The sequence below is a fragment of the Granulosicoccus sp. 3-233 genome (assembly GCF_052681095.1).
In genome coordinates this window covers 312900-370570 of record NZ_JBQYLE010000003.1, presented here as the reverse complement: position 1 = coordinate 370570, position 57671 = coordinate 312900, and the positions used below count along the sequence as shown (strand labels likewise).

Genomic DNA, 57671 nt, shown 5'->3' with positions numbered 1-57671 from the left:
CAGGGGGCAGAATGGGGCGTTCGACATCGTGCCGCCGTTGTTCGTAGCGATCGAGTGTATTGGCTTCGAAGTGGGAGAACGCATTGGCCGTGCCGTCCAGCAGCACGAAGCCGGCACTGGCCGGCAGGTAGTCGAACAGATGCGAGGTCTCTTCGAAAAACAGCGGCATGTAATATTCGATGCCGGCGGGCGCGCGTCCTTCGCTGACTTCGCGATAGATCGGCGTGTTCTTGCTCTCGGCGGCGAAGGTATTGCGATACTGCTTGCGAAACAGGGCAATGCCGTCTTCATTGAGAGGAAACTCGTGTGCGGGCAGCAGTTCGATTTCCTCGGCCTTGTCCAGGCCGCGCTGGGTATCGACATCGAAGGTACGGATCGTCTCGATATCGTCATCGAAGAATTCGACCCGGTAGGGGTGCGAACTGCTCATCGGAAACAGGTCGAGGATGGAGCCTCGCACCGCGAATTCACCATGTTCCTCCACCTGCGAGACCAGGCGGTAGCCTGCGTCCACCAGGCGCGAGCGAAACTCGTCCAGCGCCAGCCTGTCACCGTTGCGGATGATCAGCGCATGCTGGTCGAGAAAGGTTCTCGGCGGCAGGCGTTGCATCAGGGCAGCGGCTGTCAGCAGCAGAATGCCGTGACTGACATCCGCGAGCGAGTACAGCGTGCGAATGCGTTGCGAGATGATGTCCTGATGCGGGGATACCCGGTCGTAGGTCAGGGTTTCCCAGTCACCCAGCACGTGCACGGGCAGACTGTTGCCGGCAAAGAAGCGCAGCTCCACCTCCAGGTGCAGCAGTTCGGTGGTGCTCGGCGCGACCACCACCAGCAGGCTTTCCGATTGACGGGCCTGCTCGGCAATGGCAAGAGATTCGGAGGCACCGTACAGCTTGCCCCATTCGGGTCTGGAGGCGGCGTCTGCAGGTAACAGAAGGGCCGGTTCGTCAGTAATGCTCATGAACCTCTTGGACTGTGTCGCTCTGGCGGGATCGTTGCAGAGCTGATTGTCCCATATTTACCCTGATCGGGACTCCTGAACACCATAGGAACAATCGGTGCGCCCGCAGGAGCGGTCAATTCACTACACTACGCGCGAACCTTGTCATCAGCGGCCGCTCTACAGGTACATGTTTCAACCATACGAACTGTTCGTCGGGCTGCGCTACACGCGCGCCAAGCGGCGCAATCATTTCATTTCCTTCATCTCCCTGGTGTCCATCCTCGGAATCATGCTGGGCGTGACCGCACTCATAACCGTTACATCGGTCATGAATGGTTTCGAGAAGGAAATGCGCGAGCGCATTGTCGGTGCCTCATCGCATGCCACGGTCACCGGTCTGGGTGAACCACTGCAGAACTGGCAGGAGGTGGCTGACATCACGATGACGCATCCCGAAGTCATCGGTGCCGCGCCCTATGTCGAAGGTCAGGTGATGCTGGTGCATTCGGGCCGATCCACCGGGGCTCTGGTGCGTGGTGTGCTGCCAGGCGAAGAGGGCAAGGTTTCTGAACTGGGTGACAAGCTCGAACAAGTGGATTCGCTGGATGTGGCTCTGCAACCGGGAGAATACGGCTTGCTGCTCGGCTCCGATCTGGCAGCCTATCTCGGCGCTTTCGTCGGTGACCGGATCATGGTGATCACGCCCGAGGCCAGTGTCACGCCGATGGGCTTCGTGCCACGAGTCAAACGCTTCACGGTCACCGGCATCTTCCGTTTCGGCATGTTCCAGTTCGACCGCAATCTCGCCGTGATGCATGCCGCGGACAGTGCCCGCTTGTTCAAGCTGGGCGAGGGTTATTCCGGTGTGCGGTTGAAACTCGAGGATACCGGTCGTGCGCCGCTGGTGGCGCGTGATCTGCGCGATGAATTGGGGTACGACTACTATGTCAGTGACTGGACCCAACAGAACGCCAATTACTTCCTGGCCGTGAAGATGGAAAAGACCATGATGTTCATCATCCTGTCGATGATCGTGGCAGTCGCTGCCTTCAATATCATCTCCACGCTGGTGATGCTTGTGCAGGACAAGCAGGCAGATATCGCCATCCTCAGAACACAGGGCGCATCGCCGGGCAGCATCCTGTCCATCTTTGTCGTGCAGGGGACTCTCATCGGTGTGCTGGGTACGGTCTTCGGTCTGATCGGCGGCATCCTGTTGGCCAGCAACATCGATGTGGTGGTGCCCTTCATCGAACAGTTCACCGGCCCGGTGTTGAACCCGGAGGTGTACTACATTGACGAGATGCCTTCGGATCTGCGCAGCAGCGATGTCATCAAGGTGGGGCTGATGTCCTTCGGCCTGTCTCTGCTGGCAACCATCTATCCTGCCTGGCGTGCATCACGTACCGACCCTGCGAGGGCACTGGCTTATGAGTGAACAAGGCGAGATCGTACTGGCGGCGCGCAATCTGGGTCATCGCTATCAACAGGGAAACCTGTCAGTGGATGTGCTCATTGATGTGTCTCTGGCCATTGCCAGAGCGGAGCGCGTGGCAATCATCGGCAGTTCCGGCAGTGGCAAGAGTACCTTGCTGCATCTGCTGGGCGGGCTGGATACACCTACCACCGGCTCCGTGGAATTGGCCGGGCAGGAGATATCCGCGTTGAAACAGACCGCTCGTGGGCGCTTGAGAAATCAGGCCGTGGGCTTTGTCTACCAGTTTCATCATCTGCTGCCCGAGTTCAGCGCTGTCGAGAATGTCAGCATGCCCCTGCTCATCCGTGGCGAGTCCCGCAGCGTGGCCGCTGAGAAGGCATCGGAGCTGCTGCAACGGGTAGGTCTTGGCGATCGGCTGGCACACAAGCCGGCCGAGTTGTCCGGTGGAGAGCGTCAGCGTGCGGCCATCGCCAGAGCATTGGTCAATCAGCCGGCGGTGGTGCTGGCCGATGAGCCAACCGGCAATCTGGATGAGGATACGGCCGGTCGTGTCTATGAACTGATGCTGGAACTCAATCGTGAGCTGGGTACCAGCTTTCTGGTGGTGACCCACGACACCCGACTGGCCGCGCGCATGGATCGTGTGCTGCAACTGACCCACGGCGTGTTGCAGGAGGTCGCCCCCGAGTGAGCGGTTTCAGTCCTGCTTCCTGAGGTGCCGGTGTTTTCGCTGGCGCCAGCGACGCAGTGCATGAATCCGCCAGATGAGCAGGGTGGCACTGAATCCCAGTACGGCCGATATGCAGGCGCAGAACAGCATGCCGGTCAGCAGTGTCGGCCATGCCTGTCCGGCACTGACCAGCAGGCTGTGCGTGCTGAAGCTGAGTGGTTCGGCGAACACGGGTTTACCCAGAATCATTGACCCACTGCGCCAGGCTGCATAAAGTAGGGGGGCAAAGGTCAAAGGATTGGTGAACCACACCATGACCACGGAGACAGGCACATGGACGCGCAACACGGCGGCGATGACCGCTGCCAGCAGCATTTGCAGCGGAATGGGAATCCAGCTGACAAACAGACCCACGGCAACACCGCCCGCAACGGAGCGTCGGTTGAGGTGCCACACCATGGGCTGGGCGAAGGTATTGCGCGCCCAGCTGCGCAGGGCATCGGGATGTGTCTCCGAGCCACCAAGTTGCAGGTGCAGCTTGCGACGCAGTGTATGCGAGTCGGGCAGGCGATTCTTCAACCAGTTACCGGACACGATCAGGCCTCTCGCAGGGTGGCCTGTCCAGTCGACTGCGATGCAGGGATTCCGGCAACGCCTCTGCCGTCAGAGGGGCGGAGGCCCATGTTGCCGGTGCTCCGCTGATGGCGTTGTTCGCATCGGTTCTTCTGGCGAGCTTGGTTTTCATTCTCGGTCTCGGCTCGCTACCATCGCCTGCATCGCTGTTGCTGGTGGTTCTTGCACTGTCGGTAGTCGGCATTTACAGGGTCGGCCTGAGGCCTGCAGTGCTGGGGAGTCTGGTTGCAATTCTCATGCTCAGCGTCACCTTCCTGGAGCTTTCGGCCAGGCAGTTGCGCGGAGCCGATATCGGGGTTGATACACGGATAAAGGTACAGATTACCAGCGTACCTCAACGAGAAGTACGTCGCCTCCGATTCGAGGCAGATGTGCTCGATTGTCTTTCCTGTGCTCAAGAACTGGGCCCACGCCGGTTGCAGCTGAGCTGGTATGGAGCCACACCGACACTACAGGCGGGTGACGTGTGGCTTTTGACCGTGCGCCTGCAGCCGATGACGGGGCTGCGCAATCCCGGAGGATTCGATCGCGCCAGATGGGCCATCGCCAACGGTTTGGATGCCAGGGGGTATGTGAGGAACAAGCCGCCCGCGGAACGCCTGGCTGCAGCAAGTGGGTACGAGATAGCCGCCATTCGTGAGCGCTTTGCGCAGCGTCTGGCCAGTGTCGAGACGGCAAATGAGCACCTGGGACTGGTTCAGGCGCTGACACTGGGGATTCGCGATGGGGTCGATCGATCGGTCTGGGATGTATTGCGGCAGAGTGGAACGGCGCATCTGCTGGCAATTTCCGGTTTGCACATCACCTTGCTGGCGGGTTGGGCCTACGTGCTGGTGCGTTGGCTGGCAAACCTGCTGCTGCGCCGGGTTGTCAGGTCCGATTCCCTGCTGAGTGAGCTGGATGCGCGCTCCCTGGCTCTGATGGCGAGTCTGTTGGTCGCCATTGCCTATGCGCTGCTGGCAGGCTTTGGTCTGCCGGCGCAGCGGGCAGTACTCATGCTGTCCGTCTGGGTTTTCGCCGGGTTGCGATCACGAGTCATCGGGACGACACATGGACTTTCGCTGGCTCTGCTGCTTGTCCTGTTGCACAACCCGCTGAGTGTACTGTCGGTGGGTTTCTGGCTGTCCTTCGGCACGGTCGCGGCATTGTTCTATCTGCATCACGGGCATCTGCGACCGGTACCAGCTCCCGTGCAGTCGGATACATCGACGGTCATGCAAGGGCTGACCACACAGCTGACAGCACGCCTGCTGCCAGCACTTCGCACCCATGTATTGCTCGGATTGCTGTTGTTGCCGGTGACAGCCTGGTTCTTTCAGAGCGGTTCCATCATCGCTCCACTGGCCAATCTTCTGGCTGTCCCATGGGTTGGCGTGGTCGTGGTGCCCTTGTCGTTTCTGGCCTTGCTGTTCAGTCAGTGCCTGCCGGCGCTGGCAGGCAGCGTGTTGTGGCTTGCGCAGTGGTCAATCGATGTCTTGCTGAGTCTGCTGACCCGGCTTGTCGAGTGGCTGGCCGGTTCCGTGACCTTGCTCATGCCATCGGTCAGCGTCACACTGTTGTGTCTGGGCGGACTGCTGGTACTGTTGTGTCCTCGTGGTCTGGGCCTGCGCTGGCTGGCCCTGCCGCTGTTGCTACCGGCGATCAGTTTCAATCTCCACCGACCTCCGCCGCAGGGCTTCGAAGCACATGTGCTGGATGTCGGCCAGGGCCTGGCCGTGCTGATATTCAGTGGCGAGAAGACCTTGCTGTTCGATACCGGTGGCAAGATCTCCAGTCAACTCAGCATGTTCGATGCGGTGGTGATGCCCTTTCTGCAGTCGACAGGCAGACGGCACATCGACACGCTCGTGGTGTCTCATACCGACGAGGATCATGCCTTCGGTGTGCCCGATGTGCTGCAGCGTTTCCCCGATATCCGGCTGATCAGCAGCGCACCATTGCCGGGGACCATGTGGTTGCCTGATCAACCAGCGCACGGCAACACCGGGAATCTGCCGACGGTGGAAGCCTGTCATGCCGGCCTGCAGTGGCGTGATGGCCAGACGGTATTCAGTGTCCTGCATCCGGCGGCGGGGGATAGCGGGTCGGATAACGATCGATCCTGCGTCATGCTGATCCATCACGGTGCCAGTCGCGTGTTGCTGACAGGGGATATCGAAGCCGGAGCCGAAGCACGGCTGGCGGCCCGTCTGCAGGCGGTACAACGCAAGGCTTACGGTCATGCCGGCGCATTGCCGGTAGATCTCATGATTGCTCCTCATCACGGTAGCAACACCTCATCAACCTGGCAGCTGCTGTCTGCCGTGCGGCCGGAACAAGTCGTTTTCCCTGCGGGTAACCGCAATCGTTATGGTTTCCCTCATGTCGATGTACAATCACGTTACCTTTCGCTAGGTGTGACTCTGTTCACAACTGGTACGGAGGGTGCAGTATCTTTTTCGTATGGTCTGCCGGGTGGCGGCCTATCGCCATCAAGCTGGTGGCATTCGCACCGTCGCTTCTGGCACGGAATCGTTAATTCAACCTGTTCCGAGAGATTTTCGGAAGGGGCTCTATGGTTGCGCATGCTGAAGCTTGCGCACGAAGGACAGAAACTGTGTGGGAAATAGTCACTGCGGGCGGCTGGTTGATGTTGCCCATTGTTGCGTGCTCGGTAATCGCGTTGGCCATTGTCGGAGAACGACTGTTCTCGTTGCGCAATGAAAGAGTTCTGCCCGCCAACCTGGTCGCTGACGTATGGCGCATGGCCAGCACCCGGCAGTTGACAGAGGAGAAGATTCGCGAGATCCAACAGGGGTCGCCACTGGGTCGAGTACTGGCGGCCGGTTTGCACAACCGCACGCATGATCGCGAAATCATGAAGGCTTCCATCGAAGAGGTAGGCGGCCATGTGGCGCATGAGCTGGAACGCTATCTGAATGCCCTGGGTACCATCGCTGCCGTGACTCCATTGCTGGGATTGCTCGGCACGGTGGTAGGCATGATCAGTGTCTTCACCAACATCACCACCGTCGGTGTCGGAAATCCGGCGCAGTTGGCGGGCGGTATCTCCCAGGCCTTGATCACCACGGCTGGTGGCCTGATGGTGGCCATTCCGACGCTGATGTTCCATCGATACTTCCGCCGCCGCATCGATGGTCTGGTGGTGGATATGGAAAAGGAATCCCTGAAGCTGGTTGATGTACTGCAGAAGCGTCAGGCGCAGGCAAGGGTCACTCAGGCATGAAGTTCAAGCGAGAACCGCGTGAGGAGCTGGAACTCAACCTCACGCCCTTGATTGACGTTGTGTTCCTGTTGCTGATCTTCTTCATGGTGTCGACCACCTTTCAGAAGGAGTCGGAGATATCACTGCAATTGCCACGTGCCAGCGATACCGAGACGCAGGCGCCGGAGGAGCGCATCGAGGTGGTGATCAACGCGGCGGGACGCTATTTCATCAATGATCAGGAGTTGGTCAAGACCGATGTGGCCAGTCTGCAGAATGCCCTGTACGAGGTCTCGGGAGGCAAGCGTGATCTGCCACTGACGATACGAGCGGATGCGCAGGCGCCTCATCAGTCGGTGGTCACTGCCATGGATGCTGCCGGTCAACTGGGGATGCTGAGAATGTCGATTGCCACGTCACGTACTGCCGATTGATCAGTACGGACTGGCGATTACGCCTGTTTGCTGCCATAGTCAGGCACCACGCATCAGCATTTCAAGAAACAGTCATGTCCTCAGTTTGCATCCATCGATCTCCAACAGCCAGCCGGAGGGCTGAATTTCCCGGTCAGTGCATGACGGGCAACTAGTGGCGATGGAACCGGCGGTCGCCGGCAAGGAAACCTATGGTCGGCTGCTCCGTTACGTCAAGCCGTATCGCCGGGAATTTGCCATTGCCGTGATCGGCATGGTGGGCTACGCAGTCACCGATACTGCCTTTGCTGCCCTGATGAAGCCGATGCTCGATGGCAGCTTCGTGGAACAGGATCAGCAGGCCATTCTGCTGGTGCCCCTGATGATCATCGGCATCTTTGTACTGCGCGGTATCGCCGGCTTTGCCTCGACCTACTACATCGCCTGGATAGGCTGGCGCGTCATCAAGCAATTGCGCGGCGAGATATTCGAAAAGTATCTGACACTGCCAACCTCGTTCTATGACAAGGCCTCATCCGGTGAACTGATCTCGCGCATCACCTTCAACAGCCAGATGGTTGCCAATGCGGCCAGCAGCTCTCTGACCGTCATGGTGCGCGACAGTCTGACTGCCATCGGCCTGTTCGGACTCATGTTCTACCAGAGCTGGCAGTTGTCACTGGCCTTTCTGGTGATCGGACCGATCATCGGCATCATCGTGTCGCGCGTCAGTCGACAGTTCCGTGCAATCAGTCGCAGCATCCAGGGATCGATGGGGGATGTCAGCCACGTGATTCAGGAAGCAGTGGAAGGTGCACGAGTGATCAAGATCTTCGGTGGTCAGGAAGAAGAGATGCAGGCCTTCCAGCTGGCCAATGAACGCAATCGTGCCTTCAACATGAAGGAGACCGTGGTCAAGGCCATGAACGAGCCGATCGTGCAACTGCTGGTAGCGCTGGCACTGGCCGTCATCGTCTATATCGCCTCCAGTGGAGAGGTTGCCGATCGCATCTCCGTGGGCAGTTTCATGTCGTTCATCACCGCCATGCTGCTGCTGTTCGCGCCATTGAAACGCATGACGACACTCAACAGCCAGATTCAGAAAGGCATAGCGGCGGGCGAGAGTCTGTTTGCTATTCTGGATCTGGAGTCGGAACTCGATCTGGGCACCCGCGAACTGGAGTCCGACATACGCCGTATCGAGTACCGTGATGTCAGTCTGCGGTATCAGGAAGGCAAACCGTCGGTGCTGCGCAATGTCAGTCTTGCGATCGACAGTGGTGAGACCGTGGCATTCGTGGGTGAATCGGGCAGTGGCAAGACATCACTGGTCAATCTGCTGCCGCGGCTGTATGAGCTGGAAAGCGGGGAGGTCCTGGTCAATGGTCATTCGGTGGACGATTATACGCTGCAATCCCTGCGCAGCCGAATTGCCACGGTCAGCCAGGATGTCATGCTGTTCAATGACACGATTGCCAGCAATATCGCCTACGGCAGTCGTGACTCGATCGACGAGCAGGCCTTGCATGCCGCCTGCAAGGCCGCTCATGCACACGACTTCATTTCACGTTTGCCGGATGGCTATGAAACCATGGTCGGGGAAAATGGCGTGATGCTCTCGGGAGGTCAGAAGCAGCGTGTTGCCATTGCCAGAGCCCTGTTGAAGAATGCACCGATCCTGATTCTCGACGAAGCCACTTCGGCCCTGGATACCGAATCGGAACGCAAGGTTCAGCAGGGGCTGGACGCTTTGATGGCAGGCCGGACGACGCTGGTCATCGCTCATCGCCTGTCGACCATCGAACAGGCTGATCGCATCGTGGTGATGGATCATGGCGAGATTGTCGAGGTAGGCAATCATCAGGAACTGCTGGCGCGCAAATTGCATTACTACAAGCTGCATCAATTGCAGTTTCGTTGAACTAGGCGATTCTCCGGCGCATGAAGTCATTGCCACGATTCTGGCAGCTGCGTAGCTGGCGAGCCTGTGTCCTGTGGCCGATATCGTGGCTCTTTTCCTGGCTTCTGCGTGGGCGCCGACTGCTGTATCGCCTGGGCGTGCTGCGTACGGTGCCATCCCGACTGCCGGTTATCGTCGTCGGTAATCTGTCGGTTGGCGGTACCGGCAAGACGCCGCTTTGCGCTGAGCTGGTGTCCCGGTTCCGGCAGGCGGGCTGGAAGCCAGCCATTGTCAGTCGCGGCTATGGTGGTCCGCGATACGAACAGCCGCACTTGCTGACGGACGAGGATACGCCGAGCACGGCAGGGGATGAGCCGGTCATGCTGTATCAGCAGTGCGCGGTGCCGGTCTGCGTCTGTGTTGATCGAGCGGCGGCGGTTGCGCGTATCGTCAGGGATACCGATGCGGATGTGGTCTTTTCCGATGATGGGCTGCAGCATCTGCGCATGGAGCGTGTGGCCGATATCGTGGTGATCGATGGCGTGCGCGGCCTGGGAAACCGTTGGCTCATGCCGGCCGGCCCCTTGCGTGAACCCCCGTCGCGATTGGCCGCAGCCGATCTGATCGCGATACAGGCTCCGTTCACTGGCAAGGAGCCGGCAGACGACTGGCTGCACCGGTCGCTGCAGAAGGTTTTCGGACGCCACGTTGACGGTGAGGTGCAGAATCAGACTTTTCAGTTACTGCCGGGCCGATTGCGCCAGTTGAGTTCCGGGCAGTGCGTCGACATGGCCTCGATGGTCGGGCGCCGCGTGCATGCCGTGGCGGGTATCGGCAACCCCCAGCGCTTCTTTGACAGTCTGGCAGCCTGTGGGCTGCAGGTCGACGCCCATCCCTTGCCGGATCATCATCGATTCACGCTGGATGATCTATCCTTTGATGATGATGATCCGGTATTGATCACGTCGAAGGATGCCGTCAAATTGCAGGCCATGACCGGCCTGACTGACAAGGTCCATGAAGTTGCTGTGCAGATACAGTTGAACGATGAGCTGGCCAGGGCAATCGATGCGTTGGAGCGAACATTGCGTCAGTCCCGACAGACCGATTGCCTGACACCACATTGCAGAGGATTCTCCGGTAGATGAACGAGCTGGCCTATACCATTGTCATTCCCGCCCGATATGCATCCAGCCGCTTTCCGGGAAAACCGCTGCATTTGCTGAACGGCAAGCCGATGATCCTGCATACGGTGGCCAGAGCGCGTGAATCGGCAGCCGAATCGGTGGTCGTTGCAACGGATGATGAACGCATTTTCTCGGTCTGTGCCGATGCGGGTGTCGATGTGCAGATGACTGACAGGGAACACCCCAGCGGTACGGATCGCATTGCCGAGGTCGCCCGCAGCAGGCACTGGCAACATGACCGACTGATCGTCGGTCTGCAAGGTGATGAACCGGCTACGCCAGCCCATCATCTGGACATGCTGGCCGCCAATCTCGAACGGGTGAGAGATGCCGACATGGCCACCCTGTGCATGCCGATCGAGGACATGCAGGATTATCGTGACGTCAACCGGGTCAAGGTGGTGCGAGACAGTCGAGACATGGCCCTGTATTTCAGTCGTGCATCCATTCCAGTGCGTCGAGATCTGAGCACGGCAGCGGGAGCCGCTGTCGACAGCTTCCCGGCCTCGTTCCTGCACATCGGCCTGTACGCCTATCGCTGCGGCTATCTGCTGAACTATCACGCGCTGCAGGCCTGTGCCCTGGAACAGGAAGAGCAGCTCGAACAACTGAGAGTGCTCTTTCACGGCGGCAGGATTCATGTAGGGCAGGTAGAGCCTAGTCGTGCGCGTGGCATCGATCACCCCGATGACGTGTCCGTTCTCGAACCTGTGCTGGCTTCGCATTTCCAGTCTCCCTGAGGGAATGGGCCAGAGTGCCCGAGTGCCCGAGTGCCAGGTGCCAGGTGCCAGGTGCCAGGTGCCAGGTGCCAGGTGCCAGGTGCCAGGTGCCAGGTGCCAGAGTGCCTGCAGCCTGTCCGTAGTTGTTGCTGTGACCTGTGGCGGTAACACCGTGGCGGCGTGCGTGGTCGAGCGATAACCGGATTCAGCTCACAGCCAGTCGGAGAGGCAGCTCCCAGAACCAACAAGTAACTTGTTGATAACGTGACCTGACCGAATACCGTGCTCAGGAGCCTGAGTGTCTCTGCCGTTAGCCATCCCAAGCGTTGTTGCGCAATTGAGTCGGCTACGACAGAAGAATAAAAATGACACAAACCATCCTGCTCGTTGAAGATGACAAGAAAATCACCATGGCCCTGTCGCTGCGACTGCAGGCCATGGGGTACAAGGTGGATTCTGCCGCCGATGCCGTCTATGCCATGAAGGCTGCGGTTCGCTGCCAGCCTGAAGTCATCCTGCTGGATATCAATCTGCCCGGTGGCAATGGCTTCGTCGTGGCTGACCGCTTACGAGCGTCGGCAAATCTGGGAATCACTCCGATCATTTTCATCACGGCCAGCAAGGATCCGGAAATGCGTCGGCGAGCGGCAAGTTACGGAGAAAGTGCCTATCTGGAAAAGCCCTTCCAGGCTGCGCAGTTGGTGGAAGCCATCGACAAGTTCACCCATTGAGTGACTCCGATGTTGCACTCTGAGGAACATGCGATCCTGCTTCACGATATACGTGCGGCCATGCTGAACCATTCGGGTCTGCACAAGGAGGTGCAGGATTCGCTCGTGCAATTGACCGAAGTGCTGCAATGCCTGGTACCGGCGGGGGAGGGAGAGCATGGTGAGAAATCCAGCTGCGATGTGGAAGGGCTGAAGCAGCAGGTCAACGAACTACTGGTCGAAGATGTAGAGCAGTGCATGCCGATGTTGCAACTGTCGTCCGACAGGCTGTCCAGGCTGCTGTCGACGATGGTGCGCGACGTCATCCCGGCAAGGGCGGGCGGCGATGCTGCCACCCCCAGTGACTGATTTGCCGAATCGCACTCGAAGAATCAGGATCGGCCTTGCGACGTCCGGAACATTTACCAGAGAACACAGATGGGAAAGCGAATACTGCTTGTAGAAGATGACAAGTACATTGCTCTTGCCTTGAAGATCCGTTTGCAGGCAGAAGGATTCCAGGTTGCCGTCGTCAATGACAAGGCCGCAGCCTTTCGCGAGGCAGGGCAGCAACCGCCGGATATCGCCCTGATCGATTTCAACCTGCCGGACGGCACGGGTTTCGAAGTCATGGGGGGATTCACCAGCAATGTACGCACAGCCTCCGTCATGAATATCATCATGACAGCCAGCAAGCAGCCCGGGCTGCGCAGCGAGGCGATGATGGCCGGTGCCATCGACTATTTCGAAAAACCGTTCAAGTCGGCGGATCTGATTGCCTGCATCGCAACACTTTCACAGCGGCCTGCTCTGGGTGGCATGGCGTCCTGAGGCGCAATGCCGAGTTGGCCTGGTGCCGAGATGCCGAACGTCATACGCTATTGTTCGTCCTGTTCGTCCTGTTCGTCCTGTTCGTCCTGTTCGTCCTGTTCGGCGGCAATCAGCACCCCGGAGTGCACCAGTTGTTGCAGTAATTCGTGATCCTGCGCCTCATGCGTTTCCCGATTCAGTTCGAGGCAATGACCGGGTGTTGCCAGTTGCATGGCGAGATCCTGGCTGCAGGCATGAGTCTCACCATCGATGTACAGGGTTACCGCCGCGGATGCCTGATCCAATGACCGTCGCCACGCCACACGGCTGAACGGGGATAGCATCCAGAATCGGCATTCGGATGCCTCGGTCTGTGGTACGTCATTGTCCGATACTTGCGTGACATTCACCGATTCGGTCAGAAAGCGGCCTGTCAGATCTGCCAGAACCTCACTGTCCTGCTTGAGCGCCTCGTGCCATATCCGGGCAAAACGTTGCAGTGCCTCGGCGTCGATTTCTCCGGGCAGGGCGGGCCTCGTGATGTGATCGGTGTAACGCTGTTGCGGCAGACCTTCGGCAATCATCTCCGCCAGTCGCATCACGAAATCGGCGTGGGTGGGCGCTCTGAATCCGATCGACCAGGTAGTACAGGGTTCTGCACAGGCTACACCGTGATGAGGAACGCCCGGTGGCAGGTACAACAGGTCGCCCGGTAGCAGCTCCCAGCTGTCGCTGGCATGGAAATCGGCGAGGATGCGCAATTCGGAATCGGGCAGCAAGGCGCTGGAGCGGTTGGCATGCTGGTCGATGGACCAACGTCGAGAACCACTCGCCTGCAGGAGAAAGACGTCATATTCATCGATATGAGCGCCAACCGACGCCCCGGGTGGCGCATAGCTGACCATCAGGTCATCGATGCGCCAGCTGGGCAGGAAGTTGAATGGTTGCAGGTAAGCGGCAAGTTCCGGTAGGTGTTTGTCGACATCGGTCACCAGCAAAGACCAGTCATTGCCTGTCAGCGTCTCGAAGCGTTCCGCTTCGAAAGGCCCGTGCTCCAGATGATAGGCGCCACTGGTATCGCGAGTGATCAGACGCGGTGTCGTTTCGGGCTCCAGCGACAATCCCGCCAGTTCGTCTGCCGGCAGAGGCGTGTCGAATGATGGCAGAGCCTGTCGGATCAGTAGCGGCTTCTTCTGCCAGTACTCTGCCAGGAAACGCGCTTCGTCAAGCTCATCTGGCCACTGGATACGGGCGTGATTCATGACGGTTCATCCTGAGATTGACGTTGCCCGTCCAGATGGCCAGGCAGTGGAAATCGATGACTGAACGTTGAGGGCGGACGTGCAGGCGATCACTGCCGAGGCCGCTTGATGCGTCAGATATCGCGCGCCAGTGCAGCGGCCTGGCCGGTATAGGCGGCCGGTGTCAGCGCCAGCAGGCGTTGCTTGTCCGTCTCGGGGATGTCCAGGCCCTCGATGAACTGGCGCATCAGGGCTTCACTCATGGCATTGCCACGGGTCAGGTCTTTCAGAGCCTCATAGGCATTGGCAACGTCATGACGACGCATGACAGTCTGTACCGGCTCTGCCAGTACTTCCCAGGCGCCATCAAGGTCGGCCGCAATGGCTTGCTGGTTGACGCCCAGCTTGCCCATGCCCTTGAGCAGCGAATCCACTGCAATCTGTGTATAGCCCGCACCAACACCCAGGTTGCGCAATACGGTGGAATCCGTCAGATCACGTTGCCAGCGGGAAATCGGCAGTTTGCGGCTGAGGTGATCGAACATCGCATTGGCCAGACCGAGGTTGCCTTCGGCATTCTCGAAGTCGATCGGGTTCACCTTGTGTGGCATGGTGGATGAACCGATTTCACCGGCGACCGGCTTCTGTGACAGGTAGCCCAGCGAAATGTAGCCCCAGCAGTCGCGACACAGGTCGATCAGCGTCACGTTGAAGCGAGAGACGGCGTCGAACAGCTCTGCAACGCAATCATGAGGCTCGATCTGCGTGGTATAGGGGTTGAACTCCAGTCCGAGACTGGTGACGAAACGCTCGGCGAAGGCGGGCCAGTCCATATCGGGATAGGCGCTCAGGTGTGCGTTGTAGTTGCCTACGGCTCCGTTGATCTTGCCCAGCAGTTCAACCTCGGCAATGGCCTTGCGTTGTCGCTTGAGACGCGCAACGACATTGGCGAATTCCTTGCCCAGTGTTGTCGGGCTTGCGGTTTGACCATGGGTGCGGCTGAGCAGGGATACGTCCGCGTGTTCGTGGGCGAACGCGGTCAGCACTTTGAGAACCGCATCACAGGCCGGCAGCAGGATGTCCTGGCGGTAGCGTGCCAGCATGCAACCGTAGGACAGATTGTTGATGTCTTCCGAGGTGCAGGCAAAATGCACGAACTCGCTTTTGGCGGCCAGTTCCGGTACCACTTCCAGCTGTTGCTTGATGAAGTATTCGACCGCCTTGACGTCATGATTGGTCGTACGTTCAATGGTCTTGATGGCGGCGCCATCCTCGACACTGATCTCGCCAATGGCCAACAGTTTCTGGCGTGCCTCTGCCGATACGGGAGGCAATTCCGGAATATCGGGGCTGTCCGAGAGAGCAAGAAACCAGCGAACCTCCACTCTGACACGTTCGCGAATCAGGGCATACTCACTGAAGCATTCACGCAAAGGGGAAGTACGGGCCGCGTAGCGACCGTCTATAGGGGAAACGGCCGTCAGTTCGTTAAGAGACACGAATTTCGCTACTTGATGATGTACGTTGGAAACTCACAACGTTCTTGAAGGGATATTGGTAGGCGCGATTGGATTCGAACCAACGACCCCCACCATGTCAAGGTGATGCTCTAACCAACTGAGCTACGCGCCTGCCGTTGGGGCGTATTCTATGGAAGTGTTTTGTCGGGGTCAACACTCAAGACCATCTATTTTTCAACCCGATCGAATTTTCTTTCATTGAGCGCCTGACGACTCTCCATGGTCCATCGAGCTTCGCCTGGCGTCCACTCGGTAAGTGATTTGCAGTAGTATTCGTGCCTCACGATCACACGTGGCCTCACGTAGTGGCCACCACTGACAATTTAAGTGACCTCTCGTACGGGTCACCACTGGAGATCAACATGCCTGTCATTACTCTGCCTGACGGTAGTACTCGTCAGTACCCTGAAGCCGTTTCTGTCATGGATGTGGCTGCCGACATCGGCCCTGGCCTGGCCAAGGCAACCCTGGCCGGCGTTGTCGATGGACAACTGGTGGATGCCAGCCATCTGATGAACGACGATGCCACCCTGTCTGTCGTCACCGCCAAGAGCGACGAAGCCCTGCCTCTGCTGCGTCACAGCTCGGCTCATCTGCTGGCTCAGGCCGTCAAGCAACTGTTTCCCTCGGCGCAAGTGTCCATCGGACCGGTTATAGAGGACGGCTTCTATTACGACTTCGACTACGAGCGCTCGTTCACCCCGGAAGATCTGGAGAAGATCGAGGCGCGCATGAAGGAGCTTGCCGAGCAGGCCATTCCCGTCGCGCGTTCCACCATCGAGCGCGATGATGCCATTGCCTATTTCAAGGGGTTGGGCGAAGACTACAAAGCAGAGATCATCGAGGACATTCCGGCTGGCGAGACACTGTCTCTGTATGCGCAGGGAGATTTCACGGATCTGTGTCGGGGGCCTCATGTACCCAATACCGGTCATCTGAAAGCGTTCAAACTGACCAAGCTGGCGGGCGCCTACTGGCGTGGGGATTCCAACAACACCATGTTGCAGAGAATCTATGGCACGGCCTTCGCCAATCCCAAGGAGCTCAAGACTCACCTGCACAATCTGGCGGAAGCCGAGAAGCGCGATCATCGGCGCATCGGCAAGCAGCAGGATCTGTTTCATCTGCAGGACGAAGCACCGGGAATGGTTTTCTGGCACCCCAAGGGCTGGGCCATCTATCTGGCCGTTGAGCAGTACATGCGCGAGCAACAGATTGCCCATGGCTATCAGGAAATCCGGACTCCGCAGGTAGTGGACTTCTCTCTGTGGCAGAAAAGTGGCCATGCGGACAAGTTCGGTGACGACATGTTCACTGTTCAGACCGACGATCGTCAATATGCGGTCAAGCCGATGAACTGCCCCTGTCACGTCCAGGTGTTCAATCAGGGGCTCAAGAGTTACCGGGATCTGCCGCTGCGTCTGGCAGAGTTCGGTTCCTGCCACCGCAACGAGATGTCAGGTGCGTTGCACGGGATCATGCGGGTACGTGCCTTTACCCAGGATGACGCCCATGTGTTCTGTACAGAAGAACAGATTCAGTCGGAGGTCAGTGATTTCATCGATTTTCTGCACACCGTCTATGAGGATTTCGGTTTCACCGAGGTGATCTACCGCCTGTCCACGCGGCCGCCCAAGCGAGTCGGTAGTGATGAGGCCTGGGACAAGTCGGAGAAAGCGTTGGCCGAAGCGCTTGATGCCAAGGGCTTGCCCTGGGAAGAATTACCGGGAGAGGGTGCGTTCTATGGTCCCAAGATAGAATTCTCGCTGAAGGATTGCATTGGCCGGGTCTGGCAGTGCGGCACGATGCAGGTGGATTTTTCGATGCCGGGACGTCTGGATGCGAGTTATATCGACGAGCATGGTGAGCGTCAGGTGCCCGTCATGCTGCACCGGGCCATCCTGGGATCTTTCGAACGTTTCATCGGAATTCTCATCGAGAACTTCGAAGGCAAGCTACCCTTGTGGCTCTCGCCGGTACAGGCGGTTGTCATGAATATCACCGACAAGCAGTCACAATTTGTTGAAGAAGTGGCAGAAGTGTTGCAAAATAGTGGGTTACGCGTGCAGACCGACGTACGCAATGAGAAAATCGGCTTCAAGATCCGCGAATGGACGCTGCAACGCGTACCGTATCTGCTGGTTGCCGGAGACCGTGAAGTAGAGAGTCGATCCGTGGCCGTGAGAACCCGTGACGGCAAGGATCTGGGTGTTTTAACTTTGGATGAACTCAATTTGATGCTTGAACAAGAGGTCGCAAGCCGCGGCCGAGCTGTGAATACAGCCGTGCAGGAGGGATGACGTATTTCCGCTAAAAAAGTAAACCGGAAGAACGACGAGATAGACGTCTCCGAGGTGCGACTCATTTCTGCGGAAGGAGAGCAGATTGGCGTTGTCCCTCTGGAAAGAGCGTTGGCAACGGCGCGAGAGGCGGGTCTGGATCTGGTAGAGATCTCGCCGAATGTTTCGCCACCTGTTTGCAAGATCATGGACCACGGCCGGTTCAAGTTCGAAGCCAACAAGAAGCAGAACGCTGGTCGCAAGAAGCAGAAGACTGCCCAGCTGAAGGAAATAAAATTCCGCCCTGGTACCGAAGACGGCGATTATCAGGTCAAGCTGCGTAATCTTGTGAAGTTTCTGGAGCAGGGCGACAAGACCAAGATCACATTGCGTTTTCGCGGTCGGGAAATGGCCCATCGTGAGCTGGGTGCCAAGCTTCTGAAGCGCGTAGAGATGGATTTGTCGGAGCTCGGTACTGTCGAGCAGTTCCCGAAGCTCGAAGGACGGCAAATGGTCATGGTAATGGCGCCCAAAAAGCATTAAGATGTACGGCTGAGTTCAGGGTCGAAGCCGGAATTGCCGACTTCGGGTCTGAGTTCAATGATTTCCATCGCGCTGGCGTACTGACACTACGACGCCACCGGTGTTTGTCACTCGGGGTTCTGCCCCTTCAATTTCAGGAGTCAAACAGTGTCCAACAAGCAAAAGTCCGTGTCTGGAGCCGCCAAGCGGTTCAAGCGCACCGGTGGTGGTGGTTACAAGCGCAAGAGTTCGCACATGCGCCACATCATGACCAAGAAAAGCACCAAGCGTAAGCGTCATCTGCGTGGTGGCGACATGGTTCACGAGAACGATGTTGTCCTCATCAAGCGCATGCTGCCCAACCTTCGCTAGGAGTTTTTGAGAAATGCCAAGAGTAAAACGCGGCGTCACTGCGCGCGCCAGTCACAAGAAAGTTCTCAAGCAGGCGAAAGGCTATCGTGGTGCCCGTAGTCGTGTCTTTCGTGTCGCCAAGCAGGCCGTAACCAAAGCCGGTCAATACGCTTACCGTGACCGCAAGGCGAAGAAGCGTACTTTCCGTCGTCTCTGGATTGCACGAATCAATGCGGCCGCTCGTGCCAACGACATCACCTACAGCCGCCTGATGCAAGGCCTGAAGATTGCCGGTATCGACATCGATCGAAAGATGCTCGCAGATCTGGCCATCGCTGACGATGCTGCATTTGTGGCCATTGTCGATAAAGCAAAGGCCAGCTTGCCAGCCTGATTCAGGGCTAGAGCTACCGGGTTGACCAGTCCTGCTGGTTCCCGGTCACTCGCAACATCATTGCTTTATCGACCGGGGGAATGCCGACTTTGTGCGGTATTCCCCTTTTTTGTGGCGGCTTGCAAGAGCTGCCACGCAAGCGTCTGATCGTGTCGAATCCGCATCTCCGGAGTCGTCACGATCCCATCTGCACACGACACGGGATGAACTGACCAATGTCACTGGACCTAGATAGCCTGATCACCGAAGCTGGCCAAATGGTCGGCGATACTGCCTCGCTGGACGCGCTCGAAAACGTGCGTGTCGAGCTGCTTGGCAAGAAGGGCCGATTGACAGGTGTCCTGAAATCCATCGGCTCGCTGCCACCGGAAGAGAAGCCGGCTGCCGGCCAGGCGGTCAACAAGGCCAAACAGGCTGTACAGGCACTGATCGATGAGCGACGACTGATACTCGAGGATGCAGCACTGGCAGAGAAATTGTCAGCCGATGCGCTGGATATCACGCTGCCGGGTAGCGGACAGCTCGCCGGAGGATTGCATCCGATCACGCTGACCATCGAACGCATCTCGGCACTCTTTGGGCAACTCGGATTCGAAACGGCCATCGGCCCGGAAGTCGAGGACGATTACCACAATTTCGAGGCCCTGAATATTCCCGCGCATCATCCGGCGCGTGCCATGCACGACACCTTCTATTTCGATGTCAACCGTTTGCTGCGGACTCATACGTCATCCGTGCAGATTCGGTACATGAAGTCGGTCGAGCCACCGCTGCGAGTCATTGCACCGGGCAGAGTGTATCGCTGTGATTCGGACATGACGCATTCTCCGATGTTCCACCAGATAGAAGGATTGCTGGTTGATCGAGACATTGCGCTGACCGATCTCATGGGGCATCTGGAGCAGTTTCTGAAGCTGTTCTTTGATCAGGATGAGTGCGACATCCGCTTTCGCCCTTCCTATTTTCCGTTTACAGAGCCATCGGCCGAAGTGGATATCCGGATCAACAAGGGTCCCTGGATCGAGGTTCTGGGCTCTGGCATCGTGCATCCGTCGGTATTCCGTTCGGTGGGTATCGATACCGAAGCCTTTACCGGATATGCCTTCGGTATCGGTGTGGAGCGCATGGCCATGTTGCGCTACGGCGTGACCGATCTGCGGCAGTTCTTCGAGAACGACCTGCGTTTCCTTTCCCAGTTTCACTAAGCGAGATACCCCATGAAATTCAGTGAAAAATGGCTCCGGGAATGGGTCAACCCGCCCGTGGACACCCAGACGCTGGGCGAGCAGCTCACCTTCATCGGCCTGGAAGTGGACGAGATCGTGTCGGCAGCGCCCGAGATGAAAGGCGTGGTGGTCGCTCGCATTGTCAATATCGCGCAACACCCGGACGCCGATCGGCTGCGAGTGTGTGAGGTCGATGCCGGTGGCGAAGAGTTGCTTCAGGTGGTCTGCGGTGCGCCCAACGCTCGGGCAGGTCTGACAACGGCGTTGGCTCAGGTTGGTGGGAGACTGCCCGATGGTACCAAGCTCAAGAAGGCAAAGCTGCGTGGTCAGGTATCCATGGGTATGTTGTGTTCGGCCATGGAGCTGGGCCTGTCCGAAGAGCGGGACGGTATCATGGAGTTGCCCGAGGACGCCCCGGTGGGTGTCGAACTGGTCGAGTACCTGGAGCTGGATGATTCCATCATCGAGATCGAACTGACCCCCGATCGCGGCGACTGTCTGAGCATTCGCGGCATTGCCAGAGACCTGAGCGCTCGTAACGACTTGCCACTGCAGTCACACGAAGTTCAGGAAGTGCCGGTGCAGACCGAAGAGCAGTGGTCGGTATCGGTTGATGTGAAAAGTGCCTGTGCACGCTTCACCGGACGCATGATCACCGGCATGAATCCGGGGTGTTCCAGTCCGGGCTGGATGGTGGAGCGTCTGCGACGGGCCGGGGTGAGGTCCATCAGTCCGGCGGTGGATGTCACCAACTACGTCATGCAGGAACTGGGGCAGCCCATGCATGCCTTCGATGCAGACAAGCTGCAGGGGGGGATCCAGGTTCGGCTGGCGCAGGCAGGGGAGCGTCTGGTGCTGCTCGACGGTCGTGAAGTCTCGCTGGACGAGGAAACCACCATCATCGCAGATGATCGTGGTCCCATCGGCATTGCGGGAATCATGGGGGGCGAGTCCACCGCTGTGGATGAGAACACCACGAATATCTTCTTCGAAAGCGCGCTGTTTCTTCCCGAGGAAATTGCGGGCAAGCCGCGCCGTTATGCCAGCCATACGGAATCTGCACATCGTTTCGAGCGTGGTGTGGATCCGGCAGGGCAGCGAGAAGCGCTGGAATATGCCACTGCTCTGATGTGTGACATCGCCGGCGGCAAGGTGGGTCCGGTGCTGGATTGGCAGGAGCCGACCCGCATGCCCGCCAGGGTGGGTGTTCTGGTGCGTCGCTCTCGACTGGCGCGGGTGCTGGGTATCTCGCCGGAGCCCGAGGTGGTTGCCACGATCTTTTCACGCCTGGGAATCAGTAACGAGACACGCGAGGAAGGTTGGCAGGTCAGCGCGCCCAGTTATCGCTATGACCTGGCCATCGAGGAAGACTACATCGAGGAAGTGGCCCGTATTCTGGGCTATGACGCGCTGCCCAGGACATCGCCGGCACATCGGCCGATGTTGCGCGCGGTGCCGGAAACGGTGTTGTCGCCGCTGGCCAGCAAGCGTTTGCTGGTCAACCGCGGCTATCAGGAGGTGATTACCTACAGTTTCGTTGAAGCGACACGACAACAGCTGCTGCGCCCCGATCTGGACGCCTTGCCGCTTGCCAATCCGATTTCCTCCGAGCTGGGTGTCATGCGCACCACGCTGGTCGGCGGGCTGCTTGCCACCTTGCAGCGAAATGTGGCGCGTCAGATCAGCGCCATGGCCCTGTTCGAAACCGGGCTGCGATTTCTATCCAATGAAACCGGCAAGCCGGACGCCGATCTGGATGACTATCTGGCGGCCGATCACGGTGCCGATCAGCAGAGTGATGCCGGCGTTCGCCAGCAGAACGTGATTGCCGGTCTGGTGGCAGGCCGACGCCAGTCCGAGAACTGGAATGCCATGGCCACGGCAGCCGACTTCTTCTCCATCAAGTCGGATATCGAAGCTCTTTTCGATCAGGCCAACGGTATGAACGTCCGCTACGTTCCCACCGACCTTGCCATGCTGCATCCGGGCCAGCGAGCCGGCATCGAGATTGATGGCCGGCAGGTGGGTTATGTCGGTGCGTTGAATCCGGCGCTCCAGCAGGCGCTGGATCTGGATGTGATGCCGCTGGTCTTCGAACTGTCGCTGCATGCGCTGGCGACCAGTCGCGTGCCGCGGGCTCGTCCCATGTCCCGCTTTCCGCAGGTACGACGCGATATCGCCCTGCTGGTTGACGAGTCTGTCAGCTATCAGGATATCGTCGATGTCATTCGGAAGCAGGCTCCAACGATCCTTCAGGACGTTCGTCTGTTCGATGTCTATCAGGGCGAGAAGGTGGAAGAAGGCAAGAAAAGCATGGCCTTAGGCTTGATTCTGCAAGAGTTTTCACGCACTCTAGAGGACAGGGAAGTGGAGCAGGTAGTCGCCGGGATCGTTGCGGCACTGGCTGCTGCACACGGTGCGGTTCTAAGGGTATGAGATGGCGCTAACCAAGGCAGCAATGGCGGAAATGTTGTTCGACGAACTGGGGCTCAACAAGCGTGAGGCCAAGGAGTTTGTCGAAAACTTCTTCGAAGAGGTGCGCGTCGCTCTGGAAAACGGCTATGACGTGAAGTTGTCGGGGTTCGGCAACTTCGTGCTGCGCAACAAGAGCCAACGACCGGGACGCAACCCGAAAACCGGCGAAGAAATTCCGATTTCTGCCCGGCGAGTGGTGACATTTCGTCCAGGCCAGAAACTGAAAACACGGGTGGAAGCTTATGCTGGAAATCAGCAACAATAACGAACTCCCCACCATTCCCAACAAGCGCTACTTCACCATTGGTGAAGTCAGCGACCTGTGCATGGTCAAGCCGCATGTACTGAGGTACTGGGAGCAGGAATTTCCGGATCTGGAGCCGGTGAAACGCCGTGGCAACCGACGCTATTACCAGCGGCACGATGTCATGCTGATCCGGCAGATTCGCAGTCTGCTGTATCAGGATGGCTACACCATTGGCGGAGCCCGTCAGCATCTGGCAGGGGATTCGGTCAAGGATGATAACGCGCAGTCGCAGCAGATGATCCGACAATTGCGCTCGGAGCTGGAAGACCTGCTTCGCATTTTGCGGACCAGTTGACAGTTGCGCGATCGATGGCTTGTTTGTGAAAAAAAATCGCTCATCATGGCGATTTTTTTCGTTGTAACACCACAATTGGTGTGGTTCTTACGGTAAGCTTCTGTGCTCTGGCGGGGCGTGGCGCAGTCTGGTAGCGCACCACAATGGGGTTGTGGGGGTCGGAGGTTCGAATCCTCTCGCCCCGACCAGTCTTAAGGAGTCTGTCAGCCTGCCGATTACTTCTGGTAGTCAGGTGTCAATGGAGTCCAACATGCACGCAGACGAGCTGCGCATGGCCGTCACGAAGGTCGTCGATATTCTCAACCAGACCGATATCCGGTCTGCTGTTGATCGGTATCGTTCGTCCCGAGGTGATCAGCGTACTGCAGCGGCAGCACGTCTGGGGCATGCAGGAGCTGTCATCATGGAGCGTATAGACTCCATGTCGGCCGCTGAAAAACGAGTAGTGAAATGCCTGCATCTCGAGTCTCTGGCTTCTACAGACTATTGGCAGGGCCTGTTGGGCAATGTCGAGAACACTCGCGAGCATCAGGCTGAAATCGTTCGGCTGGCAAGCCGAGTCATGTTCGCCACCAGTCATCTTCCCGGCATGGTCTCTCTGCTGGACTCCCAGGATTCCGCACCCGCGGTTGACAGTCACTCGGAAGAATTGCAGGCGGGTGAGGGCGGATTGCACATCCGGCTGACGGACGCTGGTGAAAAGGCGGCTGATCCCGATCGTATTGCGCGCGCCATCGACGGTGTCGACATGTTGTATTCGGCCTGTGCAAGCATTGCACGCAAACCGGCCATGGACCTTCGCATGGACGGCATTCTGGGCAAGAGAAATCATGACAGGGAATTGCATTTCACCGGCGAGCGGGATGCCATGGCGGCTGTCTATGCGGTCATCGATTCCATCCCTGCTGCGCTGGCTGACATCGATCCCGATCGGGATATCGATCTGGATGCAGTCGTACAGTCCCTGCCCATCTTCGAGGATCTGAACACACTGGCCTCTCTGGGCACCTTCTCTCGAAAGGATCTCAAGGACATCAGCGATACCATGCACCAGGGAGCTCTGCTCGCGCTGGAAAGCGGTGTCATTCTGATCGACAAGGCCATCAGGACCACCAGTTCTTCGACGGGTACGCCAGATGGCTCGGAAGCCGCATCAGTACGTCCGGTTTCATCACCGGATGCCGCTCAGGAGCATCATTCCCTGACAGGTGACAAGCCAGCCGACCAGCCGAATGCGGCATCGCCCATTGTGGTCGCACAGGAAGATGGTGATGTCGAGCGTGATGAGCATTACGACCGCTATCTGCGCGAGAGGGAGGCCTTGTTGCAACAGCCTGCCGCAGACGCTGATGTCAACGGTCATGGCATTCCCACGCTGAATGTCGCCTCACAGGCTGAGCAGGCAGAACGCTCCGATGATCAGATGCGTCGGGAAGCGGTTGATGAACTGCTGAAGTCGCTGGGTCAATCGCGCAGCAGCTGATTTTTCCACCTCGGGCAGTCCATCCGGGGTTGGCTCCAGATTCCAGCTCTGTCCGCCGTCGAGCGGGTTGACCGGCCGTTTCTCCTGTAGCACTACCGCTCTTGCGGCGATCGCCTGGAAAGGCTGCAGCAGGCAGGTCTTTGCCGTCGTCGAATTCGCGCCCTTGTGGGTGACAGGCTGAATCGCGTGAGGTGGATTTAACGTCCGGTGAAAAGCAAAAAAGCCCTGCACTGGCAGGGCTTTTTCAGGTGTCTGGCTCCCTGGGACGGGCTCGAACCGCCGACCCAATGATTAACAGTCATTTGCTCTACCGACTGAGCTACCAGGGAATGGGTACAGAAAGTAACGTGGTACGGATAGTTGGTACAGATAGTTGGTATTGAAAGTCACAAAAGAAAAAAGCCCAGATTGAACAGGGCTTTTTCATTGTCTGGCTCCCTGGGACGGGCTCGAACCGCCGACCCAATGATTAACAGTCATTTGCTCTACCAACTGAGCTACCAGGGAATCGGCACGAAGTGTAATGCGGTTTTGTGGAAAGGTCAATCGCTTCCCTTGTAAAAGCCAGGTCAATCGTCAACTTGGTTGTACAATTGACACACTGAGCAGCGTAATCGAGATCCATGGCCACTCAATTCGACCTGCAGACGGGCTACAAGCCCGCAGGACACCAGCCAGAAGCCATCAGCAAGCTGGTTTCCGGCATTGAAGATGGTCTGGCGTATCAGACGTTACTGGGTGTCACAGGTTCGGGCAAGACCTTTACCATTGCCAACATCCTGCAACAGCAACAGCGTCCCGCCATCGTGCTGGCTCCCAACAAGACGCTGGCCGCTCAGCTTTACGGCGAATTCAAGGAATTCTTTCCGAACAATGCGGTCGAGTATTTCGTGTCCTACTACGACTACTATCAACCGGAAGCCTACGTGCCGGCCAGCGATCTGTTCATCGAAAAGGATTCGTCGATCAACGAACACATCGAGCAGATGCGGCTGTCCGCCACCAAGGCCCTGTTCGAGCGACGTGACACGATCATCGTGGCGACGGTATCGTCCATCTACGGCCTCGGCGATCCGCAGCAATACCATCAGATGGTTCTGCACCTGAAACGGGGTGAGATCGTCAATCAGCGCGATGTGCTGCGACGTCTGGCGGAGTTGCAGTACAGTCGCAATGACATGGAACTCAAACGGGGTACTTATCGGGTTCGCGGGGAGATCATCGATATCTATCCGGCCGATTCCGACCGCGACGCCATTCGAGTCGAACTGTTCGATGATGAAATCGAGACCCTCAGTTTCTTCGACCCACTGACCGGGGAAGTCGTGCGGAAGGTGCCGCGGCTGACCATCTATCCGAAAACCCATTATGTGACGCCGCGGCAGCGTTTGCTGGATGCCACCGATCACATCAAGGAAGAGTTGAGAGACAGACTGGAGCAGTTGACCGACGCGGGAAAACTGGTGGAGGCGCAACGCCTGCAGCAGCGTACGCAGTTCGATCTGGAGATGATCCACGAGCTGGGCTATTGCTCCGGCATCGAAAACTATTCACGCTACCTCTCGGGCCGCCTGCCAGGCGAGCCACCGCCATGTCTGTTCGACTATCTGCCGGAAGACAGCCTGCTGTTCATCGATGAAAGCCATGTCACGATCCCGCAGTTGGGAGCCATGTACAAGGGTGATCGATCGCGCAAGGAAAATCTGGTCAACTTCGGGTTTCGTCTGCCCTCGGCGCTGGACAATCGCCCATTGAAGTTCGAGGAATGGGAGTTGCTGTCGCCGCAGACGGTATTTGTCTCGGCAACACCCGGCAACTACGAACGTGATCATGCCGATCAGATCATCGAACTGGTGGTTCGTCCGACCGGACTGGTCGACCCGGAGATCGAGGTGAGGCCGGCGCGCACGCAGGTGGATGATGTGCTCTCGGAGATCAACGAGCGCGTGTCGCGCGATGAGCGTGTGTTGATCACCACCCTGACCAAGCGCATGTCCGAGGACCTGACCGATTATCTCGGTGAACATGGCATCAAGGTGCGATACCTGCACTCGGATGTGGATACGGTCGAACGCAGCGAGATCATTCGTGATCTGCGGCTCGGCGTGTTCGATGTCGTTGTCGGTATCAATCTGTTGCGAGAAGGCCTGGATATGCCCGAGGTCTCTCTGGTGGCCATTCTCGACGCCGACAAGGAAGGATTCCTGCGATCGGATCGATCGCTGATACAGACCATCGGTCGGGCTGCGCGCAACCTGCACGGCAAGGCCATCCTGTACGCCGATACCATGACAGGCTCGATGAAACGTGCCATCGATGAGACGGATCGCCGGCGCGAGATGCAGATCAGTTACAACCTGGAACACGGGATAACTCCCAAGGGCATCCGCAAGACCATCAATGACGTCATGGAGGCGGGAGGTGCTGGCGGTTCGGCGAAAGGTGATCGTCGACGTGGCAGGCGTGGTGCTGATCGGCAGGCCGAGAAGAGCCCGGAGAGCGCGGATGTGGCAAGCCTGTCCGCCACCGATGCCGCCAGGCGGATCAAGGAACTTGAAAAGCAGATGTACGAATGCGCCCGAAATCTCGAGTTCGAACAGGCTGCCAGCCTGCGTGATGAACTGGAGCAGATCAGGGCGAGTGTCTTCATGGGGGAGGATGCCGGTCGGACAGCCTCCCGGTCAGGGCCGGAGTCGGTTGACTCGGACACCGTGAAGGGCGGGAAAAGGCAGGACGTGGTTTCCTGAACCACGAGTGAATCCGTAATCGGCAATGCAGGAGTTGCCAGCAGTCATATGCAAGTGGTGATGTTCGCATCACTCTCAGATCGAGGAGATTGGAAAATGCTAGAAGCCTATCGTCAACACGTTGCAGAGCGTGAAGCTGAAGGGGTGGTTCCCAAGCCACTGGATGCGCAGCAGGTGGCTGATCTTGTTGAGCTGTTGAAGTCGCCGCCAGCGGGTGAGGAGGACTTTCTGCTGGATCTGTTTGCACAGCGTATTCCCGCAGGTGTCGATGAAGCGGCCTATGTAAAGGCCGGTTTTCTGGCAGCACTGGCCAAGGGCGACGTCAGCTGCCCCCTGATCAGTCGCGTCGGTGCAGTGGAGCTGCTGGGCACCATGCTGGGTGGTTACAACATTCAGCCTCTGATCGCGGCACTCGATGATGATGAACTGGCTGACGCGGCTGTCAAGGCACTGTCCCATACATTGCTGATGTTCGACGCCTTTCACGATGTCGAGGAGAAGGCCAGGAGTGGCAACGAGGCTGCGAAGAAGGTCATGCAGTCCTGGGCGGATGCCGAATGGTTCCTGGCCAAGGACGAGGTGCCCGAGAAGATCACGGTGACTGTGTTCAAGGTGCCGGGCGAGACCAATACGGACGACCTGTCGCCGGCAACCGATGCCTGGAGTCGCCCCGATATTCCGCTGCACGCCACGGCCATGCTCAAGTTCGAGCGGGAAGGTTTCACCGACAAGCCGTTGGAAACGATTGCAGAACTCAAGAAAAAGGGCTTTCCCCTGGCCTATGTCGGTGATGTGGTGGGAACCGGGTCGTCACGCAAGTCGGCTACCAACTCCGTGCTCTGGCACATGGGAGACGATATTCCGTTCATTCCGAATCGGCGCGACGGTGGTTTCGTGCTGGGCGGCAAGATTGCGCCCATCTTCTACAACACCCTGGAAGATGCAGGTGCGTTGCCCATCGAGTGCGATGTCAGTGCCATGGAGATGGGTGATGTCATCGACATCTATCCACACCAGAAGAAGGTTACTCGACACGATAGCGATGAAGTGCTTGCAAGCTACGACTTCGACAACGAAGTGCTGCTCGATGAGGTGCGCGCAGGTGGTCGTATTCCGCTGATCATCGGACGAGGACTCACTGATCGGGCACGTGAATCACTGGGGCTGGAGACCAGCACCGTGTTCAAGCGTCCGGGTGCAACCGATGCAAGCACCAAAGGCTACACTCTGGCCCAGAAGATCGTTGGCAAGGCTTGCGGCGTCGAGGGGATTCGTCCGGGTCAGTATTGCGAGCCCAAGATGACAACGGTGGGTTCCCAGGATACAACCGGCCCCATGACCCGCGACGAACTGAAGGATCTGGCCTGTCTTGGTTTCACGGCTGATCTGGTCATGCAGTCGTTCTGCCATACGGCAGCTTATCCGAAACCGGTGGACGTCAGCACACATCACACCCTGCCGGACTTCATGTCCACCCGCGGTGGTGTGTCACTGCGTCCCGGCGACGGCATCATTCACTCGTGGCTCAATCGCATGCTGTTGCCCGATACGGTCGGCACCGGTGGTGATTCGCATACCCGTTTTCCCATGGGTATCTCCTTCCCGGCAGGCTCCGGTCTGGTGGCATTCGCCTCAGCCGTTGGTGTCATGCCATTGAACATGCCACAGTCGGTACTGGTACGTTTCAAGGGGGAGATGCAACCGGGTATCACTCTGCGGGATCTGGTCAATGCCATTCCCTATGCCGCTTTGCAGCGTGGGCTGTTGACCGTCGAGAAAAAGGGCAAGAAGAATGTCTTTTCCGGTGCCTGTGTCGAGATCGAGGGTCTCAGGGATCTCAAGCTGGAACAGGCTTTCGAGCTGGCGGATGCCACGGCCGAGCGCTCTGCCGGTGGTTGTACCATCAAGCTGGATATCGAGCCCCTGAAGGAATACATCACTTCCAACGTGACATTGTTGCGCTGGATGATCGAACAGGGCTATGAGGATGCGCGCACCCTGGAACGACGTGCTCGCAAGATGGAAGAGTGGCTGGAAAATCCCACCTTGCTGGAAGCTGATGACGATGCCGAGTATGCGGAAATCATCGAGATCGATCTCAACGAGATCAAGGAGCCGTTGCTGGCCTGCCCGAACGACCCGGATGATGTCAAGCCTCTCTCCGAAGTGCAGGGCGTCAAGGTCGATGAAGTCTTCATCGGATCCTGCATGACGAATATCGGACACTACCGTGCGGCGGGCAAGCTGATCGAGAAAGCCGCGGAGTACGTCGATACGGTTCTGTGGATAGCCCCGCCCACACGGATGGACGAGCATCAATTGAAGGAGGAGGGGTATTACAATATCTTCGGGTCAGCAGGTGCCAGGCTTGAAATACCAGGCTGTTCATTGTGCATGGGTAATCAGGCTCGGGTGAAGCCTGGTGCGACGGTAGTCTCGACCTCTACCCGAAACTTCCCGAATCGCCTGGGGGCGGGTGCCTTCGTCTATCTGAGTTCGGCCGAATTGGCAGCCGTGGCAGCATTACTGGGCAGATTGCCGACGGTTGAAGAGTACATGAGCTATGTCCAGGATCTGGATGCCATGAGCGAGGAAGTGTATCGCTACCTGAACTTCAACGAGATTGCTGATTTTCAGCATTCTGCCGACGAAGCGAAGGTCAGGTTCAAGGATATTCCGGTATCCATCCAGATGGCGGGCTGAACCTGACAACCAGCCATGCAAGGGGCGGTCCCGCTGGTGATGACCGCCCCGGTTGATTTGCAACCACGTTACCGCGAGGTGAGGTGCAAGGGGCGCTGCCGCTCGCGGCTTGGCCGACCTGAGGGTGCTGTCGTCCCTGGCACAGCCCCGCCTCAGTGGTGAGGTGTGAGCAGTTCGGCCTGTTTCAGGTATTGATTGCGATAGAACAGCAGACGGGGCCGTGAGCCACCGCATTGACGCCACAATACAACGGAGCGCAATCCACCCAGCAGGGCAGCCCGAATGGTAGAAGCCGTGGTGTTGTCATTCAGGTAGTCGGGATCGCCACTGACCATGATTCTCGGACTCAGATGGCTGATGCTGCTGCGGTACAGATTGGCCAGATTGCTGATCATGGCGGGTTCGTCGATGGCCATGTCCATGGACTGCGCCCGGCTGATGCCGATTCTGAGCTGTTCCACCGTGTCCTCATCATTGAGAATATTGGTTCCCAGCTGGATCAGGGCGAGGGCGTAGCGTGCGATATCCAGATCGCGAGACTCACTGTTGCCTCCGAGCTGGCTCTTCATGATCCGCAGCCCCCAGGCAATGCTGTTGCTGTTGCCGCCATAGGCGTCGATGACCCTGTCGGTTTTCAGGGTCAGTATGGAGCGCAGGGTGCCTGCCAGCTCTTCCGGATCTGCCTTGCCGGTGGTTGCCAGTGACTTGCACAGGTGTACCGACTGGAAGATACCGGCCAGGGCCAGTGTCTGATTTTCTACTGTGGATATGGCATTCATGATTGTCAGTATAGGCTGTGCTGGAGGTCACTGATGATGGCACCGCCGAGGCAGGCGTCACCGTCGTACAGAACCAGTGACTGCCCGGGTGTGGCTGCGCGCACAGCGTGGTCGAATTCTATATGCAAGGTGTCTTCGTCAACAAGCGTCACGGTAGCCGCCTGATCCTGTTGACGATAGCGAACCTTGGCGGTACAGCGGAAACTGCTGCCAGGCGCTGCATCCTGCACCCAGTGAATATCATGGGCCTGCAAGTGGGTACGAAACAGGGCCGGGTGATCATGACCCTGTCCGACGACAAGGCGGTTTTCCTGCAGGTCCTTGTCCAGGACATACCAGGGCGATTCCGCACCTGCGCTGGTGCCACCGATACCCAGACCCTGGCGTTGCCCCAGCGTGTAGAACATGAGCCCGTTGTGACGGCCGATGATATCACCACTGTCGGTGACGATATCGCCAGGCTGAGCCGGCAGGTACTCGGCCAGAAAGGCACTGAACTTGCGCTCGCCAATGAAGCAGATGCCGGTACTGTCCTTCTTGCTGTGCACGTGAAAACCGGCTTCCTGAGCCAGCTTCCTGACCTCGGGCTTCTCCATCTCGCCAACCGGAAACAGGCTTGGGCGCAGCTGCTGCTGATTGAGTGTATAGAGGAAATAGCTCTGGTCCTTGTTGCTGTCGAGACCACGCAGCAATTGCACCGCCTCATTGCTGCCGCCGGCTCGCACGTAATGACCGGTAGCAATCGCGTCGGCACCCTGTGCTCGTGCGTGATCGAGAAACGCCTTGAACTTGATTTCCTTGTTGCACAGGATATCGGGATTGGGTGTGCGGCCAGCGCTGTATTCTTCGAGAAAATGGGCAAATACCCGTTCCCAGTACTCGTCGGCAAAGTTGACCGTCGTCAGTTCCATGTCGAGTCTGGCGGCAACTGATGCTGCATCGCGATAGTCCTGGCGCGCCGTGCAGTGTTCGTCGTCGTCTTCCCAGTTCTGCATGAAGATGCCCGAGACCTGATACCCCTGCCGCTTGAGCAGCAAGGCCGCGACCGAGGAGTCCACGCCCCCGGACATGCCGACAATGACATGCATGTTCTGCCGGTCACTGCGAAAGTGAGCCGCTGACGACGACGGTGCAACAGTTGAGTTCATGGAGGGTGTGACCGGGATGAATCAGCAGCAGCGCTGCAGCGCTGTTCTACAGGTTGGTGATGAGTGGTTCTTCGCTGCGCTGACTGCTCTTGCGTCTGGGGGGCGGAGCCGTGTGACGAGCAAAGAAATTGTGGTCCATGCGTTCCAGAAACTGCTTGGCCTGAGGTGACAGGAATTTGCCACGTCTGACCACGACGCCATAGCTGCGGTTGGGGAAGTACTCATCAATGGGTTTGACCGTCAGATTCTCGAAGCCACGCAAGCAGATACTGGTGACGATGCTGATACCGGCACCGATTTCCACATAGCGCTTGATCACCTCCCAGCCACCAGCCTCCAGCGCCACGGTATAAGGCACGCCATGCTGCTGGAAAACCAGATCCACCACGCTCCAGGTACTGAGGTGACGCGGTGGCAGAATCAGACCATAGGGGCTGATGTCCTCCAGTGCAATATGCTCCTTTTCCGACAGGGGATGATCCTTGCACATGATCAGCGCCGGCTTGTATTGGTAGATCGGATGGTAGACAAGATCATCCGGCACTTCGATCATGGAGCCGACGGCGAAATCGACTTCATCGGCGCGTAGCAACTCCATGCCATCATGCCCGGTCACATTGTGCAGGCGTACATCAATCTGCGGGTAATCGTCTGAAAACGACTTGATGATATCCGGCAGGATGTACAACAGGGTGGCTTCACCAGAGGCAATCTCGAGTGGCCCGGCGTGAACATTTCCCAGTCGGGCAGCGAAACTGTCCGCCAGACGACTGAAACCATCCACCAGTGGCTGAGCCATCTCCAGCAACAACTCTCCCGCAGGCGTCAATCGAATCCTGGGTCCACAGCGTTCGAACAGAAGAGTGTCCAGCTCCTTCTCGAGAGCCTGGATCTGCAGTGATACGGAGGGTTGGCTCAGTTTGAGTCGCTTGGCTGCCTTGGAGATGCTGCCAGTCTGGGCGGCATTGCAGAACGCACGCAATTGTCTGTGCTGGTTGAGATTGGGGGTGTCTGCGATGGCCATGGTCGAATATTATTTGCTCAGGCAATGCTTATTTTAATTATCATTGCTCTGGAAAACAATCACAAGACGCAACTATTTTTGCACTGCAGCAAGAATTCTGCACGATAAATCATGCAACGAGCTGATGTTCGGTGTGCGAACGCCCCGACAACACGGTAGGATTGGCCCGCCTTGCAGAGGCGATGCACGACCCTCCTACCGATTCCAACCGAACCTCGCATGACAAGTCTTCTGAAAGCCTGGCTGCTTGACCCGCTGGTGCTCTTGTTTCTTCTCTCTCTGCTGTTAACCTCCGTGCTGTTGATCGGCAAGCGGCGTGGCTCTCGCAGGGCGGGGCGTGCCCGTTCCCGGATTCGCACGCGAGGGTCGAATCGCAGGGGTCTCCGCTTGTTGCTCGTCTGGATTTCGGCCTTTCTGTTTTGCTCTGCTCCGGTCATCGTCAATCCCCTGATTGCGACTCTGGAGAATCCCTATCTGGAGGTGCCGGCGTGTGCGGCAGGTTCTCATCTGGTGGTACTGGGCGGCGGGGTGGATTCCCGGGTTGTCGATGCCAGCGAGTTCGGCCGAATGGGAAATGCGACGCTGACCCGGGCTACGGCGACAGCAGGCATGGCGCTGGCCGAGCTGGACACTCGAATCATCGTGGCCGGCGGGGCCGTGGGCAAGGTTGCCGAGGCGGAGGTCATTGCCAGCTATCTGCAGCGCCTGGGAGTCAATGGCGATCGTCTGATCAAGGAGGCGGATTCGGCAACGACGAGAGAGAATGCGCTGAATGTCGCCGGCTTGCTACAGGCCGAATCGATCGAAGGCCCCGTCAGGCTGATAACCTCGGCAATGCACATGCCACGTGCTCTGCTGAGTTTTCGACAGGTTCTGGCCGATTCGGATATCGAGGTATGCCCGGTGAGTGTGGACGTGCAAGCCTTGAAAGATGTGCCCTGGTACGCCCTGATGCCGCAGACCACGGCCATCACGCGCTTCGAAATGCTGCTGCATGAGGCCGTGGCCTTGCTGGTCTACCGTATCAAGGGCTGGATATGAGGTTTCCGGATTTCTCGTTCAGACCTTGTAGTAATCGAGGTACCACTCGACAAACCTGCCAATCCCTTCTTCGACCGACGTGTCCGGCTTGTAGTTGACATCGTTGACCAGATCGCTGACATCGGCATAGGTGTCCGGAACATCGCCTGCCTGCAGTGGCAGCAGGTTCTTCTCTGCGGTCTTGTTCAGGCAGCCTTCCAGTGTGCTGATGTAATGTTCCAGGTCTATCGGTTTGTTGTTGCCGATGTTGTAGACACGATAGGGGGCCGAGCTGGTGGCAGGATCGGGTTTGTTGCTGTCCCAGGATTCATCGGGAGTGGCTACCTTGTCCAGTGTGCGCACCACTCCTTCGACGATATCTTCCACGAAGGTGAAGTCACGCTTGTGCTTGCCATGGTTGAAGACGTCGATGGGTTTGCCTGCAAGGATGTTCTTCGTGAACAGGAACAGCGCCATGTCGGGGCGTCCCCAGGGGCCGTATACCGTGAAAAAGCGCAGGCCGGTGGTCGGTAGCTGGAACAGATGACTATAGGTATGGGCCATCAGCTCGTTGGCTTTCTTGGTTGCCGCATACAGGCTGACCGGATGATCGACCGACTCATGTACCGAGAAGGGCATGTTCGTGTGATTACCATAGACAGAGCTGGTCGAGGCATAAACCAGGTGTTCGACGCCCGTGTGGCGGCAGTTTTCCAGGACATTGGTAAAACCCACCACATTGGCGTCGATGTAGGCCTGAGGGTTTTCCAGCGAGTAGCGCACGCCGGCCTGTGCTGCCAGATTCACGACGCGTTGCGGTTGGTGCTTCCTGAAGGTCTCTTCCATCAGTGCACGATCTTCGATATTGCCGCGCACGTCGGTGAATCCGGCATGCGCCTTGACACGCTCCAGCCTGGCAAGCTTCAGGTTGACGTCGTAATAGTCATTGACGTTGTCGATGCCGATGACTTCATCGCCACGTTCGAGCAATCTGAGCGCCAGCGTCGAGCCGATGAATCCGGCTGTGCCGGTGATGAGAATTTTCATGGAGTGAATACGGTTGCTGTTCTGCTGGAGGGCGGAGGTCAGAGCTGTTCGGGTTGACTACAATCGCGCGTCGACGGCATCCTTGGGCAGGATGCTCTTGATGTCATAAAGCACATTGTCGTCCTTGCCGAGCTGGCGGATGGCATCGCTGCCCATGGTCACGAACTGTTCGTGAGCGACGGCCAGAATGATGGCGTCGTAGTGGCCCTGTGCAGGCTGCTCGACCGGGGTGATGCCGTATTCACGCTGAGCTTCTGCCGGATCGACCCATGGGTCATGGACATCCACGTTGGCATGGTAGTGCACCAGTTCATTGACGATATCGACTACACGAGTATTGCGCAGATCCGGGCAGTTCTCCTTGAATGCCAGGCCCAGAATCAGCACGTTTGCCCCCACGACATGAATGCGGCGGCGGGTCAGCATCTTGATGACTCGCTCGGCGACGAATGCGCCCATGCCATCGTTGATCTGGCGGCCCGAGAGGATGACTTGCGGGTAGTAGCCGATTTCCTGAGCCTTGTGGGTCAGGTAGTAGGGGTCGACACTGATGCAATGCCCACCGACAAGACCAGGTCGAAAATTCAGGAAGTTCCATTTGGTCCCCGCGGCCTGCAGGACCTCGAGTGTGTCTATATCGAGTCGGTCGAAAATCAGGGCCAGTTCGTTGATGAGGGCGATGTTCAGATCGCGCTGTGTGTTCTCGATGACCTTCGCGGCTTCTGCCACCTTGATGGAGCTTGCCAGGTGCGTGCCGGCGGTGATGATGCGCTTGTACAGGGCGTCAACCGCACTGGCAACCTCGGGAGTCGAACCGGAAGTCACCTTCATGATGGTACTGACCCGGTGCTCCTTGTCGCCAGGGTTGATTCTTTCAGGGCTGTAGCCTGCAAAGAAATCACTGTTGAACCGCATGCCGGATTCACGCTCGAGGATGGGGACACAGACTTCTTCCGTGGCACCGGGATACACGGTGGATTCATAGATGACCACAGAACCCTTCTTCATGATCTTGCCGATGGACTCACTGGCTCGGATGAGCGGCGTGAGGTCGGGTTGCTTGTGCTTGTTGATCGGCGTGGGAACGGTGACGATGAATACCTTGCAGGCAGCCAGATCCTGCAGCGTGCTGGTATAGCTCAGTTGCGATGCTTCGGCCATTTCCTCTGCGGAAACCTCGAGTGTGCGATCGTGTCCCTTCTGCAGCTCGGCGATGCGTTCGGCGTGGATATCGAAGCCGATTGTCGGGGAATTCTTGCCGAACTCCACGGCCAGCGGCAATCCGACATAGCCGAGGCCGATGACCGCAATCGTGTCGTTGTCCGTGATCTGAAACATGAATGTGATAGTCCTGAATGAAGGTGCGCATCTGGCCGTCAATGCCGGAGCAAGGGCGCATTATACAAATTTACAAGTACCGGTTATCGGTGGCAGGTGGTAAAGCGCATCGACTGCGAGTCAGCAATTGTCTCATCATTGCTTGGTGCGACGGGGCTGGAAGGGGAGTCGAATTGGATCGAATTGTGCGTTGAGCGTCAACAAATGCGAATACCTGCCTTACAATGGCAGGAACATTGGCGACCGGACGGCTGATCAGAAACCTTGGGTACCTTCAAATTCTTCAAGATGCATTTGCGGGTACCGTTCCTGCTGCTCGCTTTGATGGAGTTCTGTATCTGTGTGGCCGCCGTGTTCGTGGCGGTCTACGTCAGGTTCGACGGCTCGCAGATCACGGAGATCGAGAGTATTCGTTCTCCCATAGCCACCTCCATGTTGTTCGGGCTGGTCATGCCAGTCACCATGATGGCCATGGGGCTGTATCAGAGCCGTTTTCGAGGCGGCATTCTGGGCGTGTTTCTGCGCTCGGTCATCGGCTTTGCCTGCGGGGCGGCCATTCTGGCCCTCCTGTATTATCTGATTCCGCATCTCTATCTGGGGCGCGGGGTCTTCGGACTTGCCATTCTCATTGCCTTTTTCATGGTCGGCACCATTCGGCCGATGTTCTTCTACTATGTGGACAAGGACATACTGAAGATTCGGGTGCTGGTACTTGGCGCCGGAGACAAGGCGGCCTCGATCAATCGCCGGCTGCGGCGCAGAGTGGATCGTCGTGGATTCCGTATCGTTGGCTACGTCAAGCTTGATACCGACCCAAGGGTGGCTGTCGACAGTGTGCACGTGGTCGATCTGAACGGACGCTCCCTGCTGGAATTCGCCATCGAGAACAATGTCGACGAGGTTGTGGTTGCCGCCGATGAGAGGCGCAGCGGATTGCCACTGGAAGAACTGCTGGACTGCAAGCTGCATGGGCTCGATGTCATTGATCTTCTCAGCTTTTTCGAGCGCGAGCAGGGCAAGTTGCCGCTGGACATACTGCGTCCGGACTGGCTGATCTATTCGGATGGTTTCGAACGCGGTGCTGTGCGGGACGTCAGCAAGCGCGCGTTCGACATCGTTGCCAGCATGCTGATCATCGCCATTACCTGGCCATTCATGTTGCTGGGAATGCTTGCCATCAAGATCGAGGATGGCTGGAGTGCACCGGTGCTCTATCGCCAGACCCGCACCGGTTTTCTCGGCAAGCCGTTCGGTGTCCTGAAGTTTCGCAGCATGACGGTCAATGCCGAGCGCGATGGTGTGGCCCAATGGGCCACCGCGAATGATTCCAGAGTCACGCGGGTAGGGCAGTTCATCCGCAAGACGCGTATCGATGAGCTGCCGCAGATACTCAACGTGCTGAAGGGCGACATGAGTTTTGTCGGGCCGAGACCGGAGCGACCTCAATTCGTGGAGCAGCTCAGCGAGGTGATTCCCTATTATCGCGAGCGTCACGCCGTCAAGCCCGGCATTACCGGCTGGGCACAGGTTTGTTATCCCTACGGGGCTTCGACAGAGGATTCCGTGCAGAAGCAGGAGTTCGACCTGTACTACATCAAGAACCACACGATCTTTCTGGACATGCTGATTCTGTGTCAGACCGCGGAGGTCGTGCTGTTCGGCAAGGGTGCACGCTGAGCGAGGGTCCGGAATGGGGAGGGTCTTGTCGCTTTCCGGCAGCAGGCAGGCGTTTTTGTCTCTGCTGCTGGCGTCGGTCTGAGACGAGCTCGTGGCCTATTTCGTTGGCTGGACGAAAGCCCCCTTGGCTTCGCTGCGACGAATTTCGGCAGCGCTCGGCATGAAATCGCTGGCAGGGGCGTCCCGGACGACCTCCCGACCTCGTTCGAGGATGGCCTCATTGGCCTTGCGATCGAGCAGAAAGAAAATGAACAGCGTTGCGAAGATGATGGAGCAACCCGCCAGAGCCCAGACGATTCGGTTTCTGGAACGGGAATCGGGCCCAGAGGCTCGGATGGTCCTGTCGCGACCGAGGACGCCCGGTTCGACATCGGGCACGCTGGTTGCGGTTCCGGGGGCGGCGCGATGGCTGTCGGAGGTATTGTCGCGGAAGGCTTTGCGGCGCGCGTCAGGAGTGAAGATATCCATGTTCGTGTTGGTCGAGCGGTTTGCAGTGGGTTCGAACGGCAGATGGCCGTACTCTCTGTGGAAGTTTCGCAAGTGCGTGTAGGATTTGTTCAGAGAGATGAAATTCTGCTGGGCATGAACGCGTTCCCGCGGTCTCATGGCATAGCGGTCAGGATGCCACAAATGCACCAGTCTACGGTAATTCGCACGCACAGCCTCCCAGTCGGCACGATCGTTCAGCTCCAGGGCGGCGTAGTCGGGCCTGAAATCCCGAGAATCTGAGTTGTGTTCGTTCATGCCCACTAGCTTACCGTCGTTTAATTTCTACTAGCGGTGATATTTAGGTAATCTGGTGAGTCAGCAACGCTCGTGCTTATTAAATTCTGTGTCTTTTGTGGCTGAGTCATCAATGTCCGCGCATTTACCGGATAGACTTGTGTCAACAGGAAGATGGTTACTCGTCAAGTCATGACAGTGGCAGTCGATACAAGTTGTCAAGATTCAAGGGATTCAGTGAGTCGGCTCAATCCGGGAAATTGCCCGTCCATGACTGGCCGAAGTCTGATGCAGGTGTCCGGGAGGCACATAAGTACATGAAAAACATGCGTTACCTTACGCTACTGTTGCTGGCGGTCATTCTCGCCGGTTGTGTCGGCCCACGAGGACCGTTGAGCGAAGAGGACCGTCCGCCCGACATTCAGGCAAGTGCCGCACCAGAATTCAGATTGGGTACCGGAGACGTGCTGAGTGTCAGCGTGTGGAAGAACCCGGATCTGTCGGTCAGAGTACCGGTTCGGCCTGACGGCTATATCTCCGTGCCGCTGGTCGGCGATGTTCTGGCCGGTGGCCGCACTCCAGCGGAAATTGCCGCCGATACGGAACGCAAGCTGACTCAATTCATCAGAACACCGAAAGTGTCCGTCATCATCGAGGAAATTCCGAGTGCCGAGTTCCAGAATCGTGTACGGGTTGTCGGTGGTGTGGCCGAACCCAAGTCCATTTCGCATCGTGACGGCATGACCATCATCGATCTGGTGTTGGAAGCCGGAGGCGTGAATGAGTTCGCGTCCCCGAATGCCGCGAAGCTTTACCGTACGGTGGATGGAGTTGCCCGTGTGTACGACGTGTATCTGGACGATATTCTTTCCGAAGGGCTTCTCGACACCAATTATCCGCTGGTGCCCGGTGATGTCATCACCATCCCCGAGCGTCGTTTCTGATTTTCCCTTATTGCAAAGGCAAACCCGCGCAATATTCTGACGGTTTGATGATCAACAGGACTTATGAGTAACATAACTCTCGATGAGATGTTGCCGCTGCTATCGCGAGAAGCGAATGCCCGTAGTGGAACATTGCTGTCCATCTTCATGGTAATCAGCCTCGTTTTCCTGGTGACAGGGTTTCTGTGGCAGAAAAAGTACACATCGTTTGTCCAGTTGTATGTGGACGACAGCAATATAGTTGCTCCTATCATCGGCACCAACAGCACGGTGAATCGAGACAAGGCAAACGTGGCCAAGGAAGAGCTGTTCGCGCTGGATATTCTCGATACCGTGCTCGATACGGTCGGCTTCGCCAATGAGAACACCACCCCGGCAGAACGCGAGGAATTGCGCGAGGATCTGACCGATGCCACCAGCGTGTTCAACCGCAACAATCAGCTGCTGGAAATCGATTTCTGGCATGAAGACCCGGCAGTCGCCTTTCAGACCACCAGCCTGTTTGCGGAGCTGTTTCTGCAGAAGACCATGGATTCTTCGGCCGAGGAAACCACGGAAGCATTCGAGTTCATCACCAGTCAGGTGGCGACCTACAGAGACAAGCTGGAGGATGCGGAAAGTCGACTGGAGAGCTTTCGCAGTCAGCATCCGGGCATGAGTGCGACAACGGAAGGCAATGTCAATGCGCGCATCGTCGAACTGCAGCGCGACCTCGAGCAGACATCATTGCTGTTCGCCCAGGCGGATCAGCGTCGACGAACACTGCAAGCCGAATTGTCCAACGAGTCCTCGACCATAGCGCGGGATTTCCAGATCGGTCAGACACGCGATCAGATTGCGCGGCTGCAGGCCGAGATCGATGTCTTGAGCCTGTCATATACCGATGACTATCCTGACATCGTTCGTCTCAGACAGCAGATCGAAGATATCAAGTTGCAGGCACAGCAACGCAGCGAGCAGGCGCTCGCACAGGGAGCCGGACAGTCTGTATTCAACGTCGGCGGCAATTCGTTTACCGGTTCGTCCAGTCTCAGTCCTGTCTATCAGCAGCTTCGCAGTGATCTGGCACGTACCTCGGCAGAAGCGGACGCTCAGCAGAGCCGCATGCGACAACTTCGCGTTCTGCTGGACAAGGAAATCGAGCGTTCGGCAAAAAGCTCGCAGGTCGAAAGAGAATTGTCGCAACTGACCCGCGATTACGAGATCAACAAGAAATTCTACGAAGATCTGCTCAGTCAGCAGGAAAATGCAAGGTTGACCATGACACTGGGAGCCGAGAAGCAGGGTGTTCTGTATCGCATTCACCAACCTGCCAATTTTCCGGCCCGGCCGAATGGTCTGCGGTTTGTCCATATCGTTCTGGCAGGAATTGTCCTGGCCAGTGTGTTGCCATTCCTGTATCTGTTCGTCTTTCTGAAAGTGGATCCGCGCATTCGCACTGCTTCGGCGGTAACCGATGTCCTGAAGTTGCCATTGTTGACCACCGTGCCACATATGGCGTCCCCCAGCGAGAAGACTCCCTTCTTCAGTCGTCCGGCTGTGATAATGGGCACTGTGGCACTTGTCTGTTCGTTGTATGTCCTCGTCTTCTTCATCAAATACACCATGGAAGCATCCTCAGGAGGAGCTCTGCTATGACCGATCGGGCGAAATTTGCCAACGTCAGGTCGATGTTGGATCAGCAGCGGGACAAGTCGGTAAGGAGAGATCGCAAGGGTGGCCGTTCGATGGTGCCCCTGGGCAAGTCATCCGGTGGCAGTAACCAGCTACGTGCAGCGAACGATTCCGTCAGCCTGGCTGATCGCGCTCGGGCCGACCTGGCCAATATGGAAGAGGCCCGGTTGTTCAGCGATCGACAACTGGATGTACTGGGTATCGTGCATCCGCGATCGAAGAATCGCGACATGGTGGATGCCATGCGTCAGCTGCGCACCAAACTCTACAGCCTCAAGCCGGAAGGCAATTTCAGTGTTCTGGTCAGCTCGGTGGTACCGGAAGGGGGCGGCAGTTTCGTCAGCCTCAACCTGGCAGCCACGATTGCCTTCGACAAGGCCAAGACCTCCATGTTGGTGGAAGCCAATCTGCACACACCGGTACTGCATCGTCTGATGAAGCTTGTCGGACGTGAAGATGCCCACGGTTTGCTGGATTATCTGGAAAGACCGGAGTTGGGGATCGAGCATATCGTCAGTCCGAGTGGTATTCCGCGCATGCGCGTGGTGCCCATCGGTTCTCACCACGAGATCAGTGCGGAGCATTTCACCAGCGCACGCTACAAGCAGCTGATGCTGGATATCAAGGAGCGCTATGACAACCGGTTCGTCATCGTGGATGGACCTGCCATGAGTACATCCGCCGATGCTCGCATACTGTCCGAAATCTGCGACTACACCGTACTGGTGATCCCCTATGGCGGCGTGACACCAGGTGCACTGGATGCCGTCATAGACGAGATCGACGAACGCAGGCTTGCCGGCATCGTCATGAACAATCAACCGGTCTGATCCTTCAGACCGTTTGTCCAACCCCTCCCTATGGAAGTGTGTGATCTTGTCTGAGCACAAATCATGTCCCGCATGGTTGCCCGCCATGTTTCTCGCCGTTCTGTTTCCAGGTGCCGCCTGGTCTCTGGATCTGGGCTTCGAGGGGCGGCTGACGCTGGAACAGAGCGACAATATCAACAGCGTCAACAGTCCCGATGAAGAGGACGGGCAGACAGTGGGTGCGGTGCTGGGTGTGTACGGAGAGCAGCGCAGCCGGTTGGTGAATGCGGCCTTCACGGGCGAGATCGACACGCGCAGTGACGTCTCCGAAGATGACTCTTCCTTCGATACACTGACCCGATTCCTCGGCGCAGCCGAATTCTCCCTGACACCGCGTTCCTGGCGCTGGTATGTGGGCGACATCCTGGGTGGCGTGCGCACCGACAATGCCGTGCAGACCATCGACGATACGGATATCGATCGCCGCAATGTCTTCGTGACAGGGCCCAGCTTCGAGTACGATGTTCCCGGTCGCAGTCGCACTCGGGCCCGATTGCTTTACGTCAACCAGACCGAGGAAAACGAAGATCTGGAAACACTCTACACGGCAAATGCCAGCTACGAGCGTGACACCACACCCGGCAGCTATTTCGGTGTGAGAGCCGGCAATGTCTTCACCGATCTGCCTGAAGAGTCCGAGAACCCCGATATTCGCCAGGAAGGTGATTTCAATCGATCAACGGTAGCCGCCTATGTCAATCGAGCACGCGGTTTTCTCGAACTCTACGGCGAACTGGGCGTGACTCGCTACGATACCGACGAGGAATCACTGAATGGTCTGAATGCTAGACTGCGAGCCATTCGGCAGCTGGGTCCCATGACCTCTGTTTCCGCCAGCCTGAGCCGGGATCTGAATGACCAGACTCTGAGCACGGTGGAGAGTCTGATCGGCAGTGGTGGCACGGCCGTAGGCGTGCGACCCGAGGTAGCCGGCTTTTTCGAGGAAACCCGTCTGGATGTCGGCTACTCCTTCCAGGCGACCGATACCAGTCTCGATCTTGGCCTGGCCGTTGCGCAGCAGGACTACCAGTTGCTGGGTATCGATTCGACCGTGCTGGTCAGCGAAGATAGTGAAGATCAATTGCAGAGTTTTGCCTACGGGTCCCTGTCGCAGCGCTTGAGCACCCGTTTACGGACCGAGCTGGCAATCAGCTATGAGCGTCAGACATATGACAACCGCAACGACGAAACGGATTCGGTGCTGGCCTCGGCCCTGCTGATCTATCGCCTGAGCCGCAGCTTCGAACTGGAAGGCGGCGTGGTGCATGATTCCGCATCCGGCGTTCTGACGCGATTCAACACCGTATCGACCGCTGGCGGTGATGTCATTTCGCGAGTGGAGGAGGACGTTGATGTGACCGAAAATCGTCTGACCATCGGTCTGCGTTGGGCACCGCCGTCACGCGCCAGTCAGGATCTGACGGTTGAACTGAAATCCTTGTTGCAATGACTTCAGGAGATCGCCTGACAGATGCATCCGACAGTGTCGGAAATGCCGCGCAGCGAGCCGTTGCCTGCAGCCGAAGCATGGCCGACATGGCCACTGACAGTGCAACTGCGGAACAGACGGGCAAGAACGGTTCGCTGACAGGCCTGCGTCTGCTGTTTGCCGTTGACAGTCGCTTTCCCGGGCTCGGTGGCGCTGAAAGTCAGGCATTGAAGCTGGCTGTTGCGCTGCGTGAGCGAGGTGCTCATGTCGAGTTCGTGACCCCCAGGGTATTGACCAGCCAGTCAATGGAAGAGACCTATCACGGCTTTACCGTCAAGCGGGTGGATTATCCGCATATTCGCTGGATCGGGTCGCTGGTCCTGATGGTCTGGTTTGCCCGTTATCTCATGGCCAATCGCAAGCAGTTTGATGCGCTGCACATACATATCACGCATTTGCTGGCCGCCTCTGCCGGATACGTGCGACGCTGGACGGGTTTGCCGGTCACGACGAAGATATCGGGATTCTACGAATTCGAAGGTGGAGTGCTGGATCAGCGCCGGCGTTTCATGCCGCTCAACTTCCTGATCCGGATGGGATTGCGACAGGTCGATTACGTGCAGACCATCAGTGATCAGACGCGCGAGAAGCTGCTGGAGGCCGGCTTTCGGGATGAACAGATCCGCTTCGTGCCAAATGGCATCGATACCAGCCAGCCACCGCAGCCAGCGACCGACGGGCAGACGCTGGTCATCGGTTATTGCGGTCGCCTGCGTGAGGTCAAGGGGGTCCATGTGCTGCTTGAGGCCTTTGCCCGCACCTCGCGAGCGAATCCAAGGCGCAATCTGCTTCTGCGGATAGCCGGAAGTGGTGAAACCCTGGATGCTCTGCAGGCACAGGCTGAAGCACTTGGGGTAGCCGCGCAGATCGAGTGGATGGGAACGATCGAGGATACGGCGAGTTTCTTCAGAAGTCTGGATATATACGTCCAGCCATCCTTCGCGGAAGGGTTGCCCAACTCGGTCATGGAGGCGATGGTGGAGCAGCGACCTGTCGTGGCATCCGATATCGGTGGTAACAACGATCTGGTCGAGCAGGGTGTGACAGGCTTGCTGTTCAAGGTAGGTGATGATGAACAGCTGTCCCGGCAGTTGAACCGTTTGATCGATGAGCCCGAGCTGCGTCACAAGGTGGCTCTGTCCGGAAGAGATCTGATCGTCGCTCGATTCGGTTTTGACCGTGTCGTTGACGAACTGCTCGAGCTCTATCATCACCAGGACAGGTCATCTGCCATGAGTACTCGATGATGGCTGGAAACAGTATCGAACAGATGGTGGTTACCATATCCATCGATACCGAGTGCGATCATGATCCGAACTGGGTCAGATCCAACCCTCTGGCATTCGAATCGATTACCGAAGGCTTGCCAAACCGCCTGCAGCCGGCCTTTGCCGAAGTGGGAGCCATACCGACCTATCTGCTGACGGTTGAAGTGCTGGAAGACGCTGCCAGTGTTGCAGCCCTGCGCTCACTGCCAGGCGACCATGAATACGGTACGCATCTGCACGCAGCCTTCATCGAGCCTGAAAAGAAATTCTTCGACTATGCCGGAGTGGACAGTCCCGACTTTCAGTGCGCCAGCTCGGCAGAGGTGGAGTATCGCAAGCTGGAGAATCTGACCAGACTGTTCGAGGAGAAACTCGGCCATTCGCCAACCAGTTTCCGTGCGGGACGTTATGGGGCAGCGGCACAGTCCATCGACAGTCTGCAACGCCTGGGGTACAAGGTTGATACCAGTGTGACCCCTCATCTGCGCTGGAGTGAGCCCAATGCCACCGTGGATTTTCGCAAGGCGCCGGAGCAACCGTATTTCCCTGCCCCCGGTACCATCATCGAACCCGGGCCTGCATCGCCACAGGCATTGCTGGAAGTCCCGGTGTCGGTCAAGCCGCGACTGTTCAGGGATCCCAGGTGGTTCCGTCCCTGGTTTGCGTCGGTTGCGCAGATGAAGGAAGTCGTCCGTTACCAGATGAAGCGACATTCCCGGCGACGAATTCTCAGTATCAACATGATGTTCCACTCCATGGAGGTCATCGAGAAGGCCTCTCCCTACCCACAAAGCCAGTCTGATGTCAGGCGTTACATCGATGACATGCAGGCCGCCTTGCAGTGGTGCGCTGACGAAGGCGCACGGTTCGTACCGCTGTCGGAGCTGCGTGATCTGTATCTGACAGCCTGAGCGAAAACAGAACGATGGCCGCAGTCGGCATGTTCCAGCATTTGAGAAACTACGCATCCGCCGGGGTCTTTTCCGCGGTCGTGGGTCTGATCAGCTTCCCGGTACTGACACGCAACCTCAGCGTGGCAGAGTACGGTATTGTCGGGCTGATCACGTCGAGTCTGACCCTGTGCATTGCCGTGGGCAAGCTCGGAGTACAGCACGCTGTCATCCGCTTCTTTGCCCAGATCAAGAACGGCAATATCGATTTCACTGTCGGTCAGATGAACAGCACCGTCAGCATGATTTTCTTCAGTTTTGCCAGCAGTGCGACACTCTTGTGGCTTGTCTGCGGATTTTTCGTGCTTCCTGCGGTATTGCAGTACGAGAATATTCCTTCGCTGTTTCTGCTGGCGTCATTCATCGTGTTCATTCGCCTGCTGGGAAGTGGGGTCATGAATTTCCTGCGCGCACAGCAGCGCAGCGCAGACGTGGCGATCTCCCAGAGCATCGCCCGTTTTCTGAATCTGACGCTGATACTGCTGGTGTTGTTCGCGGCGGATCTGAACCCGTGGACGGTCATCGCCTGCCTGATGGTGGCCGAATCGCTGGGAGTCTTCTATGCCGCCTGGCAGTACCGGCCGGATTTCCAGTTTCGCTTGAAGGATGTCTCGCTGAAACTGGGCAAGGCCATGCTGATCTATGGTCTGCCGCTGATGATGCTGGAATCTCTGGGTCTGGTGTTGCGCCTCAGCGATCGGTATCTGATAGAAGCCCTGTTGGGTGTCAGTGCATTGGGCCAGTATTCTGCGTCCTACAACCTGACTTCCTATATCGACATCATCATTCTTGCAGCCTTGATGCAGGCCGTGAAACCGGCCTACATGCAGATGTGGGAATCTCAGGGCAAGGAGCCCACCCAGCAGTTCCTGTCGGACGGCTTCCGCATGTACATGGTGGTCGGTATCCCGTTCATTGCCATGTTCTCGATCACCAGCCCCTACCTGCTCGGATTTCTGGCCGGTGACAAGTACAGCCCGGGTACCGTGATCATTCCCTATGTTGCCATCAGTTTCTGGCTGGAAGGTGCCATGCATTTCCTCGCCGCTGGTCTGTATATCTTCAAGAACACCAAACTGCTGATGCTCTGGAGCCTGGTAGCGACCGTTACCAACCTGGCATTGAATGTACTGCTCATACCACGCTTCGGTATTACCGGGGCAGCAATCGTGACCATCATCTCCTATGTGATCTTCATGGCCGGGGTTACCGGCAGTGCATTCCGCTACGTGACGTTTCCCGTCAGACTGAAGGCACCGGCAATCATGTTGCTCGCCAGTGTGGTCATCTTTGCGCTGCTCAGCGTCATCGATCTGCACTCCGACCTGGCCAATTTCCTGTGCAAGGGGGCGTTCGGAACGGCCGTACTGCTGTTGCTGATGTGGTTTGTCGACGCGGGAGTCAGGCAGTGGTCCAGCGACAAGCTGCTGGCCAGGACAAGGTGGGTGTGATCATGACGTTGCTGTTTCTGATTGCCCTGTTCTTCTGTCTGTACACCTATGTCATCTTTCCATTGCTGCTGCATTGGCGCGCAAGGCGTGTGCCCCTGGTCGACAAGAGGCAAACGAGGAGCGAGGACAACGACACGCCAGAGGGAGCCGTATCGGTCAGCATCGTGATTGCGGCCCACAATGAAGTGCGCAATCTGCCCAACAAGATCGCCTCGCTGGACGCACTGGATTACCCGAGGGAGCGACTGGAATGCCTGTTTGTTTCCGATGGCTCCAGTGACGGTACCGTGCCGTTGCTGAGGCAAGCCTGTGAGGAACGGCCTCGTTGGCACCTCCATCATTATGCAACGGCCGCTGGCAAGCCGACAGCGCTGAACCTGGGCGTTGCCAATGCCAGTGGCGATGTCATCGTCTTCATGGACGCCCGTCAGAGTGTCGCACCCTCGGCAATCCGCGCGCTGGTGGACCGACTGACAGAGCCGGATATCGGGGCGGTCAGTGGTGAGCTGGTATTGCACGATGATCTGGGCGAGGAAGCCAGCAATGTCGGCCTGTACTGGCGTTATGAAAAATGGATACGTGACAATGAAAGCCGGCTGTTCTCGACCACCGGGGCGACCGGAGCGCTGTATGCGATAAGGCGAAGCGACTACAGTCCATTGCCGACAGACACACTGCTGGATGATTTCGACACTCCTGTATCGCTACTGAGCCGGGGCAAACGCACGGTGCTGGAGCCGGGAGCGCAGATATTCGACCAGGCCGAAGCGGATTCGGCAAGGGAATTTCGCCGCAAGGTCAGGACGCTGGCTGGAAACTTCCAATCCTTCGCCCGACACCCCTGGTTGTTCGATCCACGTCGCAATCCCGTCTGGTGGCAGTTTCTGTCGCACAAGGTTTGTCGCTTGCTGGTACCGTACGCCATGTTCCTGGCACTGCTGGCCAGTTGTGTCGGCGATACGGCCTTTCTGCACGTCATGCTGTTCTGCCAGCTTGGCTTCTATGGGCTTGGACTTCTGGGCTTTCTGGGTATGAGAAACAAACTCTCGAACGTCATCAAGATCTTTCTGCAACTGAATGCAGCAGCCGTGGTCGGCGCCTGGCAATCACTGCATGGGCGTCGTGCCGTTCGCTGGAAGACCTCATGAGTGTTGTGCTCATGTATCACGCCCTGTATCGAGACGACGACACGTCGGCCATCGATCAGGAAGATCTGCCCTATGCGGTCAGTGAAGAGAACTTCATTCGACAGCTGGACAGTCTGCAGGGCAAACGTGTCGGGCTGTTCGATCAGTCTGAAGAGCCGGATGTGGTCATCACTTTCGATGACGGGCATCTGAGCAATCTGGAGATTGCAGCCCCTTTGCTTGTCGAACGGGGTCTGCCAGCGATATTCTTCGTTACCAGTGAATTCATCGGCAAGCGTCCGGGGTTCATGGACAGCGTGCAGCTGGCCGCGCTGGCAGCCATGCCGGGCATGTCAGTGGGAAGCCACGGTGTCACCCATCGATTTCTGGATGATCTGGACGAGAACGAACTTCGTGAGGAGCTGCTCGAGAGTCGTCAGCAACTCGAGCGCATGACGACCCGGGAATGCCGATCAATTTCTTTCCCCGGTGGCCGATACAATGACAATACGCTGAATTTACTGAAAGACACAGGGTATTGGCAGTGGTATGGCTCCGAAATTGGTATCGTAGAGCACATTCGGAGTTTCGTCCAGGATGACGCCAGGACGGAAGACGATCGGCAATTGCTGGTGCAGAACCGCAGGCAACCGATTGAACGGGTTGCCATTCGGCGCTCGACGACGCTCGAGGAGTTTGCTCGCATGATCGGACCGGATGAGACGTATTACACAGATCACCGACGTCGCAGTCAGGCCAAGGCATTGCTGAGACGCGTATTGGGCAACCGGCTTTATCATGGCCTCTACAAATCCCTTTCAGTCCGCTGAAGACGAGTTCCCGGAAGACGGGGACATGTTCGGCAAGGCACGACGCCAGCGCCGTTCTGCCGAGGCAGGAGAGCCCGAGGTGGATCGTGACGCACGACCAGGTCTCAGGGGAGCTGGCGGATCGTCACGGGTGCAGCGCAAGGCGTCTCGTCGTGCGCGACGAATCGAGCGGGTAGAGTCAGAGAAGATCGAAGTGATTTCCGGCTGGCCCAAGCTGGAAGGCTTGAAACCGGTTCTGATGTTTCTTTCAATGCCGGCGGTACTGGTCATGGCAATTACCCTGACCGGTGGTAACTGGCCTTCCTCGATCCTCTATCCCATTGCGCTGGGTCTGGGCCTGATTGTCGGGCTCAGTGCGCTCAAGGGGGTCGAGCTGGTGCTGGCCTGCATGATCATCTACCTGCCATTTTCCAAGGTATTCGTTGTGCCTTTGGCGCCAGGTGTCAACGGTACCAACATGCTGGTTCTACTGGGGCTGTTTGCCGCCTTGCTGCGTGCCTCGACACTGCGGCAGAAGCTCAACGACTGGCCGCCCGGCACCGCTCTGGTGGCCATTTTCGGCGTGGTGACTGCACTGTCGGTGGTAACCATTTCGCTGTTGCCGGGTGGGCGTACCTATTTTCTCTACAACGAGATTCTCAGCTACAAGGCCTGGATCGATCAGTTCATTTTCTATTTCATCGTGCTCATGTGCGTGCGCGACGTGGAGTCGGCCAAACGCTGTGTTGTCTACATGCTGATCGGTTCCGTCCTGGTCGTACTGTATTCGGTGCCTGAGATGCTGGAGAAGATGGGGCGGTCGACCATCGAAAAGAGCCGTATCGAAGGCCCCCATTTGCAGTCCAACAACTTCGGGGGCTTCGTTGCCTATACCCTGTTGCCGCTGGTTGCCATTTTCTTCATTTATATCAAGGATTTGCGTGCCTGGTTGTTGACACCTTACTTTCTGCTGACGGCCAAGGTCCTGATCACGACTTTCTCCCGTGGTGCCTATCTGGCGATGGTGGCCGGCGGTTTCATGGCGGGATGGTTCAAGGGGCGAGGTTTCCTGGCGTTCTGGCTGACGCTGGTCATGTGTTTTCTGCTGGTGTTCCCGAGTCTGATTCCGGACTCGATCCTGGCCCGCATGGACAGCCTCACGCATCCTGATGCCGATTCTTCCATTCCTGAAGAAGAAAAACTTGACAAGAGTTCGGAAACACGCCTGGTCATGTGGCGAGCTGGCGCACAGATGATTCTTGAAAGTCCGGTACTCGGCAAGGGGTTCAAGGGCTTTCCGTATCTGAAGGAGGATTACACCGAAATTGCCGTCAAGGAGAGTGATCCGCACAGCATGTATCTGTATATCGGCTCTCAGATGGGGCTGCCTGCTCTGGCTCTGTTTCTGCTGATACTCGGCTACAGCTTCAATCTGGGGCGTTTGCATGCGAGTAATGAGCAGGACCGTTTCATCAAAGCCATCGGGATAGGGGGAGCGGCTGCCACGGCGTGTTATGCCGTGGTCTGTGTATTCGGATCGCGGGCGGTGTCGCTGAATTTCACGGCCTATTTCTGGGCCTATCTGGTCGTCATGCAGGTGTTGAAACAGAAGATGATCGTCGCCGAAGCCGCCCGGAACCCCGTTGCAGACCGAACCAATGCCTTCGCCGACAGTGGCAACGGGACGCGTGGCGATCGACGGGCAAGATCCGCAGCCAGTGATGAACCAGAGCCGGATCTGACAAGCTCTGTCAGATGCCCCCGGACGGGCCGTCGTACCGGCATGCGTGGTGCCGCAGCCTTCCAGGCTGCCTCCATGCAGACTGAGGCCGAATCAACCGGACAATCGGCGTCGGTGGACGAGCCGGAAGAGTCTGCCGGCATCGTCAGTTCTCGCCTGCGCAGTAAACTGCGTCGCAACCGTGGCAAGGGTGCTCTGTAGAGTTTGGCCTGAACAGCAAGCCTTGATCCAGGGTCAGGCAATTACTCGTACCGTTTGAAGAATCACGATATCCCTTGCGGTCCGAGCGCCTCCGAGCGCCTCCGAGCGAATCCGAGCGAATCCGAGCGAATCCGAGCGAATCCGAGAGGCCGTCAGGCGCACGCAGCCTGCTGCCGCACCAGCCTTGTACCGGTCGCGCAAAGGCCCTTCACCCGATTTTCTCTCGTGCGCAGCGTGTCGGCGCATGAATCTCTACGGTGCGAACAGGTATTCATGGAGTGGAGAAAATTGTGGCAATTCACTTTTCCTCGGCGCCAGCGGGACTACACTTTTCCCGGGTGGCAGGGTAATTTGTCACTCGGGAAATCGTAAGAAACCCGACAATTGAGTTACGTATTTCCGGCACCATGATGTTGGGGTATGAATATTGCGATCCTTCAGCCAAGCGTGATCGCGAGACCAGTCCCTGATATAAGTCGTATATTGTTGGTGAAGGGCTGATCTTGAGGCAGAGCATTCGATCTCGTGGAACTAGTAGATGAGTGAAGAAGACAAAAACAGGGAAGGCGGACTAGCGGTTGAGACTGCCAAACCGAAAATCGCGAAACCACCGCTGTGGAAAGTGGTGTTGCTGAACGACGATTACACACCGATGGAGTTTGTCGTTGAAGTGCTGCAGGTGTTTTTCAAGCTGGACAAGGAGCAGGCCACCAGGGTCATGCTGCATGTTCATCAGAAAGGGAAGGGTGTGTGTGGCGTGTTTACGAGGGAAATTGCCGAGACCAAGGTTGCCCAGGTAACCCAGTTGGCAAGGGAGCGTAAGCATCCACTGTTGTGCGAAATGGAAAAGGCGTAACTACGAGCAATCTGGCAGGGCAGTGTCCGCCAGAGGGCTGCAACGAAACGAAGTATCCAGAGTGGACGATCCAACATGCTGAGTAAAGAGCTCGAATTCACCCTAAACAACGCGTTCAAGGAAGCGCGCGCCCGTCGCTTTGAATTCATGACGGTTGAGCATCTTCTGCTCGCCCTGATCGATAATCCCACCGCAGCACAGGTACTGAGAGCCTGCGGTGGAGACCTGGAAACATTGCGTGATGAACTCGACAGCTTTGTCGACGTCAACACGCCGTTACTGGACGAGAACGATACGCGCGAAACCCAGCCGACCCTGGGCTTCCAGCGAGTCCTGCAAAGAGCCGTATTCCATGTACAGAGCTCAGGCAAGAAGGAAGTGACCGGTGCCAATGTACTGGTTGCCATCTTCGGCGAACAGGATTCGCAAACGGTGTACCTGCTCAACAAGCAGAACATCACCCGTCTCGATGTGGTCAATTACATCTCTCACGGTATCGCCAAGAACTCCCAGGAAGAGCCGGAGGAAACGGACGAAACCACATCCGAGTATTCGGGTGAAGAGGGCGAATCCGATGCCAAGCCACTGGACAAGTTTGCGACCAACCTGAATGCGAAGGCCCAGGCGGGTGAAATCGATCCGCTGATCGGTCGCGATCACGAAGTCGAACGAGCGTCCCAGGTCCTGTGCCGTCGCAGAAAGAACAATCCTCTGCTGGTCGGTGAGGCCGGCGTCGGCAAGACAGCCATCGCCGAAGGACTGGCCAAGCGCATCGTGGATGGCGAAGTGCCCGAAGTGCTGGCAGATTCCATCATCTATTCGCTCGATCTGGGAGCCCTGGTAGCTGGTACCAAGTATCGGGGAGACTTCGAGAAGCGGCTCAAGGGCATTCTCAATCAGCTCAAGAAGGAACCCGGTGCCATCCTGTTCATCGATGAGATCCACACCATCATCGGAGCCGGTGCTGCCTCGGGTGGTGTCATGGATGCATCCAATCTGATCAAGCCCATGTTGGCGACCGGTGAGCTCAAGTGCATCGGGTCGACTACCTATCAGGAGTATCGCGGCATCTTCGAGAAGGACCGAGCGCTGTCAAGACGTTTCCAGAAAATCGATGTGGTGGAACCCTCGGTCGATCAGACCTACGAGATTCTCAAGGGGCTCAAGTCCCGTTACGAGGAATTTCATGAGGTCAAGTACTCCAATAATGCGCTGAAGACCGCCGCTGAGCTGTCCGGTAGGTACATCAATGATCGTTTCCTGCCGGACAAGGCCATTGACGTGATAGATGAGGCCGGTGCCAATCATCGGGTGAAGGGTGTTTCCACCAAGGGCAAGAAACAGATCACGGTCAAGGACATCGAGGCCATCGTGGCCAAGATTGCACGTATCCCCGAGAAGAGTGTTTCTTCAACGGACACGGACAAGCTGAAAACGCTGGCACGCGACCTGCGCATGCTGGTGTTCGGTCAGGACGAGGCCATCGATTCTCTGGGGGCTGCCATCAAGATGTCGCGCTCCGGGCTCGGGCCTGAAGACAAGCCGATAGGCAGTTTCATGTTTGCCGGTCCAACGGGTGTGGGCAAGACGGAAGTCACCAAGCAATTGGCCAATATCATGGGCATCGAGCTGATTCGCTTCGACATGTCCGAGTACATGGAGCGTCATACCGTGTCCCGATTGATCGGCGCGCCTCCGGGTTATGTCGGCTACGATCAGGGTGGCTTGCTGACCGATGCCGTCATTCAGAACCCGCATGCCGTGGTACTGCTTGATGAAATCGAGAAGGCTCACCCCGATGTCTTCAATCTGCTGCTGCAGGTCATGGACCATGGGACCCTGACAGACAACAACGGTCGCAAGGCCGATTTTCGCAACATCATTCTGGTCATGACGACCAATGCCGGTGCCGAATCGATTTCCAGAACGACCATGGGATTCACGCAGCAGGATCACACCAGCGATGGTAATGAAGCCGTCAACAAGTTGTTCACTCCGGAATTCCGGAATCGTCTGGACGGCATCATCCAGTTCAAGCCGCTGGACAAGAGCATCATCCTGAACGTCGTCGACAAGTTCATCATCGAACTGGAAGCTCAGCTGGAAGAGAAGAACGTGTCCATCGACTTCAACGATGAAGCCAAGGCCTGGCTGGCAGAGCACGGATTCGATGCCCGCATGGGCGCACGTCCGATGTCGCGTCTGATCAGCGAGAACGTCAAGAAGCATCTGGCCGATGAGATTCTGTTCGGCAAGCTCAGTCGTGGTGGTCGAGTGAATGTCATACTCGACGAAAAGGGGAATCTTGCCTTCGAATTCGAGAGCAAGGAGAGCAACAAGGAAGCCACGGTCTGACCGTGGCAGGATCCCGGCTCAGGTTGACAGGCAGCGATCGCTGTCTGGCGACTGGGCCACTCGTTCATTCTTCAGACGGGGCGGGCAGTCTGTTCCGGGCACGCAAACGAGAAGGCCATCAAACACTTGAATGTGTTTGATGGCCTTCCGGAATTCGGTAGGGTAGCTGATCTAACGGCTACGATACGTGATCCGACCTTTGCTCAGATCGTACGGAGTCATCTGGACAGTGACCTTGTCACCGGTAAGGATGCGGATGTAGTGCTTGCGCATCTTGCCGGATATATGAGCCGTAACAATATGTCCGTTTTCCAGTTCCACTCGGAACATGGTGTTGGGAAGCGTATCAACAACCACGCCTTCCATCTCTATGGGTTCTTCTTTAGCCATTAAATCTCTGGTTTGCCTTCATCAGTAGGTGCATCGTCAGGGTGTTTACTGGTCGCCATTATCACTAAATTACCGCCCGCTGCAAGCTTGCGGACCTTGACAGCAACATTCAGACCGATTCTGACGCACACAATATGCTGTCATTCTGACGGTATTACAAGCGAATGTGTCTGATTTAGCGGATTGAGTGCAGTTTGCCTGGCTGTAGTGCGAATTATTTGTTTGAACTGATCTCACTGGCCCACCATAATACGCCCGATGTACAGCACTCTACTTCACAAGCCGCGAAACAGCGGTCGATTCTCCGCACTGATGGACTTGTACGAGCAGAACTACATGCTCATGCGGCTGCTGGCACCGGAACTGAGGCAAATGGGCAGAGGAGCCTTCCTGTCAACGGCTCCTGGTACCCTGACGCTGGAGCTCAGTGAGCTGGAGCACAGCCGCTATACGTCGACCTTCAAGCTGAGCTACCGGTTTTCCTCGAACAGTGCGCGTGGGCGCAAGGAGCGGGAACCTGATCTCAGCATTCGTCTCTATCACGATGCGCGTTCCTGCGAGGTCATGAGCGGTCTCATGCCGGAGGGGCGAATCGAGGTCCGGCGTACCCGAGACCTGGAGGAGGGGCGACGTCTGAACCGGTTTCTGAATCGATGGCTTGCCTATTGTCTGAGGCAGGGCCATCAGTTCGGTGACCGACAGGACACACCGGCCATGGCGGCTGATGATTACTGTGCGCAGTACTGATCGAAGCTTTGCTGGTATCGCGCCATGTGGATGACCGTGTTGTCCATGTCTTCCGGGGTCAGGCGTGACTGCAGACGCCGTTCCAGCGATGTGACTCTCTTTTTCAGGTCCTGACAACGGCTCCGCTTGAAGCTTGCTGCGCTGATGCTGGCTGCCAGGCCTTCATCCGTCTGTCCGGCTTGTGTCGAATCCGAACCACCGGCTTGACTTATTGCCAGCGCGCTGTTGACAGGGCTCAGGCTGGCACTGCGGGCAGCTTGCTGGCGAGATCGGCTGATGGCCGGTGGCAGATCACCGGCGTTTCCGGGAGCGTACTCGACTCGAGGCAAGGATTTGTCAGGACTGACGGGCGATTGATCGCGCGCCGCCGGCAAGCTCTTGCCCTCATTGGCGGACAGGCGAGACAGGCCATCGGTCGGCGCTGCCGCCGCGCCGGGCGAGTCAACGCGCTCGTAACGGATATCACCGGCAGGTGGCTCTGGTGAGAAGGTAATGGACCCATCGGGTTCGACCCATTTGTACAAGGGCTGGGCCAGAGCCACGGTGCTGCTGGCCAACAGAAGCAGCAGGCTGATTCGAGGGATCATGTGTTGCTGAAATTGCGCTAGAGTTTCATGCTGTCAATGCAAGGTCGATGCCGATGAATCCGGGGATGAATTACCTCTACGTGGGGCTGGGTGGAGCCATGGGAGCGTGCCTGCGTTACTCCATCAGTCTGCTCATGGCCAGAGAGCTGTTGCGCTTTCCGTTGGCCACACTGACCGCCAATATTCTCGGAGCCTTGCTGGCAGGCATCATTGCCACCTGGTTCTGGAGTCGCGGATTGTTCGGCACACCGCTACAGCTGCTGCTCGTGGTCGGATTTCTTGGTGGCTTCACGACCTTCTCGACCTTTTCGGTGGAAACGCTGCGATTGCTCGAAGAGGGAGCCCGGGTGATGGCGCTGCTCAACATGGCGCTGAATCTCTTCGGTTCACTACTGGCGGTGTTTCTTGGCAGCGCATTGGTTCGCTGGTTTCTGCAGACCTGACGGTAACGTCGGTTACGGTGGGCGCTCTGTGTTCTGACCTCGCTCTCGTGGCCATGACGGCGCCGCCGATGCGCGCGAACCACATTGACCCCACAACGTCCTTGCCGTATCTGCGATGCACCCGCGTTGCACCCGCGTTGCACCCGCGTTGCACCCGCGCAATTGCGCCATGCGAGCTCGGTACCACGAAGCCCGGCTGCACTGGAAGTGAGTGACAGCGCTGATATACTGTCGATGCGGCGCTGTGCACTGCAGCTCCGTCAACTTTTCACCGACTGACGTTTTCGAGAAACAATCAACGCATGCTCGACCCCAAACTGCTCCGGAACGATTTGCCAGCTGTTGCTGAGCGACTCAGTGTTCGCAATTTCACGCTGGATCAGGATGCCATCTCGGCGCTCGACCAGCAGCGCAAGCAACTGCAGCAGCGCAGTGAGGAGCTGCAGGCTGCACGTAACGCGCGTGCCAAGTCCATCGGCCAGGCCAAGTCGCGGGGGGAGGATATCGAGCCGCTGCTGGCGGAGAACACTCGCACCGGCAATGAGCTGGAAGAGGCGAAGCAAGAGCTGGCCGTCGTGCAGGAGCAGCTGGATGCCATCCTGCTGAGCCTGCCGAATATCGTGGACGCCAGTGTGCCACCCGGGCGTGATGAGTCGGACAACGTGGAAATGCGCAAGGTCGGAACACCACGCGAGTTCGATTTCACTCCGCTGGATCATGTCGACATCGGTGCTCGTCATGGCGCCCTGGATTTCGAGACAGCCACGAAATTGACGGGATCCCGGTTTGCGGTCATGCGCGGTGAACTGGCGATGTTGCATCGTGCACTGATCCAGTTGATGC

The 57671-nt window shown here is 57.5% G+C and carries 51 protein-coding genes and 4 tRNA genes (2 of these 55 cut by a window edge); 40 read left to right on the top strand and 15 right to left on the bottom strand.

The window, feature by feature from the left end; translation table 11 throughout:
• On the bottom strand, nucleotides 1-961 hold the beginning of the coding sequence (gene mfd, locus ACUNV4_RS10955; RefSeq protein WP_430878580.1) for a transcription-repair coupling factor. 2501 nt of this gene lie to the left of the window's left edge; only the first 961 of its 3462 coding nucleotides appear in the window; the start codon lies at nucleotides 959-961; its stop codon lies beyond the left edge, outside the window.
• Between the two features lie 169 nt (nucleotides 962-1130).
• Between mfd and ACUNV4_RS10950 the strand changes: the two genes are divergently transcribed.
• Nucleotides 1131-2381 carry a lipoprotein-releasing ABC transporter permease subunit gene (locus tag ACUNV4_RS10950; protein WP_430878579.1) on the top strand — a complete coding sequence of 417 codons (1251 nt, stop codon included), beginning with the start codon at nucleotides 1131-1133 and terminating at the stop codon, nucleotides 2379-2381.
• Nucleotides 2374-3072, top strand: a complete 699-nt coding sequence (lolD, locus tag ACUNV4_RS10945) for a lipoprotein-releasing ABC transporter ATP-binding protein LolD (protein ID WP_430878578.1) — start codon at nucleotides 2374-2376, stop codon at nucleotides 3070-3072. The genes ACUNV4_RS10950 and lolD overlap by 8 nt, the downstream gene beginning before the upstream one ends.
• A gap of 6 nt (nucleotides 3073-3078) precedes the next feature.
• Here lolD and ACUNV4_RS10940 read toward each other — a convergent pair whose 3' ends face one another.
• On the bottom strand, nucleotides 3079-3645 hold the full coding sequence (locus tag ACUNV4_RS10940; protein WP_430878577.1) for a DUF2062 domain-containing protein: 567 nt from the start codon (nucleotides 3643-3645) through the stop codon (nucleotides 3079-3081).
• Nucleotides 3646-3752: 107 nt separating this feature from the next.
• Between ACUNV4_RS10940 and ACUNV4_RS10935 the strand changes: the two genes are divergently transcribed.
• The 9 genes from ACUNV4_RS10935 to ACUNV4_RS10895 all read left to right on the top strand — a co-directional run bounded on the left by ACUNV4_RS10935 (nucleotide 3753) and on the right by ACUNV4_RS10895 (nucleotide 12649).
• Nucleotides 3753-6293: a DNA internalization-related competence protein ComEC/Rec2 gene (locus tag ACUNV4_RS10935; RefSeq protein ID WP_430878576.1), complete on the top strand. Its 2541-nt coding sequence runs from the start codon at nucleotides 3753-3755 to the stop codon at nucleotides 6291-6293.
• Nucleotides 6281-6910 (top strand): MotA/TolQ/ExbB proton channel family protein, encoded by a 630-nt coding sequence (locus ACUNV4_RS10930; protein WP_430878575.1) that lies wholly within the window; start codon nucleotides 6281-6283, stop codon nucleotides 6908-6910. Before ACUNV4_RS10935 ends, ACUNV4_RS10930 begins: the two co-directional genes overlap by 13 nt.
• On the top strand, nucleotides 6907-7323 hold the full coding sequence (locus ACUNV4_RS10925; protein WP_430878574.1) for an ExbD/TolR family protein: 417 nt from the start codon (nucleotides 6907-6909) through the stop codon (nucleotides 7321-7323). Before ACUNV4_RS10930 ends, ACUNV4_RS10925 begins: the two co-directional genes overlap by 4 nt.
• 136 nt (nucleotides 7324-7459) lie before the next feature.
• Nucleotides 7460-9223: a lipid A export permease/ATP-binding protein MsbA gene (gene msbA / locus ACUNV4_RS10920; protein WP_430878573.1), complete on the top strand. Its 1764-nt coding sequence runs from the start codon at nucleotides 7460-7462 to the stop codon at nucleotides 9221-9223.
• A 20-nt stretch (nucleotides 9224-9243) separates the two neighbouring features.
• On the top strand, nucleotides 9244-10350 hold the full coding sequence (lpxK, locus tag ACUNV4_RS10915; protein ID WP_430878572.1) for a tetraacyldisaccharide 4'-kinase: 1107 nt from the start codon (nucleotides 9244-9246) through the stop codon (nucleotides 10348-10350).
• A complete protein-coding gene (gene kdsB / locus ACUNV4_RS10910; RefSeq protein ID WP_430878571.1) occupies nucleotides 10347-11129 on the top strand; it encodes a 3-deoxy-manno-octulosonate cytidylyltransferase in 783 nt (260 codons plus the stop codon). Before lpxK ends, kdsB begins: the two co-directional genes overlap by 4 nt.
• Before the next feature lie 344 nt (nucleotides 11130-11473).
• Nucleotides 11474-11839, top strand: a complete 366-nt coding sequence (locus tag ACUNV4_RS10905) for a response regulator (protein WP_430878570.1) — start codon at nucleotides 11474-11476, stop codon at nucleotides 11837-11839.
• A 9-nt stretch (nucleotides 11840-11848) separates the two neighbouring features.
• Nucleotides 11849-12187, top strand: a complete 339-nt coding sequence (locus ACUNV4_RS10900; RefSeq protein ID WP_430878569.1) for a hypothetical protein — start codon at nucleotides 11849-11851, stop codon at nucleotides 12185-12187.
• Between the two features lie 69 nt (nucleotides 12188-12256).
• Nucleotides 12257-12649, top strand: a complete 393-nt coding sequence (locus ACUNV4_RS10895) for a response regulator transcription factor (RefSeq protein WP_430878568.1) — start codon at nucleotides 12257-12259, stop codon at nucleotides 12647-12649.
• A gap of 47 nt (nucleotides 12650-12696) precedes the next feature.
• Here ACUNV4_RS10895 and ACUNV4_RS10890 read toward each other — a convergent pair whose 3' ends face one another.
• From ACUNV4_RS10890 to ACUNV4_RS10880, 3 genes are all read right to left on the bottom strand, one after another.
• Nucleotides 12697-13890: a cupin domain-containing protein gene (locus ACUNV4_RS10890; protein WP_430878567.1), complete on the bottom strand. Its 1194-nt coding sequence runs from the start codon at nucleotides 13888-13890 to the stop codon at nucleotides 12697-12699.
• Nucleotides 13891-14003: 113 nt separating this feature from the next.
• On the bottom strand, nucleotides 14004-15368 hold the full coding sequence (gene purB / locus ACUNV4_RS10885) for an adenylosuccinate lyase (RefSeq protein ID WP_430878566.1): 1365 nt from the start codon (nucleotides 15366-15368) through the stop codon (nucleotides 14004-14006).
• Between the two features lie 56 nt (nucleotides 15369-15424).
• Nucleotides 15425-15501: transfer RNA gene (locus ACUNV4_RS10880), tRNA-Val, on the bottom strand.
• A gap of 250 nt (nucleotides 15502-15751) precedes the next feature.
• On the opposite strand from ACUNV4_RS10880, the gene thrS reads away from it, so the two are divergent.
• The 10 genes from thrS (at nucleotide 15752) to ACUNV4_RS10830 (ending at nucleotide 24721) form a co-directional block, all read left to right on the top strand.
• Entirely contained in the window at nucleotides 15752-17689 is a 1938-nt protein-coding gene (thrS, locus tag ACUNV4_RS10875) for a threonine--tRNA ligase (RefSeq protein WP_430878565.1), read from the top strand.
• A 3-nt stretch (nucleotides 17690-17692) separates the two neighbouring features.
• Nucleotides 17693-18211 (top strand): translation initiation factor IF-3, encoded by a 519-nt coding sequence (gene infC / locus ACUNV4_RS10870; RefSeq protein WP_430878778.1) that lies wholly within the window; start codon nucleotides 17693-17695, stop codon nucleotides 18209-18211.
• Nucleotides 18212-18358: 147 nt separating this feature from the next.
• Nucleotides 18359-18562 (top strand): 50S ribosomal protein L35, encoded by a 204-nt coding sequence (rpmI, locus tag ACUNV4_RS10865; RefSeq protein WP_430878564.1) that lies wholly within the window; start codon nucleotides 18359-18361, stop codon nucleotides 18560-18562.
• Nucleotides 18563-18575: 13 nt separating this feature from the next.
• The gene (gene rplT, locus ACUNV4_RS10860) at nucleotides 18576-18935 is read left to right on the top strand and encodes a 50S ribosomal protein L20 (protein ID WP_430878563.1); all 360 of its coding nucleotides are present in this window, start codon (nucleotides 18576-18578) and stop codon (nucleotides 18933-18935) included.
• A gap of 215 nt (nucleotides 18936-19150) precedes the next feature.
• Complete coding sequence (gene pheS, locus ACUNV4_RS10855; protein WP_430878562.1) at nucleotides 19151-20140, top strand: phenylalanine--tRNA ligase subunit alpha; 990 nt, start codon at nucleotides 19151-19153, stop codon at nucleotides 20138-20140.
• A 12-nt stretch (nucleotides 20141-20152) separates the two neighbouring features.
• Nucleotides 20153-22597, top strand: coding sequence for a phenylalanine--tRNA ligase subunit beta (gene pheT, locus ACUNV4_RS10850; protein ID WP_430878561.1), 2445 nt, complete (start codon nucleotides 20153-20155; stop codon nucleotides 22595-22597).
• Between the two features lies 1 nt (nucleotide 22598).
• Nucleotides 22599-22901 carry an integration host factor subunit alpha gene (locus tag ACUNV4_RS10845; protein WP_430878560.1) on the top strand — a complete coding sequence of 101 codons (303 nt, stop codon included), beginning with the start codon at nucleotides 22599-22601 and terminating at the stop codon, nucleotides 22899-22901.
• Nucleotides 22879-23238 carry a MerR family transcriptional regulator gene (locus tag ACUNV4_RS10840; RefSeq protein WP_430878559.1) on the top strand — a complete coding sequence of 120 codons (360 nt, stop codon included), beginning with the start codon at nucleotides 22879-22881 and terminating at the stop codon, nucleotides 23236-23238. The genes ACUNV4_RS10845 and ACUNV4_RS10840 overlap by 23 nt, the downstream gene beginning before the upstream one ends.
• 111 nt (nucleotides 23239-23349) lie before the next feature.
• Nucleotides 23350-23426 (top strand) — tRNA-Pro (locus ACUNV4_RS10835).
• 62 nt (nucleotides 23427-23488) lie between these two features.
• Nucleotides 23489-24721 carry a hypothetical protein gene (locus ACUNV4_RS10830; protein WP_430878558.1) on the top strand — a complete coding sequence of 411 codons (1233 nt, stop codon included), beginning with the start codon at nucleotides 23489-23491 and terminating at the stop codon, nucleotides 24719-24721.
• Between the two features lie 253 nt (nucleotides 24722-24974).
• On the opposite strand, the gene ACUNV4_RS10825 is transcribed toward ACUNV4_RS10830, so the two are convergent.
• Nucleotides 24975-25050: transfer RNA gene (locus tag ACUNV4_RS10825), tRNA-Asn, on the bottom strand.
• A gap of 102 nt (nucleotides 25051-25152) precedes the next feature.
• A tRNA-Asn gene (locus ACUNV4_RS10820) sits at nucleotides 25153-25228 on the bottom strand.
• Between the two features lie 116 nt (nucleotides 25229-25344).
• On the opposite strand from ACUNV4_RS10820, the gene uvrB reads away from it, so the two are divergent.
• Nucleotides 25345-27468, top strand: a complete 2124-nt coding sequence (uvrB, locus tag ACUNV4_RS10815) for an excinuclease ABC subunit UvrB (protein ID WP_430878557.1) — start codon at nucleotides 25345-25347, stop codon at nucleotides 27466-27468.
• 96 nt (nucleotides 27469-27564) lie between these two features.
• Nucleotides 27565-30171, top strand: a complete 2607-nt coding sequence (gene acnB / locus ACUNV4_RS10810) for a bifunctional aconitate hydratase 2/2-methylisocitrate dehydratase (RefSeq protein WP_430878556.1) — start codon at nucleotides 27565-27567, stop codon at nucleotides 30169-30171.
• A gap of 152 nt (nucleotides 30172-30323) precedes the next feature.
• Here acnB and hflD read toward each other — a convergent pair whose 3' ends face one another.
• From hflD to ACUNV4_RS10795, 3 genes are read right to left on the bottom strand one after another with little or no spacing between them, the layout of a single operon-like run.
• Nucleotides 30324-30950 carry a high frequency lysogenization protein HflD gene (gene hflD / locus ACUNV4_RS10805; protein WP_430878555.1) on the bottom strand — a complete coding sequence of 209 codons (627 nt, stop codon included), beginning with the start codon at nucleotides 30948-30950 and terminating at the stop codon, nucleotides 30324-30326.
• 5 nt (nucleotides 30951-30955) lie between these two features.
• A complete protein-coding gene (gene mnmA, locus ACUNV4_RS10800) occupies nucleotides 30956-32098 on the bottom strand; it encodes a tRNA 2-thiouridine(34) synthase MnmA (RefSeq protein WP_430878554.1) in 1143 nt (380 codons plus the stop codon).
• 46 nt (nucleotides 32099-32144) lie between these two features.
• Nucleotides 32145-33122, bottom strand: coding sequence for a LysR family transcriptional regulator (locus ACUNV4_RS10795; RefSeq protein ID WP_430878553.1), 978 nt, complete (start codon nucleotides 33120-33122; stop codon nucleotides 32145-32147).
• 219 nt (nucleotides 33123-33341) lie between these two features.
• Here ACUNV4_RS10795 and ACUNV4_RS10790 point away from each other — a divergent pair, with 219 nt between their 5' ends.
• Nucleotides 33342-34163, top strand: coding sequence for a YdcF family protein (locus ACUNV4_RS10790; RefSeq protein WP_430878552.1), 822 nt, complete (start codon nucleotides 33342-33344; stop codon nucleotides 34161-34163).
• A gap of 18 nt (nucleotides 34164-34181) precedes the next feature.
• Here ACUNV4_RS10790 and ACUNV4_RS10785 read toward each other — a convergent pair whose 3' ends face one another.
• Both ACUNV4_RS10785 and tviB read right to left on the bottom strand, forming a co-directional pair.
• Nucleotides 34182-35189: an NAD-dependent epimerase gene (locus tag ACUNV4_RS10785; protein WP_430878551.1), complete on the bottom strand. Its 1008-nt coding sequence runs from the start codon at nucleotides 35187-35189 to the stop codon at nucleotides 34182-34184.
• A gap of 57 nt (nucleotides 35190-35246) precedes the next feature.
• Entirely contained in the window at nucleotides 35247-36527 is a 1281-nt protein-coding gene (tviB, locus tag ACUNV4_RS10780; protein WP_430878550.1) for a Vi polysaccharide biosynthesis UDP-N-acetylglucosamine C-6 dehydrogenase TviB, read from the bottom strand.
• 264 nt (nucleotides 36528-36791) lie between these two features.
• On the opposite strand from tviB, the gene ACUNV4_RS10775 reads away from it, so the two are divergent.
• A complete protein-coding gene (locus tag ACUNV4_RS10775; RefSeq protein WP_430878549.1) occupies nucleotides 36792-38204 on the top strand; it encodes a TIGR03013 family XrtA/PEP-CTERM system glycosyltransferase in 1413 nt (470 codons plus the stop codon).
• A gap of 96 nt (nucleotides 38205-38300) precedes the next feature.
• Here ACUNV4_RS10775 and ACUNV4_RS10770 read toward each other — a convergent pair whose 3' ends face one another.
• Nucleotides 38301-38948, bottom strand: a complete 648-nt coding sequence (locus ACUNV4_RS10770) for a DnaJ domain-containing protein (protein ID WP_430878548.1) — start codon at nucleotides 38946-38948, stop codon at nucleotides 38301-38303.
• 296 nt (nucleotides 38949-39244) lie between these two features.
• Between ACUNV4_RS10770 and ACUNV4_RS10765 the strand changes: the two genes are divergently transcribed.
• The 12 genes from ACUNV4_RS10765 (at nucleotide 39245) to clpA (ending at nucleotide 54661) form a co-directional block, all read left to right on the top strand.
• The gene (locus tag ACUNV4_RS10765; protein ID WP_430878547.1) at nucleotides 39245-39871 is read left to right on the top strand and encodes an XrtA/PEP-CTERM system exopolysaccharide export protein; all 627 of its coding nucleotides are present in this window, start codon (nucleotides 39245-39247) and stop codon (nucleotides 39869-39871) included.
• 63 nt (nucleotides 39872-39934) lie between these two features.
• Nucleotides 39935-41509, top strand: coding sequence for an XrtA system polysaccharide chain length determinant (locus tag ACUNV4_RS10760; protein ID WP_430878546.1), 1575 nt, complete (start codon nucleotides 39935-39937; stop codon nucleotides 41507-41509).
• The gene (locus ACUNV4_RS10755) at nucleotides 41506-42375 is read left to right on the top strand and encodes a CpsD/CapB family tyrosine-protein kinase (protein WP_430878545.1); all 870 of its coding nucleotides are present in this window, start codon (nucleotides 41506-41508) and stop codon (nucleotides 42373-42375) included. Before ACUNV4_RS10760 ends, ACUNV4_RS10755 begins: the two co-directional genes overlap by 4 nt.
• Nucleotides 42376-42460: 85 nt before the next feature.
• Nucleotides 42461-43864 carry a hypothetical protein gene (locus tag ACUNV4_RS10750; RefSeq protein ID WP_430878544.1) on the top strand — a complete coding sequence of 468 codons (1404 nt, stop codon included), beginning with the start codon at nucleotides 42461-42463 and terminating at the stop codon, nucleotides 43862-43864.
• Nucleotides 43861-45150 (top strand): glycosyltransferase family 4 protein, encoded by a 1290-nt coding sequence (locus ACUNV4_RS10745; RefSeq protein WP_430878543.1) that lies wholly within the window; start codon nucleotides 43861-43863, stop codon nucleotides 45148-45150. The genes ACUNV4_RS10750 and ACUNV4_RS10745 overlap by 4 nt, the downstream gene beginning before the upstream one ends.
• The gene (locus tag ACUNV4_RS10740) at nucleotides 45150-46082 is read left to right on the top strand and encodes a hypothetical protein (protein WP_430878542.1); all 933 of its coding nucleotides are present in this window, start codon (nucleotides 45150-45152) and stop codon (nucleotides 46080-46082) included. The genes ACUNV4_RS10745 and ACUNV4_RS10740 overlap by 1 nt, the downstream gene beginning before the upstream one ends.
• A gap of 14 nt (nucleotides 46083-46096) precedes the next feature.
• A complete protein-coding gene (locus tag ACUNV4_RS10735) occupies nucleotides 46097-47572 on the top strand; it encodes a lipopolysaccharide biosynthesis protein (protein WP_430878541.1) in 1476 nt (491 codons plus the stop codon).
• Entirely contained in the window at nucleotides 47530-48720 is a 1191-nt protein-coding gene (locus tag ACUNV4_RS10730; protein ID WP_430878540.1) for a glycosyltransferase family 2 protein, read from the top strand. Before ACUNV4_RS10735 ends, ACUNV4_RS10730 begins: the two co-directional genes overlap by 43 nt.
• On the top strand, nucleotides 48717-49529 hold the full coding sequence (locus ACUNV4_RS10725; protein WP_430878539.1) for a polysaccharide deacetylase family protein: 813 nt from the start codon (nucleotides 48717-48719) through the stop codon (nucleotides 49527-49529). The genes ACUNV4_RS10730 and ACUNV4_RS10725 overlap by 4 nt, the downstream gene beginning before the upstream one ends.
• Nucleotides 49498-51450 (top strand): O-antigen ligase family protein, encoded by a 1953-nt coding sequence (locus ACUNV4_RS10720; RefSeq protein WP_430878538.1) that lies wholly within the window; start codon nucleotides 49498-49500, stop codon nucleotides 51448-51450. Before ACUNV4_RS10725 ends, ACUNV4_RS10720 begins: the two co-directional genes overlap by 32 nt.
• A gap of 538 nt (nucleotides 51451-51988) precedes the next feature.
• Entirely contained in the window at nucleotides 51989-52306 is a 318-nt protein-coding gene (gene clpS, locus ACUNV4_RS10715; RefSeq protein WP_430878537.1) for an ATP-dependent Clp protease adapter ClpS, read from the top strand.
• Between the two features lie 75 nt (nucleotides 52307-52381).
• Nucleotides 52382-54661, top strand: a complete 2280-nt coding sequence (clpA, locus tag ACUNV4_RS10710) for an ATP-dependent Clp protease ATP-binding subunit ClpA (protein WP_430878536.1) — start codon at nucleotides 52382-52384, stop codon at nucleotides 54659-54661.
• 171 nt (nucleotides 54662-54832) lie between these two features.
• Here clpA and infA read toward each other — a convergent pair whose 3' ends face one another.
• Nucleotides 54833-55051: a translation initiation factor IF-1 gene (infA, locus tag ACUNV4_RS10705; protein WP_430878535.1), complete on the bottom strand. Its 219-nt coding sequence runs from the start codon at nucleotides 55049-55051 to the stop codon at nucleotides 54833-54835.
• A 258-nt stretch (nucleotides 55052-55309) separates the two neighbouring features.
• On the opposite strand from infA, the gene ACUNV4_RS10700 reads away from it, so the two are divergent.
• Nucleotides 55310-55798, top strand: a complete 489-nt coding sequence (locus ACUNV4_RS10700) for a DUF1249 domain-containing protein (protein ID WP_430878534.1) — start codon at nucleotides 55310-55312, stop codon at nucleotides 55796-55798.
• Here the strand turns inward: ACUNV4_RS10700 and ACUNV4_RS10695 are convergent.
• Nucleotides 55780-56385, bottom strand: coding sequence for a DUF4124 domain-containing protein (locus ACUNV4_RS10695; protein WP_430878533.1), 606 nt, complete (start codon nucleotides 56383-56385; stop codon nucleotides 55780-55782). The genes ACUNV4_RS10700 and ACUNV4_RS10695 overlap by 19 nt on opposite strands.
• Nucleotides 56386-56450: 65 nt before the next feature.
• Between ACUNV4_RS10695 and crcB the strand changes: the two genes are divergently transcribed.
• Together crcB and serS are read left to right on the top strand one after the other, a co-directional pair.
• A complete protein-coding gene (gene crcB, locus ACUNV4_RS10690) occupies nucleotides 56451-56828 on the top strand; it encodes a fluoride efflux transporter CrcB (protein WP_430878532.1) in 378 nt (125 codons plus the stop codon).
• Between the two features lie 302 nt (nucleotides 56829-57130).
• A protein-coding gene (serS, locus tag ACUNV4_RS10685) for a serine--tRNA ligase (RefSeq protein WP_430878531.1) crosses the window boundary here: on the top strand, nucleotides 57131-57671 show its 5' portion. The gene runs 776 nt beyond the window's last position; 541 of the gene's 1317 nt are visible here — the first part of the coding sequence; the start codon lies at nucleotides 57131-57133; the stop codon falls past the right edge of the window.

Bases quoted from the DNA above. Each gene is read 5' to 3' on its own strand.
- ACUNV4_RS10950 (WP_430878579.1), top strand. From the start codon at position 1,131: ATGTTTCAACCATACGAACTGTTCGTCGGGCTGCGCTACACGCGCGCC.
- lolD (WP_430878578.1), top strand. From the start codon at position 2,374: ATGAGTGAACAAGGCGAGATCGTACTGGCGGCGCGCAATCTGGGTCAT.
- ACUNV4_RS10935 (WP_430878576.1), top strand. From the start codon at position 3,753: ATGGCGTTGTTCGCATCGGTTCTTCTGGCGAGCTTGGTTTTCATTCTC.
- ACUNV4_RS10925 (WP_430878574.1), top strand. From the start codon at position 6,907: ATGAAGTTCAAGCGAGAACCGCGTGAGGAGCTGGAACTCAACCTCACG.
- lpxK (WP_430878572.1), top strand. From the start codon at position 9,244: ATGAAGTCATTGCCACGATTCTGGCAGCTGCGTAGCTGGCGAGCCTGT.
- kdsB (WP_430878571.1), top strand. From the start codon at position 10,347: ATGAACGAGCTGGCCTATACCATTGTCATTCCCGCCCGATATGCATCC.
- ACUNV4_RS10905 (WP_430878570.1), top strand. From the start codon at position 11,474: ATGACACAAACCATCCTGCTCGTTGAAGATGACAAGAAAATCACCATG.
- ACUNV4_RS10900 (WP_430878569.1), top strand. From the start codon at position 11,849: ATGTTGCACTCTGAGGAACATGCGATCCTGCTTCACGATATACGTGCG.
- ACUNV4_RS10895 (WP_430878568.1), top strand. From the start codon at position 12,257: ATGGGAAAGCGAATACTGCTTGTAGAAGATGACAAGTACATTGCTCTT.
- ACUNV4_RS10890 (WP_430878567.1), bottom strand. From the start codon at position 13,890: ATGAATCACGCCCGTATCCAGTGGCCAGATGAGCTTGACGAAGCGCGT.
- thrS (WP_430878565.1), top strand. From the start codon at position 15,752: ATGCCTGTCATTACTCTGCCTGACGGTAGTACTCGTCAGTACCCTGAA.
- rplT (WP_430878563.1), top strand. From the start codon at position 18,576: ATGCCAAGAGTAAAACGCGGCGTCACTGCGCGCGCCAGTCACAAGAAA.
- pheS (WP_430878562.1), top strand. From the start codon at position 19,151: ATGTCACTGGACCTAGATAGCCTGATCACCGAAGCTGGCCAAATGGTC.
- pheT (WP_430878561.1), top strand. From the start codon at position 20,153: ATGAAATTCAGTGAAAAATGGCTCCGGGAATGGGTCAACCCGCCCGTG.
- ACUNV4_RS10845 (WP_430878560.1), top strand. From the start codon at position 22,599: ATGGCGCTAACCAAGGCAGCAATGGCGGAAATGTTGTTCGACGAACTG.
- ACUNV4_RS10840 (WP_430878559.1), top strand. From the start codon at position 22,879: ATGCTGGAAATCAGCAACAATAACGAACTCCCCACCATTCCCAACAAG.
- ACUNV4_RS10830 (WP_430878558.1), top strand. From the start codon at position 23,489: ATGCACGCAGACGAGCTGCGCATGGCCGTCACGAAGGTCGTCGATATT.
- uvrB (WP_430878557.1), top strand. From the start codon at position 25,345: ATGGCCACTCAATTCGACCTGCAGACGGGCTACAAGCCCGCAGGACAC.
- acnB (WP_430878556.1), top strand. From the start codon at position 27,565: ATGCTAGAAGCCTATCGTCAACACGTTGCAGAGCGTGAAGCTGAAGGG.
- hflD (WP_430878555.1), bottom strand. From the start codon at position 30,950: ATGAATGCCATATCCACAGTAGAAAATCAGACACTGGCCCTGGCCGGT.
- mnmA (WP_430878554.1), bottom strand. From the start codon at position 32,098: ATGAACTCAACTGTTGCACCGTCGTCGTCAGCGGCTCACTTTCGCAGT.
- ACUNV4_RS10795 (WP_430878553.1), bottom strand. From the start codon at position 33,122: ATGGCCATCGCAGACACCCCCAATCTCAACCAGCACAGACAATTGCGT.
- ACUNV4_RS10790 (WP_430878552.1), top strand. From the start codon at position 33,342: ATGACAAGTCTTCTGAAAGCCTGGCTGCTTGACCCGCTGGTGCTCTTG.
- ACUNV4_RS10785 (WP_430878551.1), bottom strand. From the start codon at position 35,189: ATGAAAATTCTCATCACCGGCACAGCCGGATTCATCGGCTCGACGCTG.
- tviB (WP_430878550.1), bottom strand. From the start codon at position 36,527: ATGTTTCAGATCACGGACAACGACACGATTGCGGTCATCGGCCTCGGC.
- ACUNV4_RS10770 (WP_430878548.1), bottom strand. From the start codon at position 38,948: ATGAACGAACACAACTCAGATTCTCGGGATTTCAGGCCCGACTACGCC.
- ACUNV4_RS10765 (WP_430878547.1), top strand. From the start codon at position 39,245: ATGAAAAACATGCGTTACCTTACGCTACTGTTGCTGGCGGTCATTCTC.
- ACUNV4_RS10760 (WP_430878546.1), top strand. From the start codon at position 39,935: ATGAGTAACATAACTCTCGATGAGATGTTGCCGCTGCTATCGCGAGAA.
- ACUNV4_RS10755 (WP_430878545.1), top strand. From the start codon at position 41,506: ATGACCGATCGGGCGAAATTTGCCAACGTCAGGTCGATGTTGGATCAG.
- ACUNV4_RS10750 (WP_430878544.1), top strand. From the start codon at position 42,461: ATGTTTCTCGCCGTTCTGTTTCCAGGTGCCGCCTGGTCTCTGGATCTG.
- ACUNV4_RS10745 (WP_430878543.1), top strand. From the start codon at position 43,861: ATGACTTCAGGAGATCGCCTGACAGATGCATCCGACAGTGTCGGAAAT.
- ACUNV4_RS10740 (WP_430878542.1), top strand. From the start codon at position 45,150: ATGGCTGGAAACAGTATCGAACAGATGGTGGTTACCATATCCATCGAT.
- ACUNV4_RS10735 (WP_430878541.1), top strand. From the start codon at position 46,097: ATGGCCGCAGTCGGCATGTTCCAGCATTTGAGAAACTACGCATCCGCC.
- ACUNV4_RS10725 (WP_430878539.1), top strand. From the start codon at position 48,717: ATGAGTGTTGTGCTCATGTATCACGCCCTGTATCGAGACGACGACACG.
- ACUNV4_RS10720 (WP_430878538.1), top strand. From the start codon at position 49,498: ATGGCCTCTACAAATCCCTTTCAGTCCGCTGAAGACGAGTTCCCGGAA.
- clpS (WP_430878537.1), top strand. From the start codon at position 51,989: ATGAGTGAAGAAGACAAAAACAGGGAAGGCGGACTAGCGGTTGAGACT.
- clpA (WP_430878536.1), top strand. From the start codon at position 52,382: ATGCTGAGTAAAGAGCTCGAATTCACCCTAAACAACGCGTTCAAGGAA.
- infA (WP_430878535.1), bottom strand. From the start codon at position 55,051: ATGGCTAAAGAAGAACCCATAGAGATGGAAGGCGTGGTTGTTGATACG.
- ACUNV4_RS10700 (WP_430878534.1), top strand. From the start codon at position 55,310: ATGTACAGCACTCTACTTCACAAGCCGCGAAACAGCGGTCGATTCTCC.
- ACUNV4_RS10695 (WP_430878533.1), bottom strand. From the start codon at position 56,385: ATGATCCCTCGAATCAGCCTGCTGCTTCTGTTGGCCAGCAGCACCGTG.
- crcB (WP_430878532.1), top strand. From the start codon at position 56,451: ATGAATTACCTCTACGTGGGGCTGGGTGGAGCCATGGGAGCGTGCCTG.